At 71.2% G+C, this 57,671-nt stretch carries 38 protein-coding genes and 5 pseudogenes (1 of these 43 running past the window's edge); 26 read left to right on the top strand and 17 right to left on the bottom strand.

Annotation, left to right across the window (positions count from 1 at the left end):
* Positions 1-780, top strand: partial view of a cation:dicarboxylate symporter family transporter gene (locus ACZ7EG_RS32135; RefSeq protein WP_471086628.1) — the 3' portion only. Its footprint begins 729 nt before the window's first position; only the last 780 of its 1,509 coding nucleotides appear in the window; the start codon falls outside the window, past its left edge; it ends in the stop codon at positions 778-780.
* 119 nt (positions 781-899) lie between these two features.
* On the opposite strand, the gene ACZ7EG_RS32130 is transcribed toward ACZ7EG_RS32135, so the two are convergent.
* Complete coding sequence (locus ACZ7EG_RS32130) at positions 900-1,349, bottom strand: MarR family winged helix-turn-helix transcriptional regulator (RefSeq protein ID WP_471086625.1); 450 nt, start codon at positions 1,347-1,349, stop codon at positions 900-902.
* Positions 1,350-1,435: 86 nt separating this feature from the next.
* On the opposite strand from ACZ7EG_RS32130, the gene ACZ7EG_RS32125 reads away from it, so the two are divergent.
* The gene (locus tag ACZ7EG_RS32125) at positions 1,436-3,238 is read left to right on the top strand and encodes an ABC transporter ATP-binding protein (RefSeq protein ID WP_471086622.1); all 1,803 of its coding nucleotides are present in this window, start codon (positions 1,436-1,438) and stop codon (positions 3,236-3,238) included.
* Positions 3,239-3,281: 43 nt separating this feature from the next.
* A complete protein-coding gene (gene mltG / locus ACZ7EG_RS32120; protein ID WP_471086619.1) occupies positions 3,282-4,145 on the top strand; it encodes an endolytic transglycosylase MltG in 864 nt (287 codons plus the stop codon).
* A gap of 23 nt (positions 4,146-4,168) precedes the next feature.
* On the opposite strand, the gene ACZ7EG_RS32115 is transcribed toward mltG, so the two are convergent.
* Positions 4,169-5,245, bottom strand: coding sequence for an NAD(P)-binding domain-containing protein (locus tag ACZ7EG_RS32115; RefSeq protein WP_471087159.1), 1,077 nt, complete (start codon positions 5,243-5,245; stop codon positions 4,169-4,171).
* Positions 5,246-5,543: 298 nt separating this feature from the next.
* Between ACZ7EG_RS32115 and ACZ7EG_RS32110 the strand changes: the two genes are divergently transcribed.
* The 8 genes from ACZ7EG_RS32110 to ACZ7EG_RS32075 all read left to right on the top strand — a co-directional run bounded on the left by ACZ7EG_RS32110 (position 5,544) and on the right by ACZ7EG_RS32075 (position 18,019).
* A complete protein-coding gene (locus ACZ7EG_RS32110; RefSeq protein WP_471086617.1) occupies positions 5,544-5,966 on the top strand; it encodes a YjbQ family protein in 423 nt (140 codons plus the stop codon).
* A gap of 144 nt (positions 5,967-6,110) precedes the next feature.
* Complete coding sequence (locus tag ACZ7EG_RS32105) at positions 6,111-9,326, top strand: SpoIIE family protein phosphatase (protein WP_471086614.1); 3,216 nt, start codon at positions 6,111-6,113, stop codon at positions 9,324-9,326.
* A gap of 88 nt (positions 9,327-9,414) precedes the next feature.
* Positions 9,415-10,965 (top strand): sugar ABC transporter ATP-binding protein, encoded by a 1,551-nt coding sequence (locus ACZ7EG_RS32100; RefSeq protein WP_471086611.1) that lies wholly within the window; start codon positions 9,415-9,417, stop codon positions 10,963-10,965.
* Complete coding sequence (locus tag ACZ7EG_RS32095; RefSeq protein WP_471086608.1) at positions 10,962-12,020, top strand: ABC transporter permease; 1,059 nt, start codon at positions 10,962-10,964, stop codon at positions 12,018-12,020. Before ACZ7EG_RS32100 ends, ACZ7EG_RS32095 begins: the two co-directional genes overlap by 4 nt.
* Positions 12,021-12,081: 61 nt before the next feature.
* Positions 12,082-13,233: a substrate-binding domain-containing protein gene (locus ACZ7EG_RS32090; protein WP_471087156.1), complete on the top strand. Its 1,152-nt coding sequence runs from the start codon at positions 12,082-12,084 to the stop codon at positions 13,231-13,233.
* 167 nt (positions 13,234-13,400) lie between these two features.
* The gene (locus ACZ7EG_RS32085; protein ID WP_471086605.1) at positions 13,401-14,507 is read left to right on the top strand and encodes an NAD(P)/FAD-dependent oxidoreductase; all 1,107 of its coding nucleotides are present in this window, start codon (positions 13,401-13,403) and stop codon (positions 14,505-14,507) included.
* Positions 14,508-14,639: 132 nt separating this feature from the next.
* Entirely contained in the window at positions 14,640-16,043 is a 1,404-nt protein-coding gene (locus ACZ7EG_RS32080; RefSeq protein WP_471086602.1) for a cytochrome P450, read from the top strand.
* A gap of 506 nt (positions 16,044-16,549) precedes the next feature.
* Positions 16,550-18,019: an MFS transporter gene (locus ACZ7EG_RS32075; protein WP_471086599.1), complete on the top strand. Its 1,470-nt coding sequence runs from the start codon at positions 16,550-16,552 to the stop codon at positions 18,017-18,019.
* Positions 18,020-18,037: 18 nt separating this feature from the next.
* Here the strand turns inward: ACZ7EG_RS32075 and ACZ7EG_RS32070 are convergent, their stop codons facing one another.
* Positions 18,038-19,129, bottom strand: coding sequence for an SGNH/GDSL hydrolase family protein (locus tag ACZ7EG_RS32070; protein ID WP_471086596.1), 1,092 nt, complete (start codon positions 19,127-19,129; stop codon positions 18,038-18,040).
* A gap of 242 nt (positions 19,130-19,371) precedes the next feature.
* Here ACZ7EG_RS32070 and ACZ7EG_RS32065 point away from each other — a divergent pair, with 242 nt between their 5' ends.
* A complete protein-coding gene (locus ACZ7EG_RS32065; RefSeq protein WP_471086593.1) occupies positions 19,372-22,803 on the top strand; it encodes an NACHT domain-containing protein in 3,432 nt (1,143 codons plus the stop codon).
* Between the two features lie 58 nt (positions 22,804-22,861).
* Here the strand turns inward: ACZ7EG_RS32065 and ACZ7EG_RS32060 are convergent, their stop codons facing one another.
* The 3 genes from ACZ7EG_RS32060 to ACZ7EG_RS32050 form a co-directional block, all read right to left on the bottom strand.
* Positions 22,862-25,765: an ATP-binding protein gene (locus tag ACZ7EG_RS32060; RefSeq protein ID WP_471086590.1), complete on the bottom strand. Its 2,904-nt coding sequence runs from the start codon at positions 25,763-25,765 to the stop codon at positions 22,862-22,864.
* Positions 25,766-25,955: 190 nt separating this feature from the next.
* Positions 25,956-26,963 (bottom strand): (-)-alpha-amorphene synthase, encoded by a 1,008-nt coding sequence (locus ACZ7EG_RS32055; RefSeq protein WP_471086588.1) that lies wholly within the window; start codon positions 26,961-26,963, stop codon positions 25,956-25,958.
* Positions 26,947-28,269, bottom strand: a complete 1,323-nt coding sequence (locus ACZ7EG_RS32050) for a cytochrome P450 (RefSeq protein ID WP_471086585.1) — start codon at positions 28,267-28,269, stop codon at positions 26,947-26,949. Before ACZ7EG_RS32050 ends, ACZ7EG_RS32055 begins: the two co-directional genes overlap by 17 nt.
* A gap of 441 nt (positions 28,270-28,710) precedes the next feature.
* On the opposite strand from ACZ7EG_RS32050, the pseudogene ACZ7EG_RS32045 reads away from it, so the two are divergent.
* A pseudogene (locus ACZ7EG_RS32045) lies at positions 28,711-28,809 on the top strand (IS481 family transposase); the annotation flags it as partial.
* Here ACZ7EG_RS32045 and ACZ7EG_RS32040 read toward each other — a convergent pair.
* The 3 genes from ACZ7EG_RS32040 to ACZ7EG_RS32030 form a co-directional block, all read right to left on the bottom strand.
* Entirely contained in the window at positions 28,806-29,210 is a 405-nt protein-coding gene (locus tag ACZ7EG_RS32040; protein ID WP_471086582.1) for a DUF779 domain-containing protein, read from the bottom strand. The pseudogene ACZ7EG_RS32045 and the gene ACZ7EG_RS32040 overlap by 4 nt on opposite strands.
* A 286-nt stretch (positions 29,211-29,496) precedes the next feature.
* Positions 29,497-31,536, bottom strand: coding sequence for a CocE/NonD family hydrolase (locus tag ACZ7EG_RS32035; RefSeq protein ID WP_471086579.1), 2,040 nt, complete (start codon positions 31,534-31,536; stop codon positions 29,497-29,499).
* Positions 31,537-31,552: 16 nt separating this feature from the next.
* Positions 31,553-32,866, bottom strand: coding sequence for an ATP-grasp domain-containing protein (locus ACZ7EG_RS32030; RefSeq protein WP_471086576.1), 1,314 nt, complete (start codon positions 32,864-32,866; stop codon positions 31,553-31,555).
* Positions 32,867-32,982: 116 nt separating this feature from the next.
* Between ACZ7EG_RS32030 and ACZ7EG_RS32025 the strand changes: the two are divergent.
* Both ACZ7EG_RS32025 and ACZ7EG_RS32020 read left to right on the top strand, forming a co-directional pair.
* Positions 32,983-33,324: pseudogene (locus ACZ7EG_RS32025) on the top strand (SDR family oxidoreductase); the annotation flags it as partial.
* Positions 33,325-33,419: 95 nt separating this feature from the next.
* Positions 33,420-33,587 (top strand): SDR family oxidoreductase, encoded by a 168-nt coding sequence (locus ACZ7EG_RS32020; RefSeq protein ID WP_471086573.1) that lies wholly within the window; start codon positions 33,420-33,422, stop codon positions 33,585-33,587.
* Between the two features lie 6 nt (positions 33,588-33,593).
* Here the strand turns inward: ACZ7EG_RS32020 and ACZ7EG_RS32015 are convergent, their stop codons facing one another.
* Positions 33,594-35,990 (bottom strand): SpoIIE family protein phosphatase, encoded by a 2,397-nt coding sequence (locus ACZ7EG_RS32015; RefSeq protein WP_471086570.1) that lies wholly within the window; start codon positions 35,988-35,990, stop codon positions 33,594-33,596.
* A gap of 159 nt (positions 35,991-36,149) precedes the next feature.
* Positions 36,150-36,776: a LysE family translocator gene (locus ACZ7EG_RS32010; protein ID WP_471086567.1), complete on the bottom strand. Its 627-nt coding sequence runs from the start codon at positions 36,774-36,776 to the stop codon at positions 36,150-36,152.
* A gap of 111 nt (positions 36,777-36,887) precedes the next feature.
* Between ACZ7EG_RS32010 and ACZ7EG_RS32005 the strand changes: the two genes are divergently transcribed.
* Complete coding sequence (locus ACZ7EG_RS32005) at positions 36,888-37,340, top strand: Lrp/AsnC family transcriptional regulator (protein ID WP_053674366.1); 453 nt, start codon at positions 36,888-36,890, stop codon at positions 37,338-37,340.
* 23 nt (positions 37,341-37,363) lie between these two features.
* Here the strand turns inward: ACZ7EG_RS32005 and ACZ7EG_RS32000 are convergent, their stop codons facing one another.
* Positions 37,364-37,585: a hypothetical protein gene (locus tag ACZ7EG_RS32000; protein WP_471086564.1), complete on the bottom strand. Its 222-nt coding sequence runs from the start codon at positions 37,583-37,585 to the stop codon at positions 37,364-37,366.
* A 181-nt stretch (positions 37,586-37,766) separates the two neighbouring features.
* Here ACZ7EG_RS32000 and ACZ7EG_RS31995 point away from each other — a divergent pair, with 181 nt between their 5' ends.
* The 3 genes and pseudogenes from ACZ7EG_RS31995 to ACZ7EG_RS31985 form a co-directional block, all read left to right on the top strand.
* On the top strand, positions 37,767-38,603 hold the full coding sequence (locus ACZ7EG_RS31995; protein ID WP_471086562.1) for an alpha/beta fold hydrolase: 837 nt from the start codon (positions 37,767-37,769) through the stop codon (positions 38,601-38,603).
* 114 nt (positions 38,604-38,717) lie between these two features.
* On the top strand, positions 38,718-39,755 hold the full coding sequence (locus ACZ7EG_RS31990; protein WP_471086559.1) for a helix-turn-helix domain-containing protein: 1,038 nt from the start codon (positions 38,718-38,720) through the stop codon (positions 39,753-39,755).
* A 4-nt stretch (positions 39,756-39,759) separates the two neighbouring features.
* A pseudogene (locus ACZ7EG_RS31985) lies at positions 39,760-39,834 on the top strand (DUF5701 family protein); the annotation flags it as partial.
* A 251-nt stretch (positions 39,835-40,085) separates the two neighbouring features.
* Here the strand turns inward: ACZ7EG_RS31985 and ACZ7EG_RS31980 are convergent.
* Positions 40,086-40,133 (bottom strand): annotated as a pseudogene (locus tag ACZ7EG_RS31980) (hypothetical protein); the annotation flags it as partial.
* A gap of 234 nt (positions 40,134-40,367) precedes the next feature.
* On the opposite strand from ACZ7EG_RS31980, the gene ACZ7EG_RS31975 reads away from it, so the two are divergent.
* A complete protein-coding gene (locus ACZ7EG_RS31975) occupies positions 40,368-41,126 on the top strand; it encodes a DNA alkylation repair protein (protein WP_471086557.1) in 759 nt (252 codons plus the stop codon).
* 51 nt (positions 41,127-41,177) lie between these two features.
* Positions 41,178-42,161, top strand: a complete 984-nt coding sequence (locus tag ACZ7EG_RS31970; protein WP_471086554.1) for a BtrH N-terminal domain-containing protein — start codon at positions 41,178-41,180, stop codon at positions 42,159-42,161.
* 249 nt (positions 42,162-42,410) lie between these two features.
* Here the strand turns inward: ACZ7EG_RS31970 and ACZ7EG_RS31965 are convergent, their stop codons facing one another.
* Together ACZ7EG_RS31965 and ACZ7EG_RS31960 are read right to left on the bottom strand one after the other, a co-directional pair.
* Positions 42,411-42,626 (bottom strand): hypothetical protein, encoded by a 216-nt coding sequence (locus tag ACZ7EG_RS31965; RefSeq protein ID WP_471086551.1) that lies wholly within the window; start codon positions 42,624-42,626, stop codon positions 42,411-42,413.
* 247 nt (positions 42,627-42,873) lie between these two features.
* Positions 42,874-44,778, bottom strand: coding sequence for an SMI1/KNR4 family protein (locus ACZ7EG_RS31960; protein WP_471086548.1), 1,905 nt, complete (start codon positions 44,776-44,778; stop codon positions 42,874-42,876).
* 271 nt (positions 44,779-45,049) lie between these two features.
* On the opposite strand from ACZ7EG_RS31960, the gene ACZ7EG_RS31955 reads away from it, so the two are divergent.
* The 3 genes from ACZ7EG_RS31955 (at position 45,050) to ACZ7EG_RS31945 (ending at position 55,141) form a co-directional block, all read left to right on the top strand.
* Positions 45,050-50,266, top strand: coding sequence for a family 43 glycosylhydrolase (locus ACZ7EG_RS31955; protein ID WP_471086545.1), 5,217 nt, complete (start codon positions 45,050-45,052; stop codon positions 50,264-50,266).
* A gap of 275 nt (positions 50,267-50,541) precedes the next feature.
* On the top strand, positions 50,542-52,974 hold the full coding sequence (locus ACZ7EG_RS31950; protein WP_471086542.1) for a SpoIIE family protein phosphatase: 2,433 nt from the start codon (positions 50,542-50,544) through the stop codon (positions 52,972-52,974).
* Positions 52,975-53,383: 409 nt separating this feature from the next.
* Entirely contained in the window at positions 53,384-55,141 is a 1,758-nt protein-coding gene (locus ACZ7EG_RS31945) for a hypothetical protein (RefSeq protein ID WP_471086539.1), read from the top strand.
* A 115-nt stretch (positions 55,142-55,256) separates the two neighbouring features.
* Here the strand turns inward: ACZ7EG_RS31945 and ACZ7EG_RS31940 are convergent.
* Together ACZ7EG_RS31940 and ACZ7EG_RS31935 are read right to left on the bottom strand one after the other, a co-directional pair.
* Positions 55,257-55,400, bottom strand: a pseudogene (locus ACZ7EG_RS31940) (IS5/IS1182 family transposase); the annotation flags it as partial.
* Between the two features lie 195 nt (positions 55,401-55,595).
* The gene (locus ACZ7EG_RS31935; RefSeq protein WP_471086536.1) at positions 55,596-56,066 is read right to left on the bottom strand and encodes a DUF2000 domain-containing protein; all 471 of its coding nucleotides are present in this window, start codon (positions 56,064-56,066) and stop codon (positions 55,596-55,598) included.
* A 429-nt stretch (positions 56,067-56,495) separates the two neighbouring features.
* Here ACZ7EG_RS31935 and ACZ7EG_RS31930 point away from each other — a divergent pair, with 429 nt between their 5' ends.
* Together ACZ7EG_RS31930 and ACZ7EG_RS31925 are read left to right on the top strand one after the other, a co-directional pair.
* Positions 56,496-57,308 carry an AzlC family ABC transporter permease gene (locus tag ACZ7EG_RS31930; protein ID WP_471086534.1) on the top strand — a complete coding sequence of 271 codons (813 nt, stop codon included), beginning with the start codon at positions 56,496-56,498 and terminating at the stop codon, positions 57,306-57,308.
* Positions 57,305-57,631, top strand: coding sequence for an AzlD domain-containing protein (locus tag ACZ7EG_RS31925; protein WP_471086531.1), 327 nt, complete (start codon positions 57,305-57,307; stop codon positions 57,629-57,631). Before ACZ7EG_RS31930 ends, ACZ7EG_RS31925 begins: the two co-directional genes overlap by 4 nt.
* Positions 57,632-57,671 lie beyond the last annotated feature (40 nt).

The following is a 57,671-nucleotide window of genomic DNA, read 5'->3' as shown; positions in this document are numbered from 1 at the left end:
CTGTTCGTCGCGCTGCTCGCCGTCGCCCTGAAGGCCGTCACTGGGCTCAGCCTCTGGAAGTTCCTGCGCTACATCCGCGAGGAGATGCTGCTCGCGCTCGGCACCGCGTCCACCGAGTCGGTGATGCCCCGCGTCATGCAGAAGCTGCGCCGGGCCGGCGCCCGTGACGACGCCGTGGGGCTGGTGCTTCCCACCGGCTACTCCTTCAACCTCGACGGCGCCTCGCTGTACCTGTCCATCGGCACGCTGTTCATCGCCCAGGCGGTGGGTGTGGACCTCAGCCTCGGCCAGCAGGTCACCGTCGTGCTGGTGCTGATGCTGACCAGCAAGGGCATGGCGGGCATTCCGGGTTCGGCGTTCCTCGCGCTGTCCGCGACCGCCTCGTCCCTCGGGGCGATCCCCGCCGGAGCCGTCGCGCTGCTGCTCGGCGTGGACCGCATCATGGACTCGATGCGCGTCGTCACGAACCTGCTCGGCAACTGCGTCGCCGTCTTCGCGGTGTCCCGCTGGGAGGGGGCCCTGGACATCGCTCAGGCGAAGAGGGCGCTGGACGGGGAGGAGACCCCGGCGCCGGACGACGCCGCCAAGAGCGCCGGTGGCGCGGAGGACGCCTCCGTGCCGGTCGGCACCCAGAAGGGCGCCGGTGGCGCGGAGGACGCCTCCGTGCCGGTCGGCACCCAGAAGGGCGCCGGTGCCGAGGCCGGCGTCGGGGCACCGGTGCCGGACATCCCGGCCCAGAAGACCGAGGACCTCAAGGAGCCCGCCCCCGAGGCCGGTTGACGGGAACGGCAACGGGCCGCGGTCACCGCACAGGCAGGACGAGCGGTGACCGCGGCCCACTGCCGTGCTGTCGCCGGTCGGCTGGGCCGTGCCGGTGCCCGCTGTCGTGGTTCAGCCCGTCAGCAGGGCCGCACCGGCGCCCCGTCGATCAGGGTGTCCAACAACCCCCCGAGAGACTCCCGCTGATCCTCCGTCAGCGGAGCGAGGATCTCCTCCGCGGCCGATCTGCGCGCCGCCCGCAGCTCGCGCAGCGCGCCCCGGCCGTCGTCCGTCAGCTCGATGCGGATCACCCGCCGGTTCGCCGGGTCCGGTACCCGCCGCACCATGCCGCTCGCCTCCAGGCCGTCGACCAGCGTCGTCACGGCCCGCGGCACCACCTCGAGGCGCTCGGCCAGATCGGCCATGCGTGGCGGCGAGCCCCAGTGTGCGAGCGTGCGCAGCAGCCGGGACTGGGCCGGGGTGATGCCGAGCTCCCGGTGCTCCAGATGGCGCTTCTGGATGCGGTGCACCCGGCGGGTGAGCCGCAGCAACTGCTCGGCGAGCAGACCGTCGGGATCGGGCGTGGTCATGCGGGAACAATATCAGGATGCTGTTCATTGTGAGTATAGGTAACAATGAGCTGTGATCTGATCCGCCGCATCCCTCGTAGGAGCCCATGCATCCCGACCGTGAAGCCCCCTGGACGCCGCCGGCCGACTCCAAGGAGCAGCCCCGGCAGGTCCGCCGCATCCTCGGCCTCTTCCGCCCCTACCGAGGCCGTCTCGCGATCGTCGGCCTGCTGGTCGGCGCCGCGTCCCTGGTCTCGGTCGCCACACCCTTCCTGCTGAAGGAGATCCTGGACGTCGCGATCCCCGAGGGGCGCACGGGCCTGCTCAGCCTGCTCGCCCTCGGCATGATCCTCAGCGCCGTCCTCACCAGCGTCTTCGGGGTCCTCCAGACCCTGATCTCCACGACGGTCGGCCAGCGCGTCATGCACGACCTGCGCACCGCCGTCTACGGCCGGCTCCAGCGCATGTCCCTCGCTTTCTTCACCCGCACCCGAACGGGCGAGGTGCAGTCCCGCATCGCCAACGACATCGGTGGCATGCAGGCCACCGTCACCTCCACCGCGACCTCCCTGGTCTCCAACGTCACCAGCGTGGTCGCCACGATCGTCGCGATGATCGCCCTCGACTGGCGCCTGACGGTCGTCTCGCTGCTGTTGCTGCCGGTGTTCGTGTGGATCAGCCGCCGCGTCGGCAACGAACGCCGGAAGATCACCACCCAGCGCCAGAAGCAGATGGCCGCCATGGCCGCCACCGTCACCGAGTCGCTCTCCGTCAGCGGCATCCTGCTCGGCCGCACGATGGGCCGCTCCGACTCGCTGACGAAGTCCTTCGCCGACGAGTCCGAGGAACTCGTCGACCTGGAAGTGCGGTCGAACATGGCCGGCCGGTGGCGCATGGCCGTCATCACGATCGTCATGGCCGCCCTGCCCGCCGTCATCTACTGGACCGCCGGCATGGCCCTCCAGCTGGGCGGCCCCGAGGTCTCCATCGGCACCATCGTCGCCTTCGTCTCGCTCCAGCAGGGCCTGTTCCGCCCGGCCGTGAGCCTGCTGTCGACCGGGGTGCAGATCCAGACCTCGCTCGCCCTGTTCCAGCGCATCTTCGAGTACCTCGACCTTCCGATCGACATCACCGAACGACCCGACCCGGTCCGCCTCGACCGCATCAAGGGCGAGGTCCGCTTCGAGAACGTCTCCTTCGGCTACGACGGCAAGGACGGTCCGGTTCTCGACGGCATCGACCTCACCGTCCCGGCCGGCGGCAGCCTCGCCGTCGTCGGCCCCACCGGCGCCGGCAAGTCCACCCTCGGCTACCTCGTGCCCCGGCTCTACGACGTCACCGGGGGCCGTGTCACCCTCGACGGGACCGACGTCCGCGACCTCGACTTCGACACCCTGGCGCGCGCGGTCGGCGTCGTCTCGCAGGAGACCTACCTCTTCCACGCCTCGGTCGCCGAGAACCTGCGCTTCGCCGAGCCCGACGCCACCGACGAGGAGCTCCACCGGGCTGCGAAGGCGGCGCAGATCCACGACCACATCGCGGCTCTGCCCGACGGCTACGACACCGTCGTCGGCGAGCGCGGTCACCGCTTCTCCGGCGGTGAGAAGCAGCGGCTGGCCATCGCCCGCACGATCCTGCGCGACCCGCCGGTCCTCATCCTCGACGAGGCCACCAGCGCGCTGGACACCCGGACCGAGGCGGCCGTCCAGGACGCCATCGACGCCCTGTCGGCCAACCGCACCACCCTCACCATCGCCCACCGGCTCTCGACCGTGCGAGGGGCGGACCAGATCGTGGTCCTCGACGCGGGCCGCGCGGTCGAACGCGGTACGCACGAGGACCTCATGGAGGAGGGCGGCCGGTACGCGGCCCTCGTACGCCGGGACGCCCAACTGGAACCGACAAGATGAAAATATGCCGGGTTTATGACGATATGCGGGTTACCGTGCCCGCATGGAGAAGAACACTCCGCCACGGAGCACGATTCGACTGACGCGCCGGGGCCGCATCGCCCTCGTCGCGACCGGAGCCGTCGTGGTCGGTACCGCCGTGGCGGTGCCGCTGCTGACCCTGGGGGCCCGGACCGAGGGGAAGAGCCGGCCCACGACCCTGGCCATCCCGGAGGGCTGGCGCGCGAGTCAGGTCTACGCGGCCGTCGACAAGGCTCTTGCCCTGCCTGTCGGCAGCACGAGGAAATCCCTGGACAAGGCCGCGCTGAAACTGCCCAACGACGCCGAGGGCAATCCGGAGGGCTACCTCTTCCCGGCCACGTATCCGCTCCAGGAGAAGGCAACTCCGGACAAGCTCCTCGCGCTCATGGTCGACACCGCGAACGAGAAGTTCAACGGTGCGCCCATCGCCGCCGGGGCGCAGCGCAACGCCATGAACGTGTACCAGGCCGTCACCATTGCGAGCATCGTCCAGGCCGAGGCCGCCACAAGGGCCGACATGGGGAAGGTGGCCCGGGTCATCTTCAACCGCCTCGAACGCGGTATGCCCCTGCAGATGGACTCCACCATCAACTACGCCCTCAATCGCTCCGCCCTCCGCACGACGGAGAGCGACACCCGGATCGAGAGCCCCTACAACTCGTACCAGCGTATGGGCCTGCCGCCCACGCCGATCGGCAGCCCGGGCGAGGAGGCGATGGCGGCGGCCGTCAACCCGGCCGCGGGCAACTGGCTGTACTTCGTCACCGTCCGCCCGGGTGACACCCGGTTCACGGCGGACTACCGGCAACACCAGCGCAACGTCGCGGAGTCCAACGCGGCCGCGAGCGCGCAGAGCAAGAAGAGCGGGGCCCGGGCGGCCGGGTGACAGCCCCGTGGATCCGGCTCGTGTCATGCCGCGGCCGGCTCGCGCTCCAGCAGTCGCCTGATGTCCCGTACGGCCGCCCGTCCGGCCCGGTTGGCTCCGATGGTGCTGGCCGAAGGCCCGTAGCCGACGAGGTGGATGCGGGGGTCTGCGGCCGCGTGCGTGCCTTCCATGCGGATGCCACCGCCGGGGGCGCGCAGCCGGAGCGGAGCGAGGTGGTCGATCGCGGCGCGGAAGCCGGTGGCCCAGAGGATGGCGTCGGCGTCGACGTGGCGCCCGTCGGCCCACTCCACACCGGTGGGAGTGATCCGGTCGAACATCGGCTGCCGGTCCAGCACCCCGTCCTCGATGCCCCGCCGGATCGCGTCGTTGAGCGGCAGCCCGGTGACCGAGACGACACTGCGGGGCGGCAGTCCCTGCCGTACCCGCTCCTCGACGAGCGCCACCGCCGCGCGGCCGGCGTCCTCGTCGAAAGGCCCCTCCCGGAAGACGGGCGGGCGCCGCGTGACCCAGGTGGTGGCCGACGCGTACGAGGCGATCTCCAGCAGGTGCTGGGTGCCCGAGGCACCGCCGCCCACCACCACGACCCGCTGCCCGGCGAACTCCTCGGGCCCGGGGTACTGCGCGGTGTGCACCTGCCGCCCCCGGAAGGTCTCCTGGCCCGGATAACGCGGCCAGAACGGCCGGTCCCAGGTGCCGGTCGCGTTGATCAGCGCCCGCGCCGACCACACGCCGTCCGAGGTCTCCACGAGCAGCCGTCCGCCGGGTCCTTCGCGCACGGCCCGTACGTCCACCGGGCGCCTGACCCGCAGGTCGAAGGTCCGCTCGTAGCGGTCGAAGTACGCGCTGATCACCTCGGCCGACGGCCGTGACGGGTCCGCGTCCGTGAGCTCCATGCCCGGCAGCGCGTGCATGCCGTGCACCTTGCCGTACGTCAGTGACGGCCAGCGGAACTGCCAGGCGCCGCCGGGGCCGGCGGAGTGGTCCAGCACGACGAAGTCGCGGTCCGGCTCGAAACCGGATCGCCGCAGGTGATAGGCGCCGGCCAGACCGGCCTGACCTGCGCCTATGACGACTACCTCGACCTCGCGTGTGTAGTTCACGTTTCTACTAACCGTGGCGGTGCGGTGGATCTTCCCGCCCTGGAACTCCCGCCGGGGATCCCTCATCACCAGGCCGTGACGTGCCGGCTCGCCCGCTGGTGGCGGGGGAGCCCCGACCGCTGCCTCACGAACCTGTGGAAGGGGGCGCCTGTGTCGTCGGCGACGGCAGGCCGCAGCATGCGGCCGTAGCCGGCTGGCATGCGCACGGGCAACGGACGTCTCGATCAATGGACGCCCGTATCACCACCCGGCCCGGCAGGGCCCGGTGAAAGTCCGGCACGTACGTCAGGATGGGGGCATGTCAGATGTCTTCACCACCCGAGTTCTGAACGTCAGCACCGGTGCAGTCGAGAGGGTCCTCGACATCACCGGCGACTGCGAGTCCTTCCTGCATGAGGCGGCGGCCGGCCGTGACGGTCTCCTCAACGTCTTCGTGCCGCACGCGACGGCCGGCATCGCCGTCCTGGAGACCGGCGCAGGCAGCGACGACGACCTCCTGGCCGCACTGCACAGCCTGCTGCCCGCCGACGACCGCTGGCAGCACCGGCACGGCAGCCCCGGCCACGGCCGCGACCACGTCCTGCCCGCCCTCGTCCCGCCCCACGCGACCCTTCCCGTGCTGGGCGGCCGGCTGGAGCTCGGCACCTGGCAGTCGGTGTGCCTGGTGGACACCAACAAGGACAACCCGGAACGGAAGGTGCGCTTGAGTTTCCTGGGGTGAGTGCGGTCCCGCCGCCCCGGCTCCCGGCCGTCGGCCCCGCAAGGCCCCGGCGCGCCGTGACGCCCGCCCGTAATGCCCGTATCCTCATCATTGCCAGATTCTCTTCCGAGCAGCGGATTACCGCGGGCGCAGGTGAGGCGAAGCGTGGTTCGGTCCGGCGAGGAACCCAGGCCGGCGGGGCGTGCGACGGACGGCACGGGGCCCGCCAGTCTGCGCGAGCTGTTCCTCCAGGGCGAGCCCGTCGAGACGGGCGTGCGGACGTCCATCCTGAACTCGTGGCAGCGCTGCCGGTCCCTGGGTCTGTCGCCGGACGCGTCCGACCTGCCCTACCGGGAGGACTTCGACACGGGCGGCCGTATCGTCCGGGCGGCCGCGCCGGTGCTCGACCGGCTGCAGTCCACGTTCGCCGGCAGCCAGGTCAACATCTCGGTCGCCGACGCGAACGGGACGGTCCTGCTGCGCCGCTTCGCGGACCCGTCGATGGCCCGGAGTCTCCCGGACATCCAGGTCGTACCGGGGTTCGTGTTCGCCGAGCAGGTCGCCGGCACCAACGGCATCGGACTGGCCCTGGCGGAACGGCAGCTCATCCGCGTCTACGGCGCCGAGCACTTCGCGCAGCGCGCCCAGCAGAACGCCTGCGTCGCGATGCCCGTCCGGGACCCGCTCAGCGGGCGCATCGAGGGCGTCCTGTGCCTCGGCTATCCGCGCGGCTTCGAGCGGCCCGCGCTGGGTGTCGCCATCCGCCGGGCGGCCGAGGGCATCGAGCGGCGGCTGCTGGGGCAGAGCTCCGCGCGCGAGCAGGCCCTGCTGCGGACCTACCTGGCCACCGGAACCGAGACCGCCGGTCCGCACCGCGGCGTGGCGCTGGATGCGCTGGCGAACGAGTTCCACCCCCGTGACCAGGCGATGCTCCGGGAGAAGGCCGCCGAGCTGATCTCCGGTGCGCAGCGCGGCCCCGCCGAGGTGGCCCTGCCCGACGGCCGGCGGGTGACGCTGGTGAGCCGTCCCGTGACGAGCGGCTCCGGGGTGCGTGGGGTCGCCATCGAGGCCCTGCTGCCGGACTTCCCGGCGACGGAGCCGCTCGTCATACCGCACCAGACGGACGAGCTGTCCGGCCTCGGCGCCCCCGCCGTCGCACTCTCCACCGCGCGCCCGGCGCTCACCCTGCCGACCGGGCACCTCACCGCGTCCACCCGCCCCCGCCCCCGCCCGGCCGTGACGCCCGTCGGAGGCGGCGGCACGGCGGGCCCTGGCGGCACGGGGCTCCGTGTGGCCGCGGGCGCCGACAGAACCGTCCCGACGGACGGCGACCCGCACCCCGCGGTGCCCGCAGCGGCGGAGCACCCGCCGAGCGCCGCGGTGCCCGCGACGGCGGAGCACCCGCCGAGCGCCGCGGTGCCCGCGACGGCGGAGCACCCGCCGAGCGCCGCGGTGCCCGCGACGACGGAGCACCCGCCGAGCACCGCCGTGCCCGCAGCGGCGGAGCACCCGCCGAGCACCGCCGGGCCCGCCACGGTCGGCGGCGACCGGAGTGTCGTCGAGCCGGGTGCGGCCGTCCCGGGCGGCGGGGCCCGGGGCGTTCCCGAGCCCGACGGGGTCCTCGCAGCCGACGGTGGCAGAAGCGGCGCGGGCGTGCAGCAGTCCGTGGCCGCCTTCCCGGCCCGGGGTCTGGTGATGCTGGGGGAGCCGCAGGTCGGTGCCTACGCCCTCGCGGCCCGTCGGCGTCTGGAGCTGCTGTCCGAGGCCAGCACCCGCATCGGCACCACCCTGGACGTGCGCCGCACCGCCGAGGAACTGGCCGAGACCGCGGTCCCCGGACTGGCCGACTTCGTCACCATCGACCTGCCCGACGCCGTGATGCGCGGCGAGGAGTCCGCCGACGCCCTCGCGGACCTGCGCCGCACGGTCGTCCACGGCATCCGCGAGGGCCTGCCCTTCACGCCGGCCGGCAAGCGCATCGACTTCGGCCCGGCCACCCCCCAGCTGCGCTGCCTCAGCGGCGGCGAGGCGGTGCTGGAACCGGACCTGAAGGCCGCCGCGGGCTGGCTCGCCCAGGACCCCGAGCCCACCGCACGGCTGCTGGCCCACGTGCACTCCCTCATCGCGGTGCCCCTGCTCGCCCGCGGTGTCGTCCTGGGCGTCGCCTGCTTCTACCGCGCGGGGGGCTCCTTCGGCGACGACGACCGCTCCCTCGCCCAGGAACTGGCCTCCCGCGCCGCCCTGTCCATCGACAACGCCCGGCGCTACACCCATGAACGCACCATGGTCCTGGCCCTGCAGCGGCGGCTCCTCCCGCACGGCCTGCCCGACCAGGACGCCGTCGAGGTCGCCCACCGCTACCTGCCCGCCGAGTCGGACGTGGGCGGCGACTGGTACGACGTCATCCCCCTGCCCGGCGCCCGCGTCGGTCTCCTCGTCGGCGACGTCGTCGGCCACGGCATGCTCTCCGCGGCCACCATGGGCCGGCTGCGCACCGCCGCCCGCAGCTTCGCCGAGCTCGACTTCCCGCCGGACGAGGTCCTCACTCACCTGGACAACCTCGTGGGCCGCCTCGACCGGGAGGATCCCGACGGCAAGGGCGCCGGCGTCATCGGTGCGACCTGCCTCTACGCCGTGTACGACTCGGCGGACCAGACGTGTCTGATGGCCCGCGCCGGCCACCCGCCCCCCGCGCTCGTCCGCCCCGACGGCACCGTGACCTACCCCGACCTGCCTGCCGGGCCTCCGCTCGGACTCGGGGGCCTGCCCTTCGACGCCGTCGAGGTCGATCTTCCCGACGGCAGCCAGCTCGTGCTGTACACCGACGGGCTCATCGAGGACCGGCACCGCGACGTCGACGTGGTCCTGGAGCAGTTGCGCGAGGCCGTTGCCCATCCCGAGCGCGCCCCGGAGGAGACCTGCCAGGCCGTCCTGGACACCGTGGCGCCCGCGCACCCGCACGACGACATCGCCCTGCTCGTCGCCCGCGTGCACGCCCTGGACCCCGGCCGGATCGCCACCTGGGAGCTGTCCGCCGACCCGGCCCTCGTCGGCGAGGTCCGGGCGTCCGCCGTGCGGTGGCTGTCCGACCGGGGGCTCGACGAGACCGCGTTCGCCGCCGAGCTGATCCTCAGCGAGCTGATCACCAACGCCGTCCGGCACGGCGCCGCGCCCATCCGGGTGCGGTTGCTCTACGGCCGGACCCTGATCTGCGAGGTCTCCGACGCCAGCAACACCGCACCGCACCTGCGCCGGGCGGCCAGTACGGACGAGGGAGGACGCGGCCTGTTCCTCGTCGCGCAGCTGTCACAGAGCTGGGGCACGCGCTACCTGCCCGAGGGCAAGGTCATCTGGGCCGAGTGCGGGCTCGACACGGTGTGAGGCGACCACCGGCCGGGGGCCGGGAAGGCCACTGCCCATCGGAGCCGTAGCAGGCTGAAAAATGCCCGGAATGCTGTAATTTGATCGAGTGCGCGACGCTCCCGACACGCCCCCGGAGACGGCTTCGCCCTCCGGGCCGGAACCCCTGGTCCGGATCCGCGGACTCAGCAAGCGGTTCGGTGGCACCGTCGCGCTGGCCGGGGCCGACCTGGACGTCCACCCCGGCAGGGTCCTGGCCCTCCTCGGGCCCAACGGCGCCGGGAAGTCCACCCTCATCAAGATCCTCGCCGGAGTCCACCACGCCGACGCGGGTCAGGTCACCGTCGCCGGGGAACCCCTCAGCAGCCCCACCGCCACCCGGGCGATGTCCTTCATCCACCAGGACCTCGGTCTCGTGGAGTGGATGACGGTGGCCGAGAACATCGCCCTGACCACCGGGTACGGGCGCCGGGCCGGGCTGATCTCCTGGCGGCGCACCCGGGCGCGCTGCGTCGAGGCCCTGCGGATCGTCGCCGCGCACCTCGATCCGGACACGCCGGTCTCCGATCTCGCGCCGGCCGACCGCTCGCTCGTGGCGATCGCCCGGGCCCTGGTGACACGCGCGCGACTCATCGTCCTCGACGAGCCGACCGCCCGCCTGCCCGCCGCGGACTGCGCCCGGCTCTTCCGCGTCCTGCACGACCTGCGCGACCGCGGACACGCGGTCCTGTACGTCAGCCACCGCCTGGACGAGGTCTACCGGGTCGCCGACACCTTCGCCGTCCTGCGTGACGGCCGGCTCGTCAGTCACGGCCGGCTCGCCGACCGCAGCCCCGCGCGTCTGGTCCACGACATCGTCGGCGAGGCGGACGAACCGGCCGCCCAGCGCCGTGCCGGAACAGCGGCCGGCGCACCCCCCGTCCTGAGCCTCCACGGCGTGCGCACCGCCCGCGCCGGGCCCGTGGCCCTCGAAGTCGCCGCCGGGGAGGTCCTCGGCCTGGTCGGCCTCTCCGACGCCGGGCACATGGACCTGGGGCGCGCCCTCGCCGGTGCCCGCCCCCTCCTGGACGGGCGGGCCGTGCTGCACGGACGGCCGTACCACCCCCGTACGGTGGCGGAGGCCGTCGCCCTCGGGGTCGGGCTGGTGCCGGGTGACCGGCTGCGGGAGGGCTGCCTCGCCGAGCTGACCGTACGGGAGAACCTCCTGGCCAACCCCCGTGCGGGAGGACAGCCCGCACCGCGCTGGATCGCCCCCCGCGGCGAACGGGCCCGGGCCGCCGCCCTGATGGACCGCTTCTCGGTGCGCCCCCGCGACAGCGAGACGCCCATCGCCACACTGTCCGGCGGCAACCAGCAGAAGGTCATGCTCGGCCGCTGGCTGCGGACGGACCTGCGGCTGCTGATCCTGGAGGAGCCGACCGCGAGCGTCGACGTCGGCGCCAAGGCCGCCATCCACCGCCTGCTCCACGAGGCGCTGGAGGCGGGCCTGGCGGTGCTGCTGCTGTCGACCGACTTCGAGGAGGTGGCGAGCGTGTGCCGGCGCACGCTGGTCTTCGTCCGCGGAGCCGTGACGGCCGAGCTGAGCGGCCCCGCGCTCACCGTCTCCGGACTCACCCGGGCGGCCTCGGCCATGCCCCCGTCTCCGGCGGGGCATCCGTGACGCCCCCGCCCCGGCCGCGGCGCCGGCCCGGCGGCCACCACATCGGCGCCTACGGCCTGCTCGCCCTCACCGCCCTGCTCTACCTGGCCTTCTCCCTCGCCCTGCCGGACACCTTCCCCACCCTGGACACCCTCGACTCGATCCTGTCCAACCAGTCGATCCCGGCCGTCCTCGCGCTCGCCGCCATGGTGCCCGTCGTCACCGGCGCGTTCGACCTCTCCATCGGCTACGGCCTGGGCCTGGCCCATGTGATGGTGCTGCAGCTCGTCGTCAACGAGGGCTGGCCCTGGCCGCTCGCCTGCCTCACCGTGCTCGCCGGAGGGCTGGTCGTGGGCGTCCTCAACGGTGTCATCGTCGAGTTCGGCCGGATCGACTCCTTCATCGCCACCCTGGGCACCGGCAGCATGATGTACGCCGTGACCGGCTGGATCACCGACGGTGGCCGGATCGTCCCCGGCCCGCAGGGTCTGCCCCCCGGGTTCACCGACCTCTACGACTCCTCGCTGCTCGGCCTCCCGGTCCCCGCCTTCTACGTGCTCGCCCTCGCGGCCGCCCTCTGGCTGATGCTGGAGCGGCTGCCGCTCGGCCGGTACCTGTACGTCGTCGGGTCGAACCCGCGCGCCGCCGACCTCGTGGGCATCCCGACCCGCCGGTACACCGTCTACGCGTTCGCAGCCTCGGGCCTGATCGTCGGCTTCGCCGGGGTGCTGCTCGCCGCCCAGCAGCAGATCGGCAACCCGAGCGTCGGCCTCGACTATCTGCTGCCCGCCTTCGTCGGCGCCCTCCTCGGCTCCACGGCGATCAAACCCGGCCGGCCCAACGCCCTCGGCACCGTCGTCGCCGTCGCCGTGCTCGCCGTCGGCCTCACCGGGATCGCGCAGCTGGGCGCCGAGTTCTGGACGGTCCCGCTGTTCAATGGCGGCACCCTGCTCATCGCCGTGGGCCTGGCCGGATACGCCGCCCGCCGCCGGCTGCGCGGCGGCGCGGCCCGCGACACGCCCGCCGCGCAGCCCCCGTCCTCTCCCGCGCGGGAGGGCGGCACGGCCCCGCCCTGACCCTCACGGCTCGCCCAGCCGCGTCGATCCCCTCACTGGAGCTCCCGTGCACCACACCCGCATGGCCGCCGCCCCCGCAGTCCGCGCCGCGCGACTCGCCTCCTGCGCCCTCCTGGCCACGGTCGCCGTCCTCACCGGCTGCGAACGCGGCTCCTCCGGCGACGCCGACGAGAGCACGACGGGCCCGAGCGGCTGCCCCGCCGCCCAGTCCCGGGCCCGGCAAGCCGTCGCCCGGGCGGAGCGGACCGACATCCCCTGGGGCGGACCCACCAGCGGCCCCCAGGCGGTGTCCGGCAAGACCCTCGTCTACGTCGCCCAGACCATGACGAACCCCGGTGTGGCGGGTGCGGCCGACGGAGTGCGCGACGCCGCACGTGCCATCGGCTGGAACGTCCGGGTGATCGACGGCGGCGGCACCCCGGCGGGTATCCAGGCGGCCATGAGCGAAGCCGTCGCCCTGCGGCCCTCGGGCATCGTCATCGGCGGGTTCGACCCCGACTCGACGGCCCAGCAGACCGCCCGGGCCAACGCCCAGCGCATCCCGCTGATCGGCTGGCACGCGGTCCCCGACCCCGGCCCCAGCCGCCGGCCCGACCTCTTCACCAACGTCACCACCCGCGTCGAGGACGTGGCCCGCATCAGCGCGCAATGGATCATCTCCGACTCCAACGGCCGCGCCGGGGTCGTGCTCATCACCGACGCGTCGATCCCCTTCGCCCGGAACAAGTCCGACCTGATCCGCGAGGAACTGGCCGATTGCCAGGGCGTAAGGCTGCTCTCGGTGGAGAACATCCCGATCCCCGACGCGAGCAGCCGTACCCCCCGGGAGATCTCCTCCCTGCTCTCCCGCTTCCAGGACCGCTGGACACATTCCGTGGCCATCAACGACCTCTACTTCGCCGACGCCGCCCCCGCCTTCCGCGCCGCCGGCGAGAAGGGCTCCGGCCCGCCCTTCAACATCGGGGCCGGCGACGGCGACCCGTCCGCCTTCCAGCGCGTCAACAGTGAGCAGTACCAGGCCGCCACCGTGCCCGAACCGCTGTCCCTCCAGGGCTGGCAGATCGTCGACGAGTTCAACCGCGCCTTCTCCGGCCGCCCCGACAGCGGGTACGTGGCCCCCGTTCACATCGCGACGGCGGACAACAGCGAAGGGGCCACGGCCTGGGACCCGTCGGGCTACCGGGAGGCCTACCGGAAGATCTGGGGGAAGTGACGACCACTCAGGTGCCGATCCCTTCACGGAACATGCACGAAACCTCGGAATCCCTTTAACTTTCAAGCGCTACTGTCACGTCAGTCGAGTGGCCGCCGGGGGCCGATCCGAGCGGGGCCCCTCCGCGGCGGCCCTCACTCCCCCCCACCAGGCACAGGAGACTCGGTGTGTACGACGGCGACGTAGTGGTGATCGGCGGCGGCTACGCCGGTGTCCGGCTGGCCCGGCGGCTCGACGGCACGGCCCGGGTCACGCTGGTGGACCGCAAGGAGGTCTTCTTCCACCGCATCGCCTCCCTGCGCGCCGGGGTGCACCCCGAGTGGACGCACACGCCCTTCATTCCCTACGACCGGCTGCTGCGCCACGGCCGCCTGGTCACCGGCAAGGCCGTCCGTATCGACACCGCCGAGCGGCAGGTCGTCCTCGCCACCGGCGAGCGGCTGCCGTACGACGTGGTCGTGATCGCCACCGGCGCCGACTACCCCGAGCCGGCCCGCTTCACCGGCACCACCACCGAGGAAGCGGCCAAATCGTTCGCCGAGCACCAGCGCGACGTGGCCACGGCCGAGCACGTCCTGGTCGTCGGCGGCGGCCCGGGCGGCGTCGAACTCAGCGCCGAGATCCGCCTCGCCCGCCCGGACGCCAGGGTCACCCTCGCCCACTCCGGGTCCGCGCTGCTCGACTCCGCGGGCAACGCCCGCCCGGGGCGCAAGGCCCTGGCCTGGCTGGAGTCCCATGACGTCGAGGTGCTGCTCGACTCCTTCATGTCGCCCGGCACCGACTTCGGCACCTACCGCGACGCCCGCGGCAGGATCGTCGAGGCCGACCTGTCCTTCTGGGCGACGGGCACCACCCCCAACACGCTCTGGCTGCGCCTGGCAGGACACGGCGACTGGCTCAACGCGGCCGGCCGTGTGAAGGTCGACCGGACGCTCCGGGTGGAGGGACGGCTGGACGTGTTCGCCGTCGGCGACGTGAACGACGTCAGCGAACTCAAGGTCACCCCCGCCGCCCTCTCCCAGGCCGACACCGCCGCCCACAACATCCGTACCTACTTGCAGGGTTCGGGCAAGCACCGCAGGGAACCGCGCCTCTACCGCCCGACCCTGCGCACCCCGCTCATCGTGCCCTTCGGGTCGGCCGACGGGCTGACCGTGCTGCCCGTGCCGGGCGGCGAGTCCGCCGTCCTCGGCAGCCGCACCACCACCCTGGCCAAGGCGAAGAGCCTCATGACGCCCTACATGCGCCGTCAACTCGGTTACACGGCCGCCTGAGGCGGGCCGGGCCGTCCCCACCACCCCACCCCCGGCCGTTACCCGCGAGTTCAGCCTGGGGTAGGGTCCCCACCGTTTCCGGCTACCGACTGATGGTGTGCCGGTACAGGGCGTGTCGGAGGTGGCTAGAGGATGGAATCCCAGCGGGATGACGGCGGATCCGTGGACCTGGACGGCACAGGACTGGAGACGCTCGCTCCCGAACCGCTGCTGACCAGGGACTACGAGACACGTCCCGCGCTCGTGTACGAACGGCTGCGGCAGCGGCACGGCCCGGTCGCGCCGGTCGATCTCCTGGGAGTGCCGGCCTGGCTGGTCCTCGGTTACCGCGAGTCGCTCCAGGTGCTCCAGGACGACGACGGCTGGCCCAAGGGCCTGGAGAACTGGCGGGCCCGCACCGAGGGCAGGGTGCCGGCCGACTGGCCGCTCGGACCCTCCCTGGAGGTCAACCACATCCTGATCCAGGGCGGCCCCGGCTACCGGCCGCTGCGCACCGCGTGGGACGTCGCCCTCAAGCCCTTCCAGGACCCCCGCCACCCCCAGGCCAAGCGTCTGAAGTCCGCCGTCACCGCCTACGCCGACGAGCTGATCACCCTCGTCGGGCAGGGCGGAAGGACGGGCGTGGCGGACCTGTCCGCGCAGTTCTCCCGGCCGCTGCCGCTGATGGTGGCCAGCCATCTCCTGGGCTTCCCCGGCTCGCAGGGCGACGACGCGCTGATGGACATGTGGCGTGTGCTCGACGCGGGCAAGGACGCCGAGGCCGCACTGGAACGCCTGCTGGCGACACTGGCCGAACTGGCCGCGCTGAAGCTGGAGAAGCCGGGCGACGACTTCCCCTCGTACCTGCTGGCCGCCCACCCGGACCTCTCGCTCGACCAGCTCGCCCGCGAGCTGTTCATGCTGCTCGGCATGACGTCCGACCACGTCGGGATCCTCATCTCCAACACCGTCGTGGAGGTCATCTTGGGCGAGGGCAGCGTGCGCGCCAGCCTGTCCGCCGGGATGGTCAGGGAGAGCATGAACCGGGTCGTCATGCGCAAGCCGCCCCTGGTCAACTTCGTCCCGCGCTTCGCGGCCCGGGACACCCCCCTCGGCAACTACACGATCCGGGCCGGCGACCCCGTGTGGGTCTCCCCGGGCGCCGCCCATGCCGACCCGCTCTTCGCCGACCACATCGCCTCGGGGACCACCATCAGCACCCGGGCCCACCTGTCCTGGGGAGCCGGGCCGCGTCAATGCCCGGCGCGGGAACTCGCCTCGACGGTCGCGGCGGTCGGGGTGGGGCGCCTGTTCGAGCGGTTCGACCACCTCGACCTCGCCCTGCCCGCCGACCAACTGCCGTGGCGTTCCTCGCCGTTCATGCGCGGCCTGCGCTCCCTGCCCGTGCACTACGAACTCGCCTCCGCGCCGCCCCCGCGGCCGTGGGCGGACGATCCCGCACCCGGAGCGGCCGAGGAGGTCCTGCCGGACCGGTCCGCCCGGCAGCGCTCCTCGCTGTGGCGGTATCTGACGGGCCTCATCCGCGGCGGCCGCTGAGCTGCGCGGACCGAGCCGAGGGCTCGCGGGGGCCGGGCAGGTGCATCTCGATGACCTGCCCGGCCGTTCTCTGCCAGGAGGTGGGAGGGCGCGGATCACCGCCACGTCCGGCCGGCGCCTCAGAGCACGCGCGAGCACGTCACCGTTGCCGTAGGCCTCGGGGACGACCTCGATGCCGTCCCCGTGCGACGGCAGAGCGGCGAACGCTCTCCGCACGAGACGGGTCTGTTCGAGGGGAAGAACGCGATCACGGTCGCTTTCTCTCCGCCGTACGCGGCCCCACGGGGCCACCTTGCCCGGATCATCGCCGCACACCGCCGACTCCTCAGTGCGGGCAGCTCCTTGACCGGCGGCCCCGTCCGAGTCGCTGCCGGGCCGACGGTGATCGATTGGTGGGGTGTGGGGGCCGGGCGTACCGTCGAACGGTGGACACCGCAGGCAGCAGCCCGCAGCCGGCTTCACCACAGGCGACCACCACCAGGGAATCCGGTGGTGGCGGGAACACGATGGCACTCCTCGTTCTCGCCTCGTGTCAGCTGATGGTGGTCCTCGACATCACCATCGTGAACATCGCGCTGCCGCACATCCAGAGCGCGCTGGACTTCTCCGTCACGAGCCTGTCGTGGGTGGTGAGCGCCTACACCCTCACCTTTGGCGGTCTGCTGCTGCTCGGCGGCCGGGCGGGCGACCTCCTGGGCAGGCGGCGCGTCTTCATCTTCGGCGTGCTGTTGTTCGCGCTGGCCTCCCTGCTTGGCGGGTTCGCCCAGAACTCCGGCCAACTCCTCGGTGCCCGCGCCCTGCAGGGCGTCGGCGGCGCCATCGCGTCCCCCACCGCCCTCGCCTTGATCAGCACGACCTTCCGCGAGGGGCCGGAACGCAACCGCGCCTTCGGGGTCTTCGCCGCGGTCTCGGCCGGCGGCGGCGCGATCGGCCTGCTCGCGGGCGGGATACTGGTGGAGTGGCTGAACTGGCGGTGGGTACTGTTCGTCAACGTGCCCATCGGCCTGCTCATCGTGCTCGCCACCCCCAAGTGGATCAGGGAGTCCGAACGCCACCCCGGGCACTTTGACGTCACCGGCGCGCTCACCTCCACGGCGGGCATGGTGCTGCTCGTCTACGGCTTCATCCGGGCCTCGCAGGACGGCTGGCGTGACCCGCTCACCCTGGCCTCGTTCGCCGGGGCGGTCGTGCTGCTCGCGGTCTTCATCCTGATCGAGCGGCGTTCCAGACAACCCATCACGCCCCTGCACATGTTCGCCGACCGCAACCGTGCGGGCACCTACGGCATCATGCTGTGCCTGGCCGCCGCGATCTTCGGCATGTTCTTCTTCCTCACGCTCTTCGTGCAGAACGTGCTCGGGTTCAGCCCGCTCGAGGCCGGATTGGCCTTCCTGCCGGTCAGTGCGGTCATCGCCGTGGGAGCCGGACTGGCCTCGCGGTTCCTGCCCGTCTACGGGCCCAAGCCGTTCATGGTGGTGGGCGCGATCCTGGCGGCGGCCGGCCTGGCCTGGCTGACCCTGACCGATGTTCACTCCACGTACGCGGGCAGCGTCCTCGGCCCCATGCTCGTCTTCAGCCTGGGCATGGGCATGGAGTTCGTGTCGCTGACCCTCATGGCGCTGTCCAACGTGCCCACGCCGGAGACCGGTGCGGCCTCCGGACTGCTCAACGCCACCCAGCAGGTCGGCGGCTCCCTCGGCCTGTCCATCCTGGCCACGATGTCCGCCACGGCCAGCGCCAACGAGGCCGAGAAGCTCCTCCAGCAGGCGCCCCTTGCCGAGCGCCTGCGCTTCGAGCGCACCGGGGAACTGCCGAAACCCTGGTCCGACGAGATCCTCACCGCCGGCGTCTCGGCCGCCTTCATCACGGCGGCGATCTTCACCGCCGTCGCCGCTCTGATCGCCCTGATCGTCATCCAGGTCCGCCCCTCCGACCTGGAACGCCTGAAGGGCGGGGCGGGCCCCGGCCCGAGGTGAGGCTCGCCCCGGGCCGTTCTACGCCCCGATCCGCGCCGCGATGACCGGCGCCAGCCGGTCCGCGATGACCCGGTGCCCCCGGTCGTTGGGATGCACCGAGTCCGTCAGGTCACCCGACCCCAGCCAGCCGGTCGTGTCGACGAAGGACACCCGAGCGTCTCCACCGGCGACGGCGGCCTTCACCGCGGCCTCGGTCTGCGGGACGAACCGTCCGCGGAACGTCTCCAACGCGAAGATCCACGCCTGCGGATACGCGGCCCGCACCTTGCGCAGCAGGCTGCTGTACGCCGACTGGAACTGCGCCGCGCTCACCCCGTGCCCGACGTCGTTGGTGCCGAGGTTGATGACGACCGCGTCGGCCCGGTAGCGGGAGAAGTTCCAGTCGGGCGTCGCCGCGTTCGGGTTGAGCTTGGTGAACTGTCGCTCCAGCCCGACGCATCCGTCCGCCGCGGCGACCAGACACGCACCCCCCTGCGCGATCTGCGTGTGCTCCGCGCCCAGCCGCTCGCCGATCAGCCAGCCGTACGCGGTACGGGCGTTCTGCGAGCTCGTCGTGCCCACGGTGATCGAGTCGCCGACGAACTCGATCGTCCTGGCCGGGGCCGGCGGTGCGAACGTCGTCGCACCACTGTCCAGGACCAGGCCCTGGAAGACGGCGTCGCCCTTGTACGACCCGGCTACCACCTGGTAGTTGACCTGGAGCGTGTGGTTGCCGGGGGAGAGCGCCGTCGGGGTCAGGTTCACCGTCCCCTTGACGTCGTCGTGGAACCGCACGGGACCGTTGTCGATCCGCGCCCACAGATCGATCGTGCCCCGCTGCTTCAGCTTGACCGTCCGGCCGGTGAAGCCGGCCCGGTAGTAGGCGCCCGCCCAGTAAGGGGTGTAGGCGGTGGCCGAGCTGGTGGTGTCCCAGCGGCCGACGAACTTGATGTTCGGGTCGCCCGGCTGCCCGGGGGCCGCCGCCTTCACCGTGGTGCCGATGAAGCCGGTCTGCGCAGCGGCGGCCCGCGCGGGCGAGCCGTCGGCCCAGGAGAGCAGGCAGGCCATGAGCACGGCCGTGAGGAGAGCCGGCAGGGCCCGTCTCGGGAAGGGGTGGGGGGAGGTCTGCACGGGATTCCCTTCACGTAGGGATGGGATGAGAGCGCTCCCATAGGCGGCCGTTCGAGGGAAGCAGTGAAACGGTTCAGCGTCAAGCGCGCGGCCGTTGACGGGAGTCGAGAAGGAAGCCCCTGGCTGCCGATCGCACTGCCCCGGTGCCATACGGCCGGGTGGCGGGTGCCCCCGGCGCTTCCGTCGGGTGAATCTGAGGCCGCCGGTGCCCTGGACACCGTCGGCGGCGGAAGTCTCACAGGGTGAGCGAAGGAGGAGGACCACCCCACCGGCGGCTCGGGCGAGTGCTGCGCGATGCGTTCGGTGTCCGCGGTGCCCTGCACCGGCGCCGGCTGATGCGGCAGGGTTACGACCGGACCAGGACCTGGCGGGTCCGCAAGAACGGCACGTACGTGGCACTGCTGGTGCTGACGTTCATCGGGGCGCTGCTCCTGCTGTTCCTGGCCGTCACGGCCCTCATCACCCTGCCGCAGGAGAAGAGCTTCAACTCCCCCGTGCGCTGGATCGGCCAGCAGTGCGGCGGTACGGACGGTTTCAGCTGCACCGTCCTGCAGTCGCTGTTCATGCCGTTCCTCACCCTCGCCCTGGCCACCGTCACGTACCTGTTCTTCCGCTTCCGCCACGTGCGCCAGGCCTATGTGCGCAAGGCACTCGAGGACCCCCACGAACTCGTGGAGACCGCGGGCGGCATCTTCGGCCGGGTCGTCGGCCGCGACCAGCTCTGCTCCGTCCTCATGGAGGACCTGCGCGACCGCCGCTTCCGCCGGACCCACGTCGTCGTCGGCGGCATCGGCACCGGCAAGACGGCGCTGGTGGTGCTGCTGACCCAGCGGCTCGCCGAGCGCGGGGCCGTGCCGGTGCCGCTGCGGCTGCGTGCCGCCGACCATGACCTGGACTTCCGCGAGCTGGCCTTCGAGCGCTTCTGCCGGGAGGTACAGGGCCATATCCGGTCCGGCGCGGAGGCCGAGAAGGTGTGGCGGCGGCTGAGTCAGCAGGGGCGGATCGTGGTGCTCGCGGACGGCCTGGACGAGGCGCTCACCTCCGCGAACCTGACGGAGGAGCGCGACACCGTCATCCGGCTGGCCATCCGCCGGGCCAACGAGGAGGGGCTGCCGCTGATCATCACCTCCCGGCCGCACGACTCGCTGCGCGGTATGGAGGCCTCCCTCACCGAGCTGGAGCCGCTGAGCGAGGAGGCCGCCCTCACCTACATCTCCTCCGGGGGCGCCGGGGAGGACCGCCAGCGGCTGGACTGGATCGTCGAGCGGGCCGGCATCGCGGAGGCCCCGACCTATCTGGAGATCGCCGCCGAACTGCACGAACAGGGACTGCTGGAGCGCGCCCTCAGCGCCCCCACGGAGGAGGAGGCGGTCGAGACCCGGGGCGGCGACCGGGCGTCCTTGCGTTTCCACCTGTTCGAGACCTGGCTCAGCGCCCTCATCAGCGGTCGTTTCCGGCCGGACCTGCCGCTTTCCCCGGAGGAGCGCCGCTCGACCGTCCACTACCTGTCCGCGCTCGCGTGCGTGGGGCTCGCCCTCGACACCTCCGAGGTGCGGTTCGCCGACGTCGTCGACGAGCAGGACCCGGCCGGCTCCCGCTTCCCCGAGATCGTCCGCGAACTGGCCCGCAGGGTCGGCGACAGCGGTATCGACCTCAGGCTCGCCGCCCACTGGGGCGCCCGGATGGAGCTGGTCGAGCTCGGCGGGGACCGCGTCCGCTTCCAGCACAGCGTCATCCAGGCCCAGTTGGGTGCCCGCTTCCTGAACGCGGTGATCCACCCCGACGTGCCGGACGAACCCCGCGAGGGGTCGTTCTTCCCGGCGGCTCTGCGCAGTCCGGGCCGGGAGCTGCTGATCGCCATGGTGCTGCACTCCCGGCTGCCGGACGGCGCGTGCATCCACGACGAGCCGGGCGCGGCGGGCCCCGACGGGACCTGTTGGTGCCCGGTGAGCGCCGCCCGCGACCTTCTGATGGAGGCCGCCTGCCAGGCGCAGTCGGTCCGCAACTGCGGCCAGGGCGACGACGACAGACAGGAGGTGCGCCCGCTCTTCGGCCGCACCCTGCACAGCAAGGCCCTGGAGCTCTACGCGGCGGCCCTGGAGATCGACAGCGTCGACGCCGAGCCGGAGCAGCACCTGATCGCCATGCGGCTGTGCACCTCCTGGCCCGAGCTGCGGGCCCGCGACCCGCACACCCTGCAGACCGCCAAGGCCCTGCTCGTGAGCCGCTTCGGCGAGGCCATGCGCGGGGTCGCCCAGCGCCAGACCCTCCGGCCCGCCTACCTGGAACTGTTCGAGATCGCGCGCCTGGAGCCCTCGTACGCCGTCCGACTCGCCATCGCGCAGGAGATCGGTGCCGGCGGTGACCTCGCCTTCGAGGCGCTCCAGCCCAGGCTGCGCGGACCGCAGGTGGTCGAGAGCGGGCGGGTGGAGCGCGAATCCGACTGGACGGAGGAGATCTGGGGCGGCCAGCAGCCCGAGGTCGTCGGCGAGCGCGAGAGCCGGCGCCGACGGCAGGGCGAGGGCCAGGTCGCCCGCATGAAGCGGGAACTGAAGGAGCGTGAGCAGCAGCGGCGTCGGGAACGCCGACGGGAGCGCGAGGACCGCGAGGCCGAGGAACGGCAGTGGCGGGACAACACCCTGTGCGCCTGGCTGGTCCCGCTGCTCGTCGGCTCGGTCACCACCCACCGGCACCAGGACACGCCGTACGCCTTCCTGGAGAGCTGGGTGCGCCGCGTCGGCATCCCCGAGGACAGTCCGGAGGCGCGCGCCGGACTCGACCTCAACGTGGAGGTGGCACTCGCGCAGGGCTTCAAGTACGCGGCGAACCGGCGGCACCGTCATCCGCACGCCCGGTCCGAAGCCCGCGAGTACCTCAGCGAGCAGGCGTGGGACATGCTCAAACGCACCCGCTTCTGGTTCACCCGTCTGACGCTGCTGCACGCGCTGACCCTCTGGGACCTGCCGGACGGCGCCACGGTTTCCCGCCCCTCGAGCGGTCACGGTTCCGACCCCGCCCAGCAGGTCCGTCAATGGCTGGCCCGGCCGGACGGCGAACCGGAGCACCCCTTCGTGACGGCTGCCGGGAAGCTGTGCGTGTGGGCGCTGGAGACCCGGCAGCCCGAACGGTTCCTGTGGATCGACGAGTCGGGCGTCGCCGCGCACGTCGGCTCCCAGACGTCCCGTGGCGAGGCCCGCAAGCACAACCTCTGGATCCCGCCCTCCACCGGATGGAGCGCCCTCCACCCGAGCGCGCAGCAGCTCCTCGCCGACGTGCTGCTGCTGCTCAACATGGCCGAGCGCGGAGACTGGCCCACCGACCGCATCCGACGCCTGCAGCACACCGCCCGCCCCGACCTGCCGCCCTGCCTCACCCTGGACCGCAGCCCGCTCGACCCCGGCCGTACCACCGTCCGCACGGCGTCCTCCCAGGCGGGCTCCAACTGCCGCGACGACTGTGCCTTCGAGCTGTGCCCCTACCCGCCCACGGGCCTCGACGGCCAGCGCGTCGAACTCGGCGAGGCCTTCTGCCGCGCCCAGGCCACCCTCCTGTCCCACTCCCGCTCCGGCCTGCACCCCAAGGCGTCCTGGCAGCGCCGTACGAGCATCGCGGAGTTGCGGACGTTCTGGGAGTCGATGGGGCACCGGGCGCAGCACAATGCGCGGCCGCGGTGAACGGTGGCGCAACGCCGTTCCCACGTGGCCGGAGGTGTGGCGCAGGAGGCCGCCCCCGTCACCGCTCGGAGCGGGGGCAGGCCTCCAGAGCCGCCACGAGACCGGCCGCGTCCGTACCGAGCTTCCGGTACACGGAGGACATCTGCTGCCGCACCCCCTGCTCGGTGATGCGGAGCTGCTTGGCGACCACCGATGCCGGGTGGCCCTGGGCGGTCATCTCGGCGGCCTTGAGCTCCTGGGCCGTGAGCATGTCGCTCTGGGCGTAGCGGAGGGGCAGAGGGCGCATGCCTGCCGCGGACAGCTCCTCCCTGGCCCGCGCTGCCAGGGCCTCGGCACCGCAGTGCACCGCCCCTTCCAGCCCTTGGTAGAGCCGGTCGGCGGCCTTCTGCAACCGGCCGCTACGTGACAGGGCGGCCCCGTGGCCGACGAGGGCACGAGCCAGCTCGTAGGCGGCGGGGGAGCGTTCCAGATGGTCGACGGCCTGGTCGTAGAGGTCGAGTGCGGCCGGTCCGCCGGTGACCTCGGCGAGGGTGTGCAGCGACTGCCCGATGACGGAGGCGGCGCCGAAGTCGCGGGCGCGCTTCACGGCCTCCTTGGCGTGGCGGACCGCCTCGTCGGGGGCCGTGGGGGCCAGCGCGGACGCGAGACCGAGCTGCCACGAGCACCAGGCCGGGTTGCGCCAGGCCCGCTTGTCCAGCCAGGCCCCGACGGCGGTGAACAGCGCAACGGCGTCCGCTCGTCGTCCCTCGGCAAGGAGCAGTTCCGCGTACACGGTCCGGGGGTCGGGATAGATGACGGCGTTCGGAGTCACGGCTCCGTATGCGAACCCGTCGGCGAGCCGGCGCGCCTCGGTGATCCGGCCGCGGGCCAGCAATGTCTGGATGAGCACGCCGAGCGCGAACCACTGGGCGGGCACCGCCCCGTCCACCTTCTCGGCGATGCGCAGTCCCTCCCGGACCAGGTCCTCGGCTTCGGCGAGACAGCCGCGGCGGTACCGGATGTAACCGGCCAGGGTCTGCCCCAGAGCCAGGTGAGACCCCCGCCAGCCCTTGCTCACACACTCGGCGATGCCCTTGTCGAACAGTTCCTCGGCACGCCGCGGCTGGTCGCCGTACATGAACACCAGGGCGACCGACACCGGCACCTCGAAGCCCCGGTTGTCGTCGGTCCAGCTCATGCCGCCGTCCAGGGCCTTCTCGGCGTAGGCGAGCGAGGTCTCCCGTGGTTCGCCGCGTTTCATGGAGTCCCAGGCCCGCAGGCCCTTGATGCAGCGCTCCTCCAGGCTGTTGCCGGGCAGTTGTTCGGCCAGCCGGGTCAGTGTGCGGGAGTGGGCGGGTGAGTCCACGTCGTCGGTGCGGACCATGCTCCACACGAAGTGATCCGCCTGCATGCGGAGTTTCACGCGCGGGTTGGCGGCCTTCCGTGCCTCCTCGGCGGCCACGGTGGCGGCCTCCGCCGGCTGATCGGTGTGAGCCAGCGCCTGAGTCAGTGTGTAGACGATCGACGCGTGCAGGTCGGGGTCGATGTCAGGCTCGGCCAGGGCCTGCCGGAGGTGGCGCACGGTGGCGGTGGGTTCGATCAGGAAGGTGCAGCACGCGAGTTCGTGCAGGATCGCGGCCCGGTCCTCGGGGAGGGGCGGTTCTCGCAGCGCTCGGGTCAGCAGCGCTCGCGCGGTCTCGGGGGCCCCGGCTCGCAGACTTTCGCGAGCGGCCTCCCGCAGACATGCCACGGCCTCCGGCTTGCCCTCGCAGGGCACTTCCAGCAGGTGCCGCGCGGCGGCGGTCGGGCGCGCGGTCCGGAGCGACTCGGCGGCGAGGTTGTGCAGGAGGACCCGGAAACCGGAGCGGATGTGACGGTAGATGGACGTGGCGATCAACGGGTGGACGAATTCCAGCTCTCCCTTCGGATCCCGCCCGTCGGCCAGGATGCGGGCGGCGCGCAGGTTCGCGGTCGCCTCCACCGCGTCCTCCTCGCCGAGCACCGCGATGGACGCGGCGAGCTGCGGATCGAAGGGTGACCCGAGGACGGCCGCGGTCTGCGCGAATCGGACGGTCTTCGTGTCGAGCCGCTGGAGCCGCTCGTAGAGTCCGGGCCCCTTGATCGTCGCGGCGAACTCGCGCATGGCGGACAGGTCGCGCTCGGTGCCCTTCAGCTGGTGTTCGCCGAGCCGGATGGCTAGTTCCACCGCTTCGAACGGGCTCCCGCCGGTGATCTCCCAGCACTCCTTGCAGAACATGTCCTCGGCTTCCTCACCGAGTTCGTCCCTGATGATCTGTGTGACGCTGTCGGCGCTGAGCCGGTCCAAGGAGAACGGACGCTTGTCGTGCCGACTTGCGAGCGTGCGGAACGCGTCGCCCTCGGGCGGGAGTTCGTCGGGCCGGTAGGCGGCCACGATCAGCAGGGGGAGGTCATCGGCCCTCGGGGCGAAGGAGGCGAGCCATCCGAGGGACTCGGTGTCGGCCCAGTGCAGGTCGTCCACGAGCAGGACGACGGGCGCCTTCCTGACGACGAGGCGGGTCATGACCCAGTCGAGGCCCTCGCGTACGCAGAGCGGATCCGGAATCCGGGCGGCGCCCTTCGCCTCGAGGCCGAGCGCCGTCGACACGATGTCGTACCAGCTGCCCAGAGCGTTGCGGAGCTTGTCCGAGTCCATCGTCGCCAGTGACGGCTGGACGAGCTGGCGCACCACATGGAACGCCAGCTGCCGGTCCTGCTCGCCGCCCCGGCCCGAGAACACGGTGAACCCGTGCGCCACGGCCCAGGAACGGGCCTGGTTGACGAGTGCTGTCTTGCCCAGTCCGGCCGAACCGGTGAAGGCGAGGAGCCCGGTGTTACGTGCTCGCGGAACCCCGTCGACCGCGTAACGGAGCTCCGTCAAGGCGTCTTTGAGTGCGCGCAGTTCGCGTCGCCGCTCCAACAACGGCCGGTTTCCGGGGCCGGGTTGCCGAAACTCCTGCTCCATGTGCCGCACCGCTTCCTGTCGCCGGCCTCGGAGAGACGCGACGAGCGTATGCCCATGGGGGTGCGGGATCGGGCTGATGTGATGGTCAGTACAACTGGAAAGGATGAATCGTGCCCGGGGAAGGTTCGGGATTTCCTCCCTCCGGGTAATGTCGGTCAATCATCTTCCCCCCGGGGCCGTAGGTCGGGGCTCATGCCGGAACCGGCGCGGCCGCAGCCTCCGCATAGCGCGGCACCGTGCGAGACCAGTAGTAGCAGCCTCGAATCCAACCGATCATGCCTTCCACGTAGCCGACACCCGCTGGGCTCAGTGCCGGTTCGATGTCCGCGTAGAGCCTCTCGACCTCGACGATCGTGCCGTTGATCTGCCGGATGGCGAGCAGCACCGCCGCGGGCAGCGAACAGCGGTGCGCGCGTTCGTAGGCGAGTGCCAGATTGATCATCCCGCCCGTGCGGTGTTCCTTCACCGCGGAGAAGAGGTCGGGTATCCACACCGCCGCGTCGGCCGACAGGCGGCTGAGGCGCCGCATCACGGGATGGTGGAGTTCCTCGGGGGTGAGTTCGCAGGCTTGCGCGGCCTCGCACAGCGGGAAGAACGGTTCGACGCCCGCGGTCAGCGACCGTATGGAAGTGCACAGGCCGGTCCCGGGCGGAAAAGTATGTGCCTGTGCCACGGCCTCGTACAACAGGCCGTGCACGTACTCACGGCTCCTGGCCGCCCAGCGTGCCGCCTGCGCGGGGGTGCAGCGTTCCCGCACCTGCTCGTGGAGATCGGCGAGCGCGGCGCCGAGGGCCGTGGTGGGTGCCTGACCGTCTCGCAGGATCCCGACGCTTTCGCACAGCATCGGCAGCAGCCGGGCCGGCGCCTCCCGGCCCACCTCCTCCGCCAGGTCGTCGAAGACGAACTGATAGGCGATCTGGTTGGCCGCGATCTGGAGCAGGCCGGAGTCCATGGCCGGGCCGTTGAAGGACGCGAGCTCCGCGGGGCGGGTGCGGGCGATCATCGTCGCCACCCCTGGATCAGCGGTCAGCCCGTACGCGGCGAGCCACGCGTCGACGCCTGCCGCCGCCTCGGCCTCGTGGTCATTGCGCTGAAACCGAAAGGGCATGTGCAGATGGGCGTCGATCAGCTCCACCAGACTGGACGCCGCGCACTCGTCCCGATCGCCGACGGTGATCTCCTCATGCGTGATCGACATGGTCACCACCTGCCCTTTGTGAGCCCGGCATTTCCACGATGTCCCCATGTGCGGGACGGGACCTGCGGGAGCGTGGCTCGCAGGACATCACGAGCGATCGCTGTCCCAGAGTGATCGCCGGGCGCTGACGCTCGTCGCGGCCGGGGAGATGGCGCAGACGCCAGCGGCCGGCGATGGTGGCGAGCGCCAGAGTGGTCTCCGCCATCGAGAACGCGTCCCCGAGGCACTTGCGGCTGCCCGCGGAGAACGGCATGGTCGCGCGGCGCTGCTCGGGGGTGGCCCGGCCCGGCAGCCAGCGCTCGGGGAGGAAACGCTCCGGGTCGGGAAACGTACCGGGGGAGTGGTGCAAGAGGTAGGGGCTGTACAGCACGGTGGCGCCCCGGGGCAGTCGGCGGCCGGCCAATTCCGTCTCCCTGGTGGTGATCCGGGTGAAGAGCCAGCCGGGCGAGGTGTGCCGCAGCGTCTCGGAGATCACGCTCCGGGTGTAGACGAGCCGCGGCAGATCACCGGGGCCGGGGCGCGCTCGTCCGTCGAGCACGGCATCGACCTCCGCGTGCAGTCGGCCCTCGGCCGCCGGATGGCGGGCCAGGAGACCGAAAGCGTCGGCGAGGCACAGTGCGGGCGCCTCGACCCCCGTGAGCAGCAGCGTGACCACGTGGTCGTGCACCTCCTGCGCCGTCAAGGCCGGTGTGCCGTCCTCGCGTCCAGCCGACAGCAGCGTCCCCAGGACGTCGTCGCGGGGAGCGCTCCCGCTGCGCTCGGCGATGGCCGTGGCGATGATCGCGTGCATGCGCTCGACCGCCCGCTGGTAACGGCGGTTCGCGGGCGTCGGGATACGGAAGAAGCCGTCGACCGGTGCGATCGTGCGGAGGAACAGGCCGCGGACGATGACGGTCAGACAGTCCCGCACCTCTGTCGTCGTCCTCTCGTCCAGTGAGTCGGACAGGAGGACGCGGCTGATGGCCCGGGTCGTCAGTGCCGTCATCGCCGCGCTGACCGCAACTTCACGCCCTGCCCGCCAGTCCTGGCACGCCGCCTCGGCCTCGTCGACGATCAGGTCCGTGTACCGGGCAGTACGTGAAGGGCGGAAGTCGGGTTGCAGCAGCCTGCGTTTGCGCCGGTGTGTGTCCTGGCGGCACGTGACGAGACCGTCGCCCATCAGCTTTCCGAGCCTGTCGTAAAGCGGGCCCCCCTTGTCGAAGGTGCCCGGGTCCATGAGGACCTGGTGGACCAACTCCGGGTGGCACACCATCCAGGCGCGCTGAGGGCCCAGCCGCAACTCGACGAGATCACCGTGTGCGGGCAAAGAATTCAGAAACGCCAGCGGCCGACGGGCCAAGGCGATACCGTGACTGATGAAGGGGAATATGCCTGGAGCAGTACCGACCGTCCATGTGTGCTCGGCTTCGGGAACGAGGCCGCTCATCGAAAACCACCTGTCTCAGTGGACCAGCAATTCCGGTGAAGTTTCACCGACTTGGCACTTGCACCATGTCCTGCCCAGCCGGGGCTGCCCGCCGACCTGGTGAACCCTTTCTCCATGGGGGCGCACGGGTGCACGGGGGAAGCGCTGGGAGAAGCATTGTCGGTGCATGCCGAGGTGGCTGATGCTTTTCGTGCGCAACTTGAGCGTCTTGAGTGGCCCTGAGTGGCCCCATTTCCCTTGCCGAACATTCCGCTGAGAAATGCGGCAGAGCGCGCGTCGACTACCGGCGGCCCCGCCGTTCAGAAGGAGGCAGCGCTCCCGACAGGCTGGTATTGGTACGTCTACCACCGACCCCACACCGGCATCAGCGGCCACACCCCGGCCGGCCGCGTCACCAACCCGTCCGATCAGCACACCTAGGCGGTGTGATCCGCCCCGTTCGGCAGGGGCGGTTCCGAAGCGAGGCGGCGCAGTTCCTCGTCGGTGAGGAGGCGGGAGCGCAGCAGGAAGCGGACGCCCTCCGGGGCCTCCAGCGAGAAGCCGCTGCCGCGGCCGGGGACCACGTCCACGGTGAGATGGGTGTGCGACCAGTACGTGAACTGGTCCGCGCTCATCCAGAACGGCGTGTCCCCGGCCACGTGCCCCAGCAGGACGTCCGAGGCACCCACCCGGAACTCGCCCCGCGGGTAGCACATCGGGGCGCTGCCGTCGCAGCAGCCGCCGGACTGGTGGAACATCACCGGCCCGTGCGTCTCCGTCAGCCGCCGCAGCAGTTCCTCGGCGGCGGGGGTGAGTTCGACGCGTCCTGTGCGCACGGTCATGTGGTCCTCCTTGCGGCGACGGTGGGTCGGGAACCGTTCCGTATCGCGAGTCCTCCAGTATCCGCCGCCGTACCGGCAGGGGCCATGAGGCGGGAGCGGCAGCGATGGCCTGCCGGCCGGCGCGCGGGGGGATCCGACCGAGGGCGCTGGTTGAATGCCGGGCGTGACCGAAGAGGGCGTGATCCTCCACCGGAAGGCCTACGCCCTCATCACGCACGACCTCTTCGGTCACGGCCCGCATGACGGGCACTTCCGCTGGTGCGCCGCCTTGCTGCGGTGACGCCGCCTACAGCAGGTCGCGGGGGACCTTCTCGTTCCAGGTGCGGGAGAAGACCCGGCGGTCGGACTCGTACGCGTCGAGGGTCGCGTCGACGAAGAAGTCCGTCTCGTCGCACGTGAGCCGGGTGTGGGTGACCACCCGTACGTCCCAGTCGTCCCGGCCGAACCGCATGGTCCACGTGGTCTCGCCGCCGACCGAGGTGAAGTCGTCGGCGACCGCCGTGTAGCGCTCGTGGGCGCGGCGGCCGGACTCCAGGCCGATGTCCTCGAAGCGGACCGTGCCCCGGTCCTTCACGATGTCCAGCTCGGACTGGTAACCGATCAGGTCCCGCTTGACCTCCCAGCGCTCCTCCGGGGGCGTCACCTGGGTCATGGCGAGCGGGGGAGTGCCCTCGGGTTCGCCGAAGGGTGACGACGGCACCTCGTCGGGCTCCTCCACCGGCCGCACCGGCAGGGTGAGCGTGCTGGAGTGCTCGTGGACGCTGAGCAGGGCCGGCTTCGGCGCCGGCCAGGCCAGCGGCCAGTAGGACGTCGACAGGGACAGCCGGATGCGGTGGCCGGGCGGGAAAGCCTGCGCCACACCGTTCAACGTGATGGTGGCCCGGTAGCGCCGCCCCGGCTCCAACGGCTCCGGAGCCTCCGTGCTGTCCCGGCGGGTCAGGTTCAGGATGCCGTACGACACACGCGTCGCGGCGCCGTCGGGGCTCACGTCGGACAGCCGCGCGGCCACCATGGCGACCGGCTCGCTGACCGACAGGTCGAGCTCCACGCTCGGCGAGCCGAGGATCTCCACCGGCTCGGTCAGCGGCTCGCTGTCGAAGACGAGGGAACCGCCGTCCTCCTCCCTCTGGTCGTAGGGCAGGTCCGGGGGCGCGTTGTAGGAGGCCCACTTGCCCGCGAACTGGCCGACGGACAGCGGCGAGCGCACGGTCATCGCCGCACCGGCCTCGGACGCCTCCGCGGTCGCGTCCCGCGCGGGCCCGATCGTGTGCCGGGTGAGCGGGTGCGTGACGGGCCGGATGTGCGGGGACGGCCAGTCCGGCTCGCCCACCCAGCGCCCCGGCCGCTCCTCGTACGAGGTGGAGGGCGGCACGCTGTCCTGCATCCACGCCTGGAGCATCGGCCCGTCCATGACGCCGTTGTCGACGCCCTTGAGCCAGTGGTCCCACCACCGCACGAGCTCCTGGAGGTAGCCGATCGCGGGGCCGGGCTCCCCGAGGTGGGGGAACTTGTGCGACCAGGGGCCGATCAGCCCCTTGCGGGGCACGTCCAGGTTGCCGAGCAGCCGGGTCACGGCGTTGGAGTAGCCGTCCGCCCAGCCGCTGGAGGCCAGGACCGGACATTGCACGCTGGTGTAGTCCTCGCACACCGAGGCGTGCCGCCAGTAGTCGTCGCGGCGCTGGTGCCGCAGCCACTCCAGCACCCAGGGCTCGGTGTTCTCCAGCCGCTCGTGCCACATCTCGCGCCACCGGTCGCCGACGACGGCCGGGTCGGGCGGGCAGGTGCCGTAGGCGAACATGGTGCCCGCCTCGGCCAGGTTGTCCGACAGCAGGGCGCCGCCCATGTAGTGCATGTCGTCGGCGTGCCGGTCGTCCGTGAAGGACGCGATGGCGATGGCCTTCAGGCCCGGCGGCCGGCGGGCCGCCACCTGCAGCGCCGCGAACGCGCCCCAGGAGATGCCCATCATGCCCGTGCCGCCGTCACACCAGGGCTGCTCCGCCAGCCAGGCCAGGACCTCCTCGGCGTCCGCCTGCTCCCGTTCCAGGTACTCGTCGCGCAGCACACCCTCCGAGTCACCGGTGCCGCGCAGGTCGACGCGGACACAGGCGTAGCCGTGCCCGGCGAGATAGGGGTGGTGGATCGAGTCCCGTACGGCCGTCAGATCGCGCTTGCGGTACGGGATGTACTCCAGCACCGCCGGCACCGGCTCCTGATCGGAGGAGGTGGGGCGCCAGATGTGCGCGGAGAGCCGGACCCCGTCGGACATCGGGATCGTGACGTGCTCTTCTTCCTTCGTCTCGTACGGCAGGTTGGTCACGTAACGCATGGAAGTGACGTGCTCCTCACTTTCGCGCGGCGTCGGTCTCGGCCGGGGCGTCCTCGAAGGACAGGCCCAGCGCGGCCACGCAGTGGTCGAACTTCTCCCGCAGCTCCGCCTCGTCGGCCCCGCCGGTGTAGATGTGCGCCAGCTCGTAGCTGTAGCTGTCCTGCCCGGGGAGGTCCGAGAGCCTGTCGCCCTCCGCGGGGATGACCTCGATGCGCACGCCCGGGGTCTCCCGCTCGATGCGTGCGATGTCCTCGGCGCTCGGCACCCGGCGCACCACACCGTCGGTGAACCAGCGGTGGTACCACTTGGCCGCCATCGCGTAGGGGCCCTCGCGGTGCGGCATGTGCGGGTCCTCGCCGAGGGCGAGGCGGACCATGCAGTGGTGGTTGGGTACGCCGTCGACGTACTGGAACAGCTCCGCGTGCGACTGGGAGTGCCGGGGGTTGATCTCCAGCAGGTTGATCTCCTGGGTCCGCGGGTCGTAGAAGTACTCGATGCTGAAGGTGGCCGAGTCCATCCCGATCTGCCGCATCACCCGCTCGCTGACGTCGTGCAGTTGCGCGATGACCGGGGGCGGCAGCATCGAGGGGTACTGGTGGCGCAGGAAGCAGGGGGAGTCCGGGTACTGGATGGAGTCCAGGACTCCGTAGACCGTCACCTCGCCCCGGTGGACGTATCCCTCCACGGCGACCTGGACACCGGACATCGCCTCCTCCGCCAGACAGACGCGGCCGCCCACGCCGTTCATCTCGGGCGGCAGGTCGATGCGATCGAGGATGTGCTCGAAGGGGCGGCCGATGCGGGATATGCCGTTGCGGATCTCGGCGACGGCCTTGCCGAACTCCTCCTCGTCATCCACTCCGAAGGCGAGTTCGGAGGAGTACGAGAGGGCCGGCTTGAGCCACATCGGGAAGGTCACGTTCTCCGGCGGGCGCGGCGGCTCGGCCGACAGGTCGACCTGGCCGAAGCGCGGGTGCCGGTCGGTGGCCTTCTGCTGCTCCAGCCGGCTCCAGTACTTGTGCTCGCACTTGACCACGGACTCCAGGCTGGTGCTGCGGGTGCCGTAGCGTTCGCTCAGCATCGGGACGAGAGTGCTGACCGGGAAGTCCCAGTAGCCCACGATCGCGTCGATGCTGCCGTCGAACGCGTCGAGCACGCCCTGGGCCTTGTCGAGCAGTTTCGGCAGGTCCACCTCGCCGACCTGGAGTTCCTCGATCGTCAGCAGCTGGTGAAAACGCAGCTGGTCGGCTCCCGGGACCTGCTGAAGCGTGGGCAGATTGGCCTCGTCGAGCCCGATCACGAAGACGTTCTTCACCGTCTCGTCAGACACGGCTCTCCTTCCGACGACGAACGGCCCGAAGGCCGGCTTGCAAGATCGTCGGAGTACCCCTCGTGCCTTGCGGCATTCCGCTCCGGACACCGCGCCCCTTCCGGACGACAAGGGACATGCCTGCCGCTGGGGTGGGAACGTGCTGTCTGCTGCTGCCCGGCGACCTCACCGACCCGGAGTTCTGCCGAGCGGCCGTCGAACGGACGGTGGCGGAACTCGGGGGCCTGAACATCCTGGTGAGCAACGCGGCCTACCTCAACAGCAAACTGGAACTGGAGCAGTTGACCGCGGAGGACTTCGACCTGACGTTCAAGACGAACGTCTACGCGTACTTCCACCTGCTCATGGCCGCCCTGCCGCATCTGGGGCCGGGCGACGCGGTCATCGCCACCGCGACCGAGGAGGCCCTCAAGGGCAGCACCACGATGATCGACTACGCGGCGTCCAGGGCCGCGCTGATCACGCTGACCAAGTCCGTCGCCGTGCACCTGGCCAAGCGCGGGGTGCGGGTCAACGGCCGACCTGGACACCCCTCAACGAGGCGGATCCGCACATGCCGCCGGACGTGCTCGCCCACATCGGCAGCGAGGCCCCGCTGGGACGCGCGGCCCAGCCCGAGGAGATCGCGCCGACGTACGTCTGCCTCGCCTCCGACGCCGACTCCAGCTACACCGTCGGCGAGGTCATCGCGGTGACCGGCGGCATCGTCGACACGCGGTAGCCCGGCTCACACCCCGGCGGGCAGGGGCTGTTCCGCCCAGATGGTCTTGCCCGTGGCCGTCTGGCGGCTGCCCCACCGCTCGGCGAGCTGGGCGACGAGCAGCAGCCCCCGCCCGCCCTCGTCGAAGACCCGGGCCCGGCGCAGATGCGGCGCGGTGCTGCTGCCGTCGGACACCTCGCAGATGAGGGTCGCGTCGCGGATCAGCCGCAGCTCGATGGGGGCGCCGCCGTACCGCAGCGCGTTGGTGACCAGCTCGCTCACGATCAGTTCGGTGGCGAACTCCGCCTCGGTGAGCCCCCATTCGGCCAGCTGCTCACCCGCCATCTTGCGCGCCCGGGCCACGGCCGCAGGGTCCGGTGGCAGCTGCCAGGTGCGGACCTTCCCGGCGTCCAGCGAAGTCGTCCGCGCCAGCATCAGCACGATGTCGTCGTCGGGCCGGCCGGTCAGCAGCGTGCGCAGCACCTGCTCGCAGGTCTCCTCCAACGCGTCCACGGGGCTGCTCAGCGCCTGGCGCAGCAGGGCGGTACCGACCTCGATGTCGTGCCCGGGCGCCTCGAGCAGACCGTCGGTGTAGAGGGCGAGCAGGCTGTTCTCCTCCAGCTGGATCTCGGAGGCCTCGAACGGCAGGCCGCCCACGCCCAGCGGCGGCCCGGCCGGCAGGTCCAGGAACCGTGCGCCGCCGCCGGGCGTGACCAGCGCGGGCGGCGGATGCCCGGCACGGGCCATGGTGCAGCGGCGGGACACCGGGTCGTACACGGCGTACAGGCAGGTGGCGCCGACCTGCCCCGGCGTCTCCTCCGCCCCGCGCACCTGCGGGCCCTCCTCCCGGTCGAGCCGGATGACGAGGTCGTCCAGCTGGGTGAGCAGCTCGTCGGGGGCGAGATCGACGTCGGCGAGCGTGCGTACCGCGGTCCGCAGGCGGCCCATCGTGGCCGACGCGTGGATGCCGTGGCCGACCACGTCGCCCACCACCAGGGCCACGCGGGCGCCGGACAGCGGGATCACGTCGAACCAGTCGCCTCCGATGTCCGCACCGGACCCGGTCGGCAGATAGCGGTAGGCGATGTCCATCGCCGCCAGCTCCGGGAGCCGCTCGGGCAGCAGGCTGCGCTGGAGCGTCAGCGCCGTGCGGCGCTCCCGCGTGTAGCGACGGGCGTTGTCCACGCTCACCGCGGCCCGGGCGACGATGTCCTCCGCGAGCAGGAGGTCGTCCTCACTGAACGCTTCAGGGGTTCGGTGGCGCAGGAAGTGCACCATGCCCAGGGTCACGCCCCGGGCGCGCAGCGGCACCATCATCACCGAGTGGATCAGGTACCGGGAGACGGTCTCGGCCCGGGCGGGGGAGGACTCGAGCCACGCGAGGAGATCCGGATCCCCCGGCCGGTGCCGCGCGCCCCGCTCGGCGGCCAGGGTCCGCAGCGGAAGCGTCCCCACCGGGTAGCGGATCGCGCCGCCCGGCGCCACCACCGACTCCGGGCAGCCTTCCAGTACCGACCGCTGCGCGCTGCGGCGCAGCGTGACCGGCGTGTCCGGCGGCAACGGCCCGGGCTCGTCACCCCGGGCCACGGATTCCAGCAGATCCACGGTGACGAAGTCCGCGAACCCCGCGGTGACGGTCACCTCGGCCATCTCCTCAGCCGTGCGGGTCACGTCCAGGGTGTTCCCGATCCGCAGACTCGCCTCGTTGATCACCGCCAGCCGCCGTCGGGCCCAGGACTGCTCCGTGGTGTCGAAGACGGTGGCCGACACGCCCTGGACCGTGCCGGTCTCGTCCTTCAGCGGTGACAGGAACATGGACCACGCGTGCGGCCGGATCTCGCCCGGGGCCTTGGCGTGCTCCTCGTGGAAGATCATCTCGCCGGTGCGCAGAACCTCCCGCTGAAGGCGTTCATAGGTGTCGAAGGGCGGGTTCGGCTCGATCTCCCACAGGGTCAGGCCCTTCATCTCCTCCTCGGACCTGCCCATCACCTCCGTCATGATGTCGTTGGCGCCGACCAGCCGGGCATCCCGGTCGTAGACCGCCACCGGCACGGGGAGCTGGGCGAGCGTGAGGTCCCACAGGGGCAGGGGCCCGTGCGCGGCCCGCGGGCACGCCGGTACGGTGCCGGTCACGAGCCAGAGCCGCCGGCCCTCCGCGTCCCGCAACGGTGTCCCCCGCAGCCGGACCACGACCCGGTCGCCGTCCTGGTGCCGCAGCGCCACCTCGCCGGACCACGGCCGGCCCTCGGCCACGTGCCGCCGCGTGGACTCGGGGAGGTCAGTGCTGAGCAGGTCGGTGACGGGCCTGCCCACGAGTTCGGCGGGTTCGTGCCCGAGCAGGCGGCGGGCACCGTCGCTCCACACCATGATCACCCCGCCGGCGTCGACGACGACCGCCAAGTCCTCCGGTACGCGTCCCTGCACGGTGCCTCCGGATGTACCGCACCTGCCTACTCGGTCCCTGCACCGATTGTCCCGCTACCGGCTCGCTGAGGCTCGTCTGCCGGGAGGCGCCACTGTGACCAGCACGTACGTCCAGATCGCCCCGCGCCCCTTCCGCCCGGCGGGGGCCGCCCGGTCCGCTCAGCCGGCCAGGCGTTCCACCAGCAGGAACCCGCCGATGGCGATCATCATCGCGCCGGACACCCGGGTCACCGCCCGGGCCGCGGAGGGCCTGGTGCCCAGGACGGTGCGGGCGAGGACTCCGACGGTGAGGTAGACGACGGCGCAGGCGGTCATGTGCAGCGAGCCGAGCAGGCCGGTCTGGCCCGCGACCGGCCAGGCACCCGCGGGGTCGATGAACTGCGGGAACAGGGAGAAGTAGAGCAGCAGGGCCTTGGGGTTGAGGCCGCTGATCCCGATCCCCCTGAGCAGGACCCGCGCACGGGAGGACCCCTCGGCGCCAGGTTCCTCCGCGCCGGCCGTCAGGGCCGCGGGCTGCCGCAGCACCCCCCAGCCGAGCCACACCAGATAGCCGGCCCCGGCCATGGTCAGCGCGGTGAGCAGCGTCCCCGAACTCGCCACGATCACCACCAGTCCCGCCACGGCGAGCAGTGTGTAGCCCGCGTATCCGGCGACCAGCCCGGCGACGGCCGGCACCACCGACCGGTCCCGCAGACCGGCAGTGATCGCGTAGGCCCAGTCCGCGCCGGGGGTGAACACCAGCAGGAGATCCACTGCCAGGAAGGCCGCCAGCGTGGTCGTGTCCATCGATCGTTCCCTCTCACGTGCTGTGGTGCGAGAGGAAGGCTAGGCCGGATCTGCCCGAAAGTGTTCCTTTCTTTTCTCCTTGATCGCGGTATCTGAGGCAAAATCTTCTCCATGGATGCCATGGATCGAAAAATTCTCACCGAGCTGCAGCTGGACGGCCGTCTCACGGTCACCGAGCTGGCGGCGCGCGTGCAACTGAGCGTCTCGCCCTGCCACCGCAGGCTGCGCGATCTCGAACGCGACGGTGCGATCCGCGGCTATCGCGCGGTGGTGGATCCGGCCGCCGTGGGCCTGAACTTCGAAGCCCTCGTCTTCGTCACCATGCGCCTGGAGGACGCCGACACGGTCTCCGCGTTCGAAGAGGCGGTGGCCGCCGTCCCGCACGTGCTCCAGGCCCAGCGCCTGTTCGGCGACCCCGACTACCTCCTGCGCGTCGCCGCCACCGACCTGACCGCCTTCCAGCAGCTCTACGACCAGCAGCTCGCCCGGCTCCCGGGCGTCCAGCGCCTCAACTCCACCCTCGTCATGAAGCACGTCGTCGACGACCGCCCGCTGCCCGGGTGAGAGACCCCAGCGGGCCGCCGACCTCAGCCGGCCAACCCTCCGGCGAACGGCATCGACCGCCACCGCTCGACGGCCGGCCCCAGCGCGTCGACCAGCAGCGGCAACTGCGGCGCGAGCGCGAGACAGGCCACCGCGCGGGACATGCCCACCGCGTTGACGACCCGCAGGACGTCCTTGTCCCTCCCCGCACCGACGGCGGCGGCGAGGGCGCGGGACGTACGGACGGACATCTGACCAGGTGTCATCAACCCTTCCATGCGCCGATGGTGTCACGCCGGGAACCGAAGGGCACCCGGTCATGGTGCACGGCCCGCGTGTGCGCTCCAGGTCAACCACCGGTGCGCTGTCAGGCAATTGGAGCGTCCGCGCCCGGCCTAGCGTGACCATGTCCCTTGCACCAGCCGCCCGGAAACGAGGAAGCAGCACATGCCCTACATCACCGTGGGCCAGGAGAACTCCACCGCCATCGACCTGTACTACGAGGACCACGGTTCCGGTCAGCCGGTCGTCCTCATCCACGGTTTCCCGCTCGACGGGCACTCCTGGGAGCGGCAGAGCGCCGTCCTGCTCGACGCCGGCTACCGCGTGATCACCTACGACCGGCGCGGTTTCGGCCAGTCCGACCAGCCGACCACCGGCTACGACTACGACACCTTCGCGGCCGACCTGAACACCGTGATGGAGACCCTCGACCTGCGGGACGCCGTCCTCGTCGGGTTCTCGATGGGCACCGGCGAGGTCGCCCGGTACGTGTCCCGCTACGGCACGGACCGGGTCGCCAAGGTCGCCTTCCTCGCCTCCCTGGAGCCCTGCCTGCTCAAGTCCGACGACAACCCGGAAGGCGTCGCTCCGAAGGAGTTCTTCGACGGCGTAGTCGCCGCGGTGAAGGCCGACCGCTACGCCTACTACACGGACTTCTACAAGGACTTCTACAACCTCGACGAGAACCTCGGCACGCGGATCAGCGAGGAGGCCGTCCGGCACAGCTGGGACGTCGCCGCGGGCGGCGGCTTCTTCGCCGCGTCCGCCGCGCCCGCGACCTGGTACACCGACTTCCGCGCCGACATCCCGGCGATCGACGTGCCGGCCCTGATCCTGCACGGCACGGGCGACCGCATCCTGCCCGTGGAGGGGACCGCGCGCCCGTTCCACAGGGCCCTTCCGGCCGCGGACTACGTGGAGATCGAGGGCGCACCGCACGGCCTGCTCTGGACCCATGCGGAGGAGGTCAACTCGGCGCTGCTCGCTTTCCTGGCCAAGTGATCGGACTCTTCCTCCGATTCTTCCTGCACCGCCCCGGGGCGGCATGGTGACATCGTCAAGGCCGGCAGCGGGTCCCGCCCGCCGGCCTTTGATGACGTCCAGGGGGGAATCCAGGTGTCCGTCGTCCTGTCCACCGCATCACTGCCGGCAGCCGACCGGGAGGAGTGCTGGCACCACGCGGTGTCCCGGACCTTCATCCCGCTCGATGTGCGGCTCCTCGAGGACGATCCGTCGCCCGGCAGCATCGTCAGCCACCGGCTGGGTGCCTTAGGGGTTTCGCAGGTGCAGGCGGGCCCGCAGGTCGTGACCCGCAGCAGGCGGCTGATCGCCCAGGACGGCAAGGAGTTCCTCATCCTCACCCTGCAGCGGCGGGGCAGCGCCCTCAAGGAGCAGGACGGGCGGGAGGCCCGCATCGGGCCGGGCGACTTCTCCCTCTCCGACTCCTCCCGGATGTTCCGGAAGAAGGTGCAGAACGCGTTCTGCTTCACCTCCTTCCACTTCCCCCGGGAGGATCTCCGGGTGCGTGACGAGGATCTGCGGGCGCTGACCGCCACGGCGTTCTCCGCCCGGGAGGGCAGCGCCGCCCTGGTGGGGACCTACTTCGCGCGTCTGGCACGCGAAGCGGCGCATCTCGACGCCCTCGCCGGCCGCCAGTTCGCCGCCACGGCGCTCGACCTGCTGGCGCTGCTGATCAACGAGCGGAGTGGCCACTTCGTCCCCCAGGCACCGGAGACCGCCGCGGCCACCCTCGTGCGCGTCAAGGACCACATCTCGCGCCACCTCGCCGATCCCGGCCTGGCACCGCCCGGGATCGCCGCGGCGCACTTCATGTCGGTCCGCTACCTGCACAAGCTGTTCCAGGCGGAGGGCGTGACGGTGGGGGAGTGGATCCGGACGCAGCGGCTGGAGCGGTGCCGCCGCGATCTTCTGCGCGCCCCGGCCCCGGGGCACGGGGTCGCGGCCGTCGCCAGGCGCTGGGGCTTCACGAGCCCCAGCCACTTCAGCCGTGCTTTCCGCGCGGCCTACGGGACGACGCCCCGAGAGTGGCAGCTTCACGGCCTGTCCGGCGCAGGGGAAGGTGACCGGTCGCCGGACGCGGCGGAGCGGGAACGTCCCGGCGGACCGGTTGGCGGACCGGTTCGGTGCCCATGAATGCGCCCCCAAGATCGGCTGGTGCTGGCGGAACAACCGGCACACCTGGCTGGGTTTCGCCTCGGTGACGGGCCGCAGGGGCTGCGGCCCGTCAGTGCGGCTGCGGCCCGTCACCGCGTCCCGCACGCCTCTCGGCAGCGTGTCGGGCGAGGCCCTGACCGGCTCGGCGGGCCGGGCCCCGGGCCGGGCCGCGCGGGCGGCGGCGAGGAGGCCGGCGTGCGCCGCCTCGCTCCCGGGCCGGGCCGCGCGGGCGGCGGCGAGGAGGCCGGCGTGCGCCGCCTCGTCCAGGTCCAGGCCCTGGGCGAGCGCGGTGACGGTGCCCCGGTGCGGACGCCGGCTCCGGCCCCGCTCCATGTCGCCGATGGCCCGCCCCGAGATACCCGACGCCTCGGCCAGTTCCTCGATCGTCAGCCGGCGACTCTGCCGTAACGCGACGGACGCAGCAACCGGCCGAACGGCGCCGTGATCCCCACCCCGGTGCCCACCGCGCGATGATACGGGGACGACCGGCGGTCACGCGGCCGAGGGATGCCCACCCTCGCCCGGGACTCCTGTCTCCCTCACTCCGGGTCGAGAGGATGGAGGGGACGAGGTGACGGAGGGATCGAGGCAATGGACGTGGCAGCCGCCGCCGGGGACCTCCTGGCGTCCCTGGCAGCGCGGGGCGACGCGGACTTCGCGGCCGGAACGCAGCGGTACTTCCCGCAGGAGATCCGTGCCCTGGGGGTGAGCAACGCCTCCGTCGCCGAGGTCGCCGCCGACTACTTCCGTGAGCGGCCGGACATCCCCCCGGCGACGCGCCTGGCCCTGGCGGAAGAGGTGCTGTCACGCTCCTCGCACCACGAGGAGGTCCTGCTGGGTTTCGCGCTGCTGCACAAGGTCGCGAGGGCAGGGCTGGGCGACGAACTCCTCGACCGCTGTGAGTACTGGCTCGAAACGTATGTCTCCAACTGGGCGCAGTGCGACGACCTGTGCCTGAAGCTGCTGTACCCGTTCTTCCGCGGGCACCTCGACCGGATCCCGCAGACACGGCGCTGGGTCGCGTCCCGGTCGCCCTGGGCGAGACGCGCCGCGAATGTGGCCGTCGTGAAGTTCGTCCGGAGAGCCGTGGGGCGGACGGTGTTCGAACTTCCCCTGTCGCACGTCTTCGACAACTGCATCCGGCTCATGCACGACGAGGACGTGTACGTGCAGAAGGGCTGCGGCTGGCTGCTCAAGGTCACCGCCGAGGTCCATCAGGACGAAGTGGCCGCATTCCTGCGCACGTGGCACACCCGAATGGCCCGCGATACCTTCCGGTACGCGATCGAGAAGATGGATCCGGAAACGCGGGCTTCCCTGATGGCGCTGGGCAAGAAGGCCCACAGGTGAAGCCGGCCGCCGGTATGCGACGACAATTGTTCACAAAGGGAGAAGTGAGTCGTGTTACTCCTGGAAGCGCAGCCGTACGTCGGTCATCATTGCGAATCGACATCCCTGGTCAACCTTCTCCGGCAACACGAGATCGACTTGTCGGAGTCGCTCGTCTTCGGCCTCGGCAGAGGTCTGTCCTTCACCTACTGGCGTACCAGGCAGATGCCGACGCCGTTCCTCGGTGGCCGGATCAAGCCGGATCGACTGACCGCCCATCTCACCGAAGCGCTCGGTCTTCGACTGACCGTCAGGGAGACCTCCTCGGAAAAGCGGGCCCGTGAACAACTGCTCCAGGAGCTCGACTCGGGGACTGTGGTCGGTCTCAAGCTCGACCGCTACGACCTCGACTACTCCACGGACGACTACCGGTTCGCGGCCCACTACGTCGCCTGCGTCGGCTACGAGGACGACCGGTTCGCCCTCGTGGAGACCAGGCCGCTGGGGCTGCGGTGGGCCTCCGGTGCGTCCCTGGCGCGTGCGCGCAGCGCCCGGGGCCCGATGAGCTCACGCAACCTCTCCTTCACCATCGCCCCTCCGCAGGGCCCGCTGCCCGACCTCGGCGAGGTCGCCCGCCGGTCCGCCAGGGCCACAGCGGAAAGCTTCCTGAACCCACCGATCTCCAATCTGGGGTTCAAGGGCATGCACAAAGCGGCCGAGCTCATGCCCGGCTGGATCGACGACCTCGAATCCCCGCAAGAGGCGCTCGTCGAGATCTCCACGATCATGGAGGAGGGCGGGACCGGCGGCGGTCTCTTCCGCACCCTGTGGGCGGAGTTCCTCGCCGAGACCGCCGAACTCACGGGTGCGGGGGAGTTCCACGACCTTTCGGACGCCTACCGCGCGGTGTCGAGGAAATGGACTCGTGTGGCGGAACTCCTCCGCGAGGCGGGAACCACCAGGGACCGGCGCCCGGTCGAGCGCGCGTCGGCACTGGTGCATGAACTCGCGGAGGAGGAACTCCGCCTGATGCGGCGGCTCTCGGACTCTGCCTGAGCCCTGGCCGCTCACTTCGTTGTCTCGTGGAGGAACGCGGTGAACAGGGCCGGCGCGAGCACGGTCAGCACCTCCACCAGCCGGCTCCCGGCGCTGAGCGCCGTACTGATGAGGGTGGATCGGAGGGCGTCGACACCTCGTGCCCGTACCACCCAACCGGCCGCCGGACCGCGGAGCCGACCGGGATTCCCCCGAAGGCCGGTACCGGCCCGGACGAGCGGACGCTCGTATGCCCGGCACCTGTGCGCTCTAGTCGCTCCCGCGTTCCAGGACGCGGCGGGCTGCCTCGGCCTCTGCCGCCGCCGGCGACAGTTCGTCGAGGGTGTCGAGCTCGTCGTCCGCTTCCAGTTCCCGTTCCCAGGCCGCGGCGAGGCGTTCCTGCTCCTGGCGTGGTCTGGCACCGACCGCTCGGCGGTGCTTCGGGTCCAGAGCTGCCAGGAATCGTCCGAGCGGGTCCGTGGGCATACGGGCCTCCTTGTCGTGGAGAGGGGCGCGACCTGCCCCAGCATGGCCGAACCGCTGCGACCCGACAGCTCGACACAGCCGGGGAACACCGCGTTGGCCCCTTCGCCCACCCGCGCCGGGCCCGCCGGCGCTTCGGGCAGGTGAGGGCGAACGCGTGCGGCGACCGGTCGAGAAGAGCAGATCGCTCTTCTCGACCGGTCGCCGGTCAGCGGTCGCCCGGCTCGCCGGCTGCCGGGGAAGCGTCTCCTCAGCCCACCCGGATCACCATGTACGTCTCTCCGTCCCCGGGCGGTCGCGTCCATGAACGGGTGACGAACGTGTGCAGCCGTCCGTTCACCAGAGCGTGGCGCGGCAGACGGGCGCCGAACTCCCCGGCCACCGCCTCCAGCAGCGACCGCTCCACTCCGGCCCCGCCCTCCGGGTCACCGAAGAACCTGCTCGGGTCCAGCGCCGCCGGTATCTGCCCGCTCGACCGGACCTCACCGTCCGCGTACGTGAAGGAATACTGCTCGGCGCCGTCTCGCGCCACCGAAAGGTGGAAGAACGGTTCCCCGTGTCGTGGCCGCAGGCCGCTCCACACCACCACGGCGCGGGTTCCCGCGGCGGCGGACGCGGCCGGGGAGACGAACCGCCGGCGGTCGAACGGGGCCGGATCTCCGTCGAAGGCGAAGCTCCAGCCGGCACCGGCCCGGCCGACCGCCATGAGAGCCCTGTCGTCGTAGGAGGAGAACTCACTGCGGTCGCGCAGCCATGCCCGGCGTGCCTCCCAACAGGTCATGGGTGCGCTCAGCATGCTGCCGTCGCCGTCGCCGTCGATGTCTGCGAGACGTCCGGGCACGTCCTCCGGCTCCACCCCTTCCACCAGGACGAACCGGTAGGACGTGCGGTTGTTGCCGGGGTCGGGCTCCGCCAGCCACGTCAGACCGCCCGGGTCGAGCCCGGCCGATGGACTCGGTGCCTCACCCGACTGCCCGCCCCTCGGCGTGGACAGCAGCTCCCGGCCCCGCTCCGGGGTCAGCAGCGGCCCGAGCACGGGGTCGGCCACCCAGCCCAGGGGTGCCAGGTGATCCGGTCCCAGCGGCTCCCACAGGGGCATGGCGTCGATCAGTGTCCGCCACGCCCCGTCGGTGTCTCCCCACCGCGCCGACTCCCGGGCCCGCTCGACCGCCTCCCCGAACGGTCCGGCCGCCGTGTACCGGTACGTGCCGTTGCGCATCTGACCGAGCGTCGCGTGAGCCAGTGCCAGCAAGTCCTCGTCGGCGCCCCGCAGATGGAACGTCAGGCTGGAATCGTCCCGGTAGGAGTGCGCCGCGTGCTCGGCGATCAGCGCAGGCAGCAGCTCGGACGCATACCGCTGATCCGTCGCCAGGCCGTCGAAGTGGACCATGTAGGTCTGCCCGAGCAGGCGGCGTATCTGGTCACCCAGTCCTGCGGCCCGTGGTCTGCCGTACTCCTTGGCCTCGTCCAGCGCCGTCACGGCCCGCTCCCAGCCGCCCCGCAGCGCCTCGATCCGGGCCTCCTCCACCTGCGCGTCCAGCGTGCGCGTCGTGTCGTTCACGAACACCGGCTCCTCCGCGCCGCCGTGCGAGCGCAGGCTGTGGAACTCCCGGTACACGTCCCGCATGAAGGCAGCGAAGCTGGCGTGCCGCTCGGGCGGCATGGCACGCCAGCTCGCCCACGTGTACACGGCCCACTCGCCGTCCTCGTCCACGTCCTCGGGATCCATGAGGACATAGGTGGCGTCGGACTCGACATCGAGCTGCAGCCCGCGCCGCCAGATGTCCGCCTCCCGCCGCTCCTCGGGCCCGGCGTCCTCGTCCAGATACTCGTCGAACGTGTACGCGAGTCCGGACGCGTCGGCGTGCCAGTGCGCGGACTCGGTCCCCGCCAGCAGCCACACGAACCCGCCCGCATGCCGCCACCCGTCGGTGACCGCGAGGAACGCACGGTACGACGGGGGCATCCGTCGGCCCAGGCGCTCCTCCATGGCCGCGATCCGCTCCTCGGACGCGGGTGGGAACCCCAGCCACCGTGCCTGCCGCGCGGCCTCGTCCTCCGCTCCCCGCGTCTCGTCCTCCGGCAGGGAATCCGCCCACTCCCCACTCCATCTGAGCAGGAAGGACCGCCAGTCGAATGCCGTGGTGTCCGTCATGGGACCCGATGCTGCCACCCGCCACCGACAACGCCTCGCCGGCTGCCGCGGCCGACGGTGGGTACCGACGGGCGAGCCGTTCGACCTGTCGGACATTGTTCGGAACCTCTTGACGCTGCCCCGGCCGTCGGCCGAGACTCTCGCAACACGCGTTCACCTGCGTGTAACACCAGGCCCGCGGCAAAGGAGTTGCCGTCGCCTCGTCATCTCCGCGCTCAACGCTCCGCCCTGTCCGTCATCAGCCATGCCTCAGCAGAGGACCCCAGAAGACATGACGCACGTCGCACGACTTCGCAGCCGCGCGAGACGTTGGGCGGGCCCCCTCGCCGGACTGACCGCCGCGTCGATGCTGCTCGCCCTCGCCGGCCCCGCCGTCTCCGCGCAGGCGGCCCCGGAGGCACCGGCGCCCGAAGCGGCGGACCTCACCGCGGGGCTGGCTCTGTGGTACAAGCTCGACACCGGCACCGGCGCCACCGTGAGCGACGCCTCCGGCAACGGCCGCGACGGCACGGTCAGCGGCACCGCCGACTGGTCGACATCCGGTCAGGGGCTCGCCTTCAACGGATCGGACACCTACATCAAGGTGCCGGACGACATCATGAAAGGCATGGACTCGATCACCGTCTCCATGGACGTGCTGATCGACTCCGCCCAGAGCACGCCCTACTTCCTCTACGGCTTCGGCAACACCAGCGCGGGCAGCGGCAACGGCTACCTGTTCACCACGGGAAACTCCTTCCGCACCTCCGTCGCGACGGGCAACTGGTCGACCGAGCAGACCACCAGGCCCTCCGACTCCCACAACCTGACCCGCGGAGTGTGGAAGCACGTCACATACGCCCAGAGCGGCTCCACGGGTGTGCTCTACGAGGACGGCGTCGAGGTCGGCCGCAACACCTCGGTCACCACCACGCCCGGGGCCATCGGGTCCGGCATCACCAGAGCCAACCACATCGGCAAGTCCGTCTACGACGGCGACAAGCTCTTCAAGGGCCGGATCCGCGACTTCCGTGTGTACGACCGGGCCCTGGACGGCACGGAGATCGAACAGCTCTCCCTCCCCGTCGCCACCCAGGGCGTCGCCGCCGACAAGGAGGCACTCAGCCTCGGTGACATCAGCGGCGTCACGTCCGACCTGGACCTGCCCAGGACGGGGCCGGCCGGCGGCTCCGCCGTCACCTGGGACAGCGACAACCCGGCCGTGGTGTCCGGCACGGGCAGGGTGACCCGCCCCGAGGCAGGCTCACCGGACGGCCGCGCCACGCTCACGGCGACCCTGAAGAAGGGCACGGTGACCGCCACCAAGACCTTCGACGTGACGGTCCGCCCCGCACTCGACGACGCCGCCGCCACCCGGCAGGCCGCCGAGGATCTCACGGTCCACAACCTCGACGACGCGCGCGGCAACCTCACCCTCCCCCGGAGCGGTGCCCTCGGCACGGCCGTCACCTGGTCCTCCGCGAAGCCGGACGTCGTCTCCGCAGGCGGCGAGGTCCACCGCCCCGCGCACGGCGACGGCGCCACCACCGTCGAACTGACCGCCACCGTCACCAAGGGCGAGGCGAAGGCGACCCGGGTCATGACGGCCAAGGTGCCCGAACTCCCCGCCGAGGCGGCCCTCGAGGGCTACATGTTCAGCTACTTCACCGGCGAGGGCACCTCGGACGGCGAGCAGCTCTACGCCGCCCTCAGCAAGGGCAACGACCCGCTGCACTGGCGTGAACTGAACGACGGCAAGCCGGTCCTCACCTCCACGCTCGGCGAGAAGGGCCTGCGCGACCCGTTCATCATCCGCTCCCCGGAGGGCGACAAGTTCTACCAGATCGCCACCGACCTGAGGATCTACGGCAACGGCGACTGGGACGCCTCCCAGCGCACCGGCAGCAAGTCCATCATGGTCTGGGAGTCCACCGACCTGGTGCACTGGACGAACCAGCGCCTGGTCAGGGTCTCGCCCGACAGCGCCGGCAACACCTGGGCGCCGGAGGCGTTCTACGACGCCGAGCGCGGCGAGTACGTCGTCTTCTGGGCATCGAAGCTGTACGACAACGCCGACCACACCGGCGACACCTACAACCGCATGATGTACGCCACCACCCGCGACTTCCACACCTTCAGCGAGCCCAAGGCCTGGATCGACCGCGGTTACTCGGTCATCGACTCCACGATGATCCGCCACGACGGCACGTACTACCGCCTGTCCAAGGACGAGCGGAACAACAGCTCCTCCACCCCCAACAGCAAGTTCATCTTCCAGGAGAAGAGCGACTCGATCCTGAACCCGTCCTGGACCCCCGTCGCCGAGGGCATCGGCAAGGGTGCGATGAACGCCGCCGAGGGGCCGCTGGTGTTCAAGTCCAACACCGAGGAGAAGTGGTACGCGTTCCTCGACGAGTTCGGCGGCCGCGGCTACCTCCCCTTCGAGACGACCGACCTCGACTCCGGCACCTGGACCCCGTCCACCGGCTACGACCTGCCCGCCAAGCCCAGGCACGGCACCGTGCTGCCGGTGACCCGGGCCGAGTACGACCGGCTGCTGCGCGCCTACCAGCCGGACCAGGTCGTGCGGAACGTCGAGGACGTCTCCGTGAAGACCGCGATCGGCCGGGCGCCGGTGCTGCCGGCCACGGTGATCGCCGAGTACGCCGACGGCGCCAAGCGGCCCGTCTCCGTCGACTGGGAGGACGTCCCGGCGTCGAAGTACGCCCAGGCCGGCACCTTCACCGTCACCGGCAGCCTGCCGGGCGGCGCCGCGATCCCGGTCCGGGCCGAGGTCACCGTGTCCGACGAGGGGCCGGACGTCCCGGCCGACCTGCTGCTGCACTACGACTTCGACGAGACCGGCGGCAGCGTCGTGCGTGACTCCAGCGGGCACGGCCACCACGGCACCTATGTGCGTACGCCCGCATTCGGCACCGGTGTCGACGGCGGCTCGTTCGAGATGTCCGGCGGCTCCGACTCGCCGTACGTGAAGATCCCCAACTGCGTGCTGAAGAACTCCGGCAGCGTGACGGTGTCGACGTACGCCAAGTGGAAGGGCGGCAGCAGCTTCCAGTGGCTGTTCGGGCTCGGCCCCGACAGCGACAAATACCTGTTCGCCACTCCGTCCAACGGCGGCTCCAGCCTCTACTCGGCCATCACGAAGGCGAGTTGGTCGGCGGAGTCGAAGCTGACGGCCGGCTCGCAGCTCACCCCCGGCCAGTGGCGGCACGTCACGGTGACGCTGGACGGCACCACCGGCACGATGGTCCTGTACGCCGACGGCGTCGAGGCGGCCCGCACGACGACCACCATCAAACCCTCCGAGTTGTACGACGCGGCCAAGGACTACAGCGGCTACATCGGCCGCTCCCTGTACGCGGCCGACCCCTACTTCGGCGGCGAGGTCGACGACTTCCGCGTCTACGGCCGTGCCCTCTCGGGCACCGAGGTCATGGAACTCAGCGGCAACACGGCGGGCATCGCCAAGGCGACGCACCCGGCGCTCAAGGTCGACGCGCTCGTCGACAACGCGGCCGGCACGGTCACGCTGCCGATGAAGACCGGCACCGATCTCACCGCTCTGGCACCGGAGTTCGCACTCGCCGAGGGCGCCACGATCAGCCCCGCCTCCGGCAGCGTGCGCGACTTCACCCGGCCGGTGACCTACGAGGTCACCGGGTCCGACGGCAAGAAGCGCACCTGGAAGGTCTCGGCGCTGATCATGAAGACCCCGGTCCTGCCGGGTCTGAACGCCGACCCGAACATCGTGCGCTTCGGCGACACCTTCTACATCTACCCGACGACCGACGGCTTCGAGGGCTGGAGCGGCACGCAGTTCAAGGCCTACTCCTCCACGGACCTGGTCCACTGGAAGGACCACGGTGTCATCCTCGACCTGGGACCCGACGTCAGCTGGGCGGACAGCCGGGCCTGGGCACCGGCGATGACGGAGAAGGACGGGAAGTACTACTTCTACTTCTGCGCCGACGCGAACATCGGCGTCGCCGTGTCCGACTCGCCCACCGGGCCGTTCAAGGACGCCCTGGGCAAACCGCTGCTCAAGGCCGGTGACTTCCGGGGCCAGATGATCGACCCGGCGGTCTTCACCGACGACGACGGCAAGCGGTACCTCTACTGGGGCAACGGCCGCGCCTACGTCGTCCCGCTCGGCGACGACATGACGTCCGTCGACACCTCGCAGGTCAGCGACATCACCCCGAGCGGCTACAACGAGGGCACCTTCGTCATCAAGCGCAAGGGCACCTACTACTTCATGTGGTCGGAGAACGACACCCGGGACGAGAACTACCGCGTCGCCTACGCGACCGGCCCCTCGCCCACCGGCCCGTGGACCAAGCAGGGCGTGATCCTGGAGAAGGACCTCTCCCTGGGCATCAAGGGGCCGGGCCACCACTCCGTCGTCCACGTCCCGAACACCGACGACTGGTACATCGCCTACCACCGCTTCGCCATCCCCGCAGGAGACGGCACCCACCGCGAAACAACCATCGACAAGCTGGAGTTCGGCCCCGACGGTTTGATCGACAAGGTCGTCCCGACCCTCGGTGGCATCGACCCGGTCACCGTCGTCCATGCCGGGCCGGACACCACCGGCACCGAGGGCGAGGCGATCACGCTCGCCGGTACCGTCTCCGGGGCCGGCACCCCCGAGTGGACCGTCCAGGACGGCGCCCCGTGCACCGTCAAGGACCCGGCGGCGGCCCGGACGACCCTCACCTGCACCGACGACGGCACCTTCCGGGCCACCCTGACCGGCGGACGCGGTACCGACACCGTGGCCGTGAAGGTCTCCAACGCCGCCCCGTCGATCACCTCGGCCAAGGGTCCCGGCTCGCCCGTCCCGGTGGGCAGGACCGCCGTCGTCACCGCCTCCTTCAACGACCCCGGCACGGCCGACCGCCACACCTGCACGGTCGACTGGAAGGACGGCGGCCGGCCGACGGCCGGCACGGTCACCGACTCCGGCTGCCGCGCCGCACACGTCTACGACGACGCGGGCATCCACCGGCCCGTGATCACGGTCACCGACGACGACAAAGGCACGGACACCACCACGCTCGCCGAGCTGATCGTCTACGACCGTGCCGCCGGGCCCGCTGCCGGCGCCGGCACGATCACCTCGCCGGCGGGCGCCTACCCAGCCGAGCCGCGGCTGACCGGCAAGGCGGCGTTCACCCTGGGCGTCCAGTACCGCAAGGGAGCCACTGTCCCCACCGGCAAGGCCACCTTCGTCCTCGGCTCCGCCCGGTTCACCTTCCGCTCGACCGGCTCCGACTGGCTCGTGGTGAACGGCTCCCGGGCCGTCTACCAGGGCACCGGTACGGTCGGCGGCAAGAGCGGCTACGCCTTCCGGGTCACGGCCACCGACGGCCCGGACACCCTCCGCATAAAGATCTGGAAGAAGTCCACCGGCGACGTCCTCTACGACAACAAGACCGGCGCCGGGACGAAGGGGGTCATCACCGTCGGAAACCACCGGCGCTAGGCCGGCCGGCGACAAGGGTGCGTGACAGGAATCCGACCTGGTCAGGCGCCCTTGTGCTGCGCTCCGGCCCCGCTGCCGGCGCACGAGGCACCCTCGCCGCCGGCAGGGCCCGGCCGGTCCCCTTGAAGGCCCGGCATTCGTTCGTGCCCGGGGCGCGGACGGGAGTCGGCGCCGCCGGTTGAGCGAGGCGGGCAGCGGCGGGATGCTGAAGGCACCGCCCGTGACGGGCGGCACAGGCCGTGCCGGGCGCGGCAGGAACGAAGTCGGGACACCCCATGGACAACGAACCCGACATGAACATCGGAGAAGGGGGCGTGGCGGCGCCCGAGGACGTCGCCGTCGTCATCGACGCCCGCGGTGCCGTGCTGGTGTGGAGCGCGGGAGCCGGGCGGCTGCTCGGATACGAGCCCGAGGAGGTCGTGGGACGGCCGGCTGCCCACCTGCTGTCCGCGAGGCTGCCCCTGGCGATGCGGCGCCGCCTGGCCGCCGGCGAACCGTGGACGAGTGACGTGGGACTGCGGAAGCGGGACGGAGGCCGCGTCAAGGCGCAGCTCCGGGGCACCCCGCTGGCGGACGCGCGCGGCAGGACCGCCTGGGTCGTCACCCCGGCGGCAGTGACCTACCCCGGCGGGCCGACCGAAGAGGAGCCGACGGAGCTGTGGGACCTCACGCTCGCGCAGCTTCCGCTGCCGGTGGCCGTCTACGACCGTGAGGCGCGGTTCGTGACCTGCAACCAGGTGATGAGCCGTGCCATGGGGCTCACCCCGGACGAGATGAGGGGCAAGACGCTATGGGAGATCTACCCCACCCCGCCCCTGGACGAGATCGACCGCCTGCAGCGGCAGGTGCTGCGCACCGGCGAGATGATCGTCCGCGAGGAACAGCCCTTCCGGGCCTCCGGTGAGATCCGCGATCACGCCTGGTCGGTCTTCCTGTCCCCGCTGAAGAACGGGGCGGGGGAGACGCTGGGAATGTCCGCCCTGGTGATCGACATCACCGAGCAGTACTGGGCCCGGCGGCGCCTGGTGGTGCTCAACGACGCGAGTGCGCGGATCGGCAGCACCCTGGATGTGACGCGGACGGCCGAGGAGCTGGCCGAGGTGGCGGTGGACGGGTTCGCCGACTTCGTCACCGTCGACCTGCTGGAGGCGGTCGCCCAGGGCCATGAGCCGCAACCGACACCACCCGGCACACAGGTCGTCTTCCGCCGTACCGCGCAACGATCGGTGCTGCCCGGATGCCCGGAATCCGTGGTCCCGGAGGGCGGGATCGACATCTGCCCGCCCAGCTCGCCACCCGCGCAGGCACTGATCACGGGCCGGGGCGCCGTGTACCGGATGGGCGATCCGCTGCTGGGCGACTGGTCGACGGCCCACCCGGCCCGCGCCGAGAGCGTGCGGAGGTTCGGAATGCACGCGGTGATGATGGTGCCGCTGCGCGCCCGAGGCGTCACCCTGGGTGTGATGCACCTGGTAAGGCACCGCACCGCGGACCCCTTCGGTGAGGACGACCTGCTCCTGGCCGAGGAGATCGCCGCACGGGCGGCGGTGAGCATCGACAACGCCCGCCGTTACACCCGCGAGCGTCACACCGCGATCACTCTCCAGCGCAGCCTGCTGCCGCCCGGGCCGCCCCGAGCGCAGGCCCTGGACCTCGCCCACCGCTACTTTCCCGCCGGCTCGGGGGACGAGATCGGCGGCGACTGGTTCGACGTCATCGCACTGTCCGGGGGCCGGGTCGCACTGGTGGTGGGCGACGTCGTGGGCCAAGGGGTCCACGCCTCGGCCGCGATGGGCCGCCTGCGCACCGCGGTCCGCACGCTCGCCGACGCCGACTTCGCGCCCGACGAGCTGCTCACCCGCCTGGACGACCTGGTCATCCGCCTCGACCGTGACGAAGGCCCGGACACCCGTGGTCAGGGGGAGGGGACCTCGGCAGAGGTCGGGGCCACCTGCCTCTATGCCGTCTACGACCCCGTCGCGGGCCGGTGCGACATGGCCCGGGCCGGGCACCCGCCGCCCGTCCTGGTTGACCCCGACGGGACCGCGCGCGTCCTGGACCTGCCCGCCGGGCCACCGCTCGGCCTGGGTGGCATGCCGTTCGAGGCCGCCCGGATCGACGTGGGCGAGGGCAGCCTGCTGGCCTTCTACACCGACGGCCTGGTCGAGACCCCCGGCCGCGACATCGACGTCGGACTGGAGCTGCTGAGCGAGGCGCTGCGGCGGCCGGCCGCCGGCCTGGAGGAAACCTGCGAAGAGGTGCTCCGCAAGGTGCGGGCCGAGCCCGCCGCCGACGACATCGTTCTGCTCCTGGCCCGGATCCGTGGTCTCGGCACCGACCGGGTACGCGTCTCGCGGCTGCCCGTGGATCCCGCGGCCGTCGCCGGGGCCCGCCGGATGGCGAGCGAACAACTGGCCGCCTGGGGGCTGGCCGAGCTCGAGTTCCCCACGGAGCTGATCGTCAGCGAGCTGGTCACCAACGCGATCCGTTACGGCAACGCTCCCATCGAGCTGCGCCTCATCCGCGCCGATGTCCTCGTCTGCGAGGTCTCCGACGGCAGCAGCACCGCCCCGCTCCTGCGCCGCGCCCGGGTCTTCGACGAGGGCGGCCGCGGACTGCTGCTCGTCGCCCAGGTCGCCGAGCGCTGGGGCAGTCGTCACACCGCGGAGGGCAAGACGATCTGGGCCGAACAGCCCCTGCCGGATTGACGACTTCAGGGGAGGGTCTCGACGCGACGGTCCTGGTCCGGCGGGTCACACCCCGGCCGTCGGTGACTCACCCGCCGTTCGCCGGGGCGTGAGGACCGGAACTCCCCCTTGGTGCCGCCAGGGAACACGTCTCGACACCATTCGATGCGCTCTCTGTCATTGGACTCACCTAGGATGACATCCTGAAGGCGGCAATGTGTCACGGCGGACGACACCCGTTGAACTGCGCGGCAGCGGGGCCTGGAGACCGGTTCGCAGGCACCGTCAGGCGGCGGCGGATGTGCTCGAGACAGCCGGTGTGACCCCCTCCATGACGTACCGACAACCGTCACCGTTCTGGCGAAGGTCACGGGAACCCGGTAGCCGGAGGCCACCGCGCATGGACGACGCAACGGACAGGACAGCGGAGATGAGCAGCGTAGTCGAGCGCTACCAGGCACTCGAGGAGCACCTCGCAGGCGGCCGCCAGGTCGTGATGACGGACGTGCTGGACGTGCCCGCGGGCGAGCTGCGGCAGGCGAACGAGCACGACGTCGCGGTCCTGCTGCTGCTCGGTGAGTTGTGTGCCCGCATGGACAACGGCACATCGGCCGCGGCCGTATTGCTGGCAACGGCCGACAAATACGTCAACACCTCCTTCTTCTACACCGGAAGGATCCTGCCGCGGACCCGGGAGCTGATCGAACTCCTCGACCGCGCCGTACGCGAGCGATCGTTCGAGCTGCTGATGGAGGTGGCCGACCACCTCAGCCAGGGGTGGGCGAAGTACACCGACTCCATGTTCCCGACCGCATTCGCCCGGCTCGCCGAAGAGGCTGGACTCGAAGGGAAAACCGAGTCGTTCTCCCGTGTTTCCTTCGTGTTGTGGCGCGATGGTCTGGAGGCCGCCGCCGAGAACGACCCGGAGCGAGCACTGCCCCTCTTCAGGGACTCGCTCGAGCGCTACCGGAAGTACGGCTACTACGCGGACGCGTCCTGGCTTCACACGGACCTCGTCATCGCCCATCTGCTCGCCGGGTGTAAGGAAGAAGCCGACGCCGAGCTCGAGGCGCAGCGAACATACGTGGAAAAGGTGCTCGAAGCGCACCCGGTCGTCGCGTCGGAGCCGGGACGGTCGTTCGCCTTCCATCTGGGCGACGTGCAGAGCGGCGGCTACAGCACGTTCGTGGAGTCATCGGTCCTGCGCCCGACCGAGCTGACCGCGCGCGACCGCGAACTCCTCATGCGCTATGTCCGCACCAGCGAGTTCCTCATCTCCGCCTGCCGGTACGGGGTGCAGCGCGACTTCGACGCGGCGCTCGACACCTTCTCCTTCGGCTGGGGCACCTATCAGCAGTCGCCCTACCCGAGGATGTTCCGGCACCTCGCCGACAGGTACCTGGAGGCCCCGGGGACGTGGAACGTCCATCTCACGGCGTACGAACAGTGGCACCGGATGCTGCGCACGTACCGCGTCCGGGTGCGGCCACGCGTGCTCATCGACACGGCTGTGACACTGCATGACCGTCTGAAATACGCCGAGTTGCACAGCTGCGCCTCCCTCGTCCTGCTGGACACCGCCGTACTGCACTCCCGGCTGCACGGCAGGGGGGAGTCGGTGGACTGGATCACGCGCTATCTGCAGGATCTGCGGCCGACCCTGCCGGACGTCCTGGGCGCCGTGGCCGACTACCTGCAGGCACCGCGCGGTACGGAGCGCCGCCAACTGCTCAGCCGCTACATCGGACTCCGGGCCGGGCATCTCGTGCCGGAGTTTCTCTCCCTCGACCTGGGCGAAGAGCAGCTGCCGCAGCCCGACCGGCTCGAGGTGACGCTCTACGGCCGGCTGCTGTCGGTGGAGGGAGTCACCGTGCACGAGAACGCGCCGCAACCGCTCATCGACACCCTCCGAGTACTGGGCCGGGACTTCTCGGAAAGCATCGCGCAGGGAACCGCTGTCCCCTTCCTTTCCGCTGCCGAGCTGTCGGACCGTACGAACCGAACCTCCGCTGCACTGGCCCAGACGGTACGTCGCTTCCGTAGTGCCTGTCAGGAGCGCTTCAGCGAAGTGGCGGACTACGACATGGCCCAGGACGCCGTGATTCAGGGACGCCCCGGCTACCGGCTGAATCCGCAGAGCATTGCCCGCTTCACCGAGTATTCGACTGACACACCCGACGCCGACTGACCGAGTGGAGAAGGCCTGGGTCCCGGTCGGGGTGAGCCGGCCCCGGCCCTGGCCAAGGCTTGTCCCGCAATGATCGAAGTGTCAGGAAGCTCTGCGGCCGGGGCTCCTCGGTCTGTCCGGCAAGGGCAAGGTTGTGGAGGCGGGTGATGCGGAGCATGGCGTGGTGGACGCCGTCGCCCTTGAGGCGGACGTCACGGAGGATCTTCCAGCCCTTCATCCGGGCGAAGGTGTGCTCGACGCGGGCGCGGACCCTGCGGTGCCTCGCGCACGGCACGGGCGAAATGCTTGATCTCTGCCACGAGTACGTCCCAAACGACAGGTGAGGTCCAGAAGTCCGGCGCGAACACGGAACCGGTCCGCCAGCCCTCAGCTGAATGCCCAGGCCACCCGAATACGGACAACCGTACCAACTGATGCGAGGCCTCCCGCCGGGCCCTGCTTTACGGGACGCCCCTCAGCGCAGCAGGGAGAACTTCTTCGTCAGTGGGTCGACCGTGTCGCGCGGGCCGAAGACGGACACGCCGTAGTAGTCGAGTTCGCTTTCCGGTGTCCGGCGCATGCGCTCGAGCTGGTCGGCATAACTGCCCCCGGTCATCTGCCCGGTGAAGTCGGTGCTCAGAAGTCCGGCCGCGGACGCTTCGCCGCGCAGTCGACGCAGCCAGGCGGGGCGGCCTTCGAGTACGACGAGCGAGAGTCCGGAGACAGGCGCGTGGGTGCCCGCGTCGGCATCTCGGAAGTCGAGGAACGACATGTGCGGGAGCAGTTCGGGACGTTCGGCCGCTGCCTTCGCGACCAGACCGAGACAGAGGTGGGACGCCGCGTTCGTGGCCACGCCGGGGTCGAGCTTGGCCTTGAGGGCCACCACGAACTTGAATTCCGCGTCGACATCGTCGGGTGTTCCTACGATTCGAGTGTTCTCAAGCATGGCGTACGCTGCGGTCCTTTCTTGGTTGGGCGTGGAAAGTGAACCCGAGGAGCGGCCGCGAAACCGCTGAACCTTCGCCGGGTTCATGCGGTATCCGGGGCGGCCTTGAATGACGGCATCTTGGATCGGTTCGTACTCGGCGGATTCTCGAAAGATGTTCCGGCAGGCTTTCCGAGACCCGCGCACGGTCTGTGCGACCTCGATCGGGCCCGCGAGGTTGTACCCCGAGCCCCAGCAGGGCCTCGATGCGGTCCAAGTAGTGCTTCATCTCCTGCACCTGTCGTGCGGGCGGCCGGTCGTCCGCGCCATCATTTGTCATGTCAGTGCACTGCGATGACACATCATAGTCATACTGAGTAAGATCCATGACGCATAAGGGGCCTCAAGATCTGAGGTGCCCCGCCATCGCGACTCGTGGAAGGGCTCCCCGTGGTGATCCAGGAGCAAGACCGACTGCCGCGCAAGGAGAAGGCGAGGCTTGTGTGCGATGCCCTCGGGGTCGGCCTGGCCGTCGGCGCCTATGGCCTGTCCTACGGGGCGCTGGCCGTTTCCAGCGGCCTGAGCATCGGACAGACGCAGTTCCTGTCCCTCGTGCTGTACGGAGGCTCCGCTCAACTCGCCCTGGTGGGTACGCTCGCGGCGGGTGGCGGCGGCGTTGCCGCGGCCGCAACCGCGACGCTGCTCGGAGTGCGCAGTCTCTTCTACGGGGTGAGCCTTCGGCCGGTGCTGGATGTGCGCGCGAGGCTCCTGCTGCCCGCTGTTCATCTGCTGAGCGACGAGAGCACGGCCATGGCGACAGCCAAGCAGGCGCGCTCGGTGAGTCGCTTCGCCTATTGGGTCACCGGCTCCGTGGTGTTCCTGTTCTGGAACGTGTCCACTCTGGTCGGTGCCCTCGCCGGCTCGCTACTGGCCGACCCCAAGGTGCTCGGGCTCGATGTGGCCTCCTCCGCCGCGTTCCTGGCTCTGGTGGCGCCGAAGCTGCGTGAGCGTGCGGGCCGGTTCGTCTTCGTCCTCGCGGGACTGGTGGCCGTGACCGTGTCCCCGCTTGTCGGCTCGGGCCTGCCCGTGGTGATCGCGGGGCTGACGGCTCTGAGCGTCCTGCTGCTGCCAACGGTGCAGCCCCGACAGCAGGATGGCCGGAATATGGATGCCGAAGCGCCGGAACGCGGACCCGTGGAGGGTGTCCCGGCGGAAGGGCCGGGCACAGGGGAGCATGTGGCCGGGCGCGGAGGTGCCTCATGAGCTGGACCTGGATCCTCCTCGCGACGGCCGCGTGTTTCGCGCTCAAGCTGGCGGGACTGCTGGTCCCTGAGAGGGCGCTCGACCGGCCGGCCGTAGCACGGGTCGCGGACGTGGTGCCCGTTGCGCTGCTCGCGGCCCTCATCGCCACGCAAACCTTCGTCGACCAGCAGCAACCGGTCCTGGATGAAAGGGCTGTGGGACTTGCCGTCGCGGGTGTGGCGGTGTGGCGGCGCGCGCCGTTCCTGGTCGTGGGGGGGGGGGGGGGCGGCAACCCCCCAAGGCGTGGGGGGGTGGAACTGGGTGGTTTGGGAGAGCCCCTTTGATCCTCCGAGAGACCTCCCCCGTCTCCCGCGCCAGATTTCC

This window comes from Streptomyces sp. NPDC037100, assembly GCF_055606225.1.
Note: the sequence above shows the minus strand (reverse complement) of the source record. Positions and strands in the feature narration are given on the sequence as shown.

Excerpts from the sequence above, each read along its gene's own strand:
- ACZ7EG_RS32130 (WP_471086625.1), bottom strand. The coding sequence starts at position 1,349 with ATGACCACGCCCGATCCCGACGGTCTGCTCGCCGAGCAGTTGCTGCGG.
- ACZ7EG_RS32125 (WP_471086622.1), top strand. The coding sequence starts at position 1,436 with ATGCATCCCGACCGTGAAGCCCCCTGGACGCCGCCGGCCGACTCCAAG.
- mltG (WP_471086619.1), top strand. The coding sequence starts at position 3,282 with ATGGAGAAGAACACTCCGCCACGGAGCACGATTCGACTGACGCGCCGG.
- ACZ7EG_RS32110 (WP_471086617.1), top strand. The coding sequence starts at position 5,544 with ATGTCAGATGTCTTCACCACCCGAGTTCTGAACGTCAGCACCGGTGCA.
- ACZ7EG_RS32090 (WP_471087156.1), top strand. The coding sequence starts at position 12,082 with ATGGCCGCCGCCCCCGCAGTCCGCGCCGCGCGACTCGCCTCCTGCGCC.
- ACZ7EG_RS32080 (WP_471086602.1), top strand. The coding sequence starts at position 14,640 with ATGGAATCCCAGCGGGATGACGGCGGATCCGTGGACCTGGACGGCACA.
- ACZ7EG_RS32075 (WP_471086599.1), top strand. The coding sequence starts at position 16,550 with ATGGCACTCCTCGTTCTCGCCTCGTGTCAGCTGATGGTGGTCCTCGAC.
- ACZ7EG_RS32060 (WP_471086590.1), bottom strand. The coding sequence starts at position 25,765 with ATGGAGCAGGAGTTTCGGCAACCCGGCCCCGGAAACCGGCCGTTGTTG.
- ACZ7EG_RS32055 (WP_471086588.1), bottom strand. The coding sequence starts at position 26,963 with ATGTCGATCACGCATGAGGAGATCACCGTCGGCGATCGGGACGAGTGC.
- ACZ7EG_RS32040 (WP_471086582.1), bottom strand. The coding sequence starts at position 29,210 with ATGACCGTGCGCACAGGACGCGTCGAACTCACCCCCGCCGCCGAGGAA.
- ACZ7EG_RS32035 (WP_471086579.1), bottom strand. The coding sequence starts at position 31,536 with ATGCGTTACGTGACCAACCTGCCGTACGAGACGAAGGAAGAAGAGCAC.
- ACZ7EG_RS32020 (WP_471086573.1), top strand. The coding sequence starts at position 33,420 with ATGCCGCCGGACGTGCTCGCCCACATCGGCAGCGAGGCCCCGCTGGGA.
- ACZ7EG_RS32010 (WP_471086567.1), bottom strand. The coding sequence starts at position 36,776 with ATGGACACGACCACGCTGGCGGCCTTCCTGGCAGTGGATCTCCTGCTG.
- ACZ7EG_RS32005 (WP_053674366.1), top strand. The coding sequence starts at position 36,888 with ATGGATGCCATGGATCGAAAAATTCTCACCGAGCTGCAGCTGGACGGC.
- ACZ7EG_RS32000 (WP_471086564.1), bottom strand. The coding sequence starts at position 37,585 with ATGACACCTGGTCAGATGTCCGTCCGTACGTCCCGCGCCCTCGCCGCC.
- ACZ7EG_RS31995 (WP_471086562.1), top strand. The coding sequence starts at position 37,767 with ATGCCCTACATCACCGTGGGCCAGGAGAACTCCACCGCCATCGACCTG.
- ACZ7EG_RS31975 (WP_471086557.1), top strand. The coding sequence starts at position 40,368 with ATGGACGTGGCAGCCGCCGCCGGGGACCTCCTGGCGTCCCTGGCAGCG.
- ACZ7EG_RS31965 (WP_471086551.1), bottom strand. The coding sequence starts at position 42,626 with ATGCCCACGGACCCGCTCGGACGATTCCTGGCAGCTCTGGACCCGAAG.
- ACZ7EG_RS31960 (WP_471086548.1), bottom strand. The coding sequence starts at position 44,778 with ATGACGGACACCACGGCATTCGACTGGCGGTCCTTCCTGCTCAGATGG.
- ACZ7EG_RS31955 (WP_471086545.1), top strand. The coding sequence starts at position 45,050 with ATGACGCACGTCGCACGACTTCGCAGCCGCGCGAGACGTTGGGCGGGC.
- ACZ7EG_RS31950 (WP_471086542.1), top strand. The coding sequence starts at position 50,542 with ATGGACAACGAACCCGACATGAACATCGGAGAAGGGGGCGTGGCGGCG.
- ACZ7EG_RS31945 (WP_471086539.1), top strand. The coding sequence starts at position 53,384 with ATGAGCAGCGTAGTCGAGCGCTACCAGGCACTCGAGGAGCACCTCGCA.
- ACZ7EG_RS31935 (WP_471086536.1), bottom strand. The coding sequence starts at position 56,066 with ATGCTTGAGAACACTCGAATCGTAGGAACACCCGACGATGTCGACGCG.
- ACZ7EG_RS31925 (WP_471086531.1), top strand. The coding sequence starts at position 57,305 with ATGAGCTGGACCTGGATCCTCCTCGCGACGGCCGCGTGTTTCGCGCTC.